This is a genomic window from Thiohalobacter sp. (assembly GCF_027000115.1).
In the GTDB taxonomy this organism is placed as follows: domain Bacteria; phylum Pseudomonadota; class Gammaproteobacteria; order Thiohalobacterales; family Thiohalobacteraceae; genus JALTON01.
Genome location: NZ_JALTON010000021.1, coordinates 1 through 57671, shown reverse-complemented (window position 1 = coordinate 57671; position 57671 = coordinate 1). Strand labels below are relative to the sequence as shown.

The window sequence follows — 57671 nt, the reverse complement described above, 5'->3', positions numbered from 1 at the left end:
CCGCCGGTCAAAACCGGCCGGCGAACCTCAAAGCGACTCGAGCATTGCCTTCGCCTCGTCCTTGCCGGCGAACTCGCCCAGTTCCAGGGCCTTCGCCAGATTCTCCTTCGCCAGCGCCTTGTCGCCCGCCTTCGCGGCGGCCATGCCGAGGTGGTAACGGAATACCGCGACGTTGGGCGCGGCTTCCACCACCCGCCTCAACACCTTGACGGCCTCGGCATACTCGCCGGCGCGATAGTGAACCCAGCCGAGGGTGTCGAGGAACACGGCCTGATTGGTGTTCCTGAACTTGCCCGCCAGGGCCTTTGCCCGCGCGAGACTCTCGGTGTCGGTGCGATGATCGGCCAGCAAGGCAGCGAGGTTGTTGGTGGCCAGTGCATTGTCGGGATGCTTCTCGAGCACCTGTTCATAGACCGCAATGGCCCCCTCGAAGTCGCCCTTGCGCTCCAGGACGGAGGCCTTGCCGAGGAGCAGGCGCAGGTCGTCCGGGACCTGTTTCAGGCCCTGATCGTACAGGGCGAGCGCGGCCTCCAGGTCACCCCTGCGCGCAACCAGACCGGCAAGCTGCACCCACGCCGCGTTGTCTGCCGGGTTGATCTCCACCGCCTTGCGGAAGTGCTTTTCCGCCAGGTCCGCCTTCTTCTCGCCCAGCGCGACCATGCCCAGCAACTTGTGCGCTAGGGCATCCCGGGGATCCCTTGCCAGACGCTGCTGCAACCGCTCGCGCGCGACATCGGTCTTGCCCATGCGGGTCTGGATGTCGATGAGTTCGACCAGCAGCTCCGGCGAGTCCGGCGCCCGCTTCAGCGCCTCGAGGATCTCCTGCTCGGCTGCTTCCAGCTTCTTCTGGGCCTTGTAAAGGCGCCCCATGCGGAACCAGCCCTCGGCACTATCGGGCGCAGCCTGCTTGATCTTCTCCAGCACCGGTTCGACCCCGGCGGCATCGCCCCGCGCGGCGAGGATCTCCGACTTCAGAATCAACGCCCCGACATTGGCGGGATCGGCCTTGAGCACGGCCTCCACCTGCTCGTCGGCCTCGTCGACCTTGCGTGAGGCCATCAGGTAGCGCGCCAGGCGCAGGCGCGCGGTGGCATTGTCCGGCGCCACCTCCACCGCCCGCTTGAGATTGTCACCGGCCAGTTCGATCTCGCCATTGCGCAGGTGCGCCTCGGCGAGCTGCATCAGCACCTCGGCGTTCTCCGGCTGGTCCTTGAGCACACTGCGGAAGGCCGCGATCGCAGTCGGATAGTCCTTGTCCTGCATGGCCAGTTGCCCCTTCAGCAGCAGGGCACCGTTATCCTTGGGATTGGCCTCCAGCACTTCGGCGACCAGGGCGCGGGTGCGATCGAGGTCCTGCTTCGCCGCCGCGCGCCTCGCCATTTCAACCTTCGCCTTGAGGCCCGGCGGCTCGGTGCCCCAACGCTTGGCGATCTCTGCAAGCACTGCCTCCACCCGGTCGTCTTCGCCGGCCTGCTGGTAGATCTTGGCCAGCGCAAAACGCAGCTCGGCCTCATCGGGCATTTTCTGGATGACCCTTTCCAGTTCTGCCACGGCGGCATCCTTGCCACGCCGGGTATTGAGGAATTCGACCAGCACCAGGTAGCGCTGCACGTCCTCGGGATCGGCTGCCACCGCCTCGCGCAGGGTCTGCTCGGCTTCGTCCAGACGATCGAGCTGCGCCAGATAGGCGGCCAGCGCGACCCGGTAGTTCAGGACATCGGGCTTGCGCGCAATCAGCTCCTCCAGAACTTCAACCGCTTCTTCAACCTGCTCGGCCTGCGCATAGGCTTCGGCAAGCTGCAGCCTCAGACCCACATCGTCCGGAGATGCGCCGACACCCCTTTTCAGGGTTGCAATGGCCTTGTCAAATTGCTTCTCCATGCTGTACAAGCGCGCCAGCAGTGCCGTAGCCTGCGTGTTCTCCGGCTGGCTGGATGCCAGCGGCTCCAAGAGCGCAATGGCTCCGGTGCGATCCCCCTCCCTGACGGCCAGCGAGGCGCGCACCAGGATCGCAGCCGGATGTTTCGGATCCCGCTTTTCGATCTCCGCGAGCTGCTCCTTCGCCGAGGCCAGCGCCTGCGCCTCGCCTTCGGCATTGCCACGCTGCTTCTCGGCGTTTGCCTGCAACAGGTAGAACTGCGCCAGCTTGGCGCGCGCCTCGAGCAGATCGGGATCGAGCTGCACCGCCTTCGCATAACTGACGAAGGCCTTCTGCCAGTCCTGCAGCCGTTCCGACACCCGTCCCAGCAGGTAATGCGCTTCGGCGGTCTTGGGATCGATCTGCAGCACGTTCTTGAACTCGACGCGCGCCTTGTCCCAGTTCTCTTCCTCCATGTAGGCCTTGCCGCGCTCCAGGTAGGCGGTCTTGCGCTCTTCCGAGCCGCCGCAGCCGGCCAGCACCCCCGCCAGCAGCGCCGCCAGTACCAGTTTCCTGCTCATGCTTCCGAGGCTCATTGCACTCCTCCCGAATTTTCGTGTCTTGTCTTCCGGCATGCCCGTCCCGGCACGGCTCAGGCCATGCCGCGAATCCGGTCCTGCGCCAACTGTTCCAGGAACCAGGCATAGGTGTCGCGTATGCCCTCCTCCAGGCCAATGCGCGCCTTCCAGCCGAGGCCGTGAATGCGACTCACATCCACCAGCTTGCGCGGCGTGCCGTCCGGCTTGGAGGTATCGTAGTCGATCCGCCCCTCGAAACCCACGACCCGGCGCACGATTTCCGCCAGCTCCGCGATGCTGATGTCCTCCCCCACGCCGATGTTGACGATATCCTCGCCATCGTACTCGCGCAGCAGGAACAGGCAGGCATCCGCCAGGTCATCCACATGCAGGAATTCACGCAACGGCTTGCCCGTGCCCCACAGGGTCACGCTCTCTGCACCCCTCACCTTCGCTTCGTGGAACTTGCGAATCATGGCTGGCATGACGTGGGACTTTTCCAGATCGAAGTTGTCGCCCGGGCCGTAGAGGTTGGTGGGCATGGCGGCGATGAAGTTGCATCCATACTGCCGGCGATAGGCCTGGCACAGCTTGATACCCGCGATCTTGGCCACCGCGTACCATTCGTTGGTCGGCTCCAGCGGCCCGGTCAGCAGGTATTCTTCCTTCAGCGGCTGCGGCGCCATCTTCGGGTAGATGCAGGTACTGCCCAGCGCCAGCAATTTCGAGACCCCATTGCGCCAGGCCGCGTCGATGACGTTGGCCTCCATCATCAGGTTGTCGTAGATGAACTCCGCCGGATAGGTGTCGTTGGCGAGTATCCCCCCGACCTTCGCCGCCGCCAGGATCACCACATCCGGCTTCTCCGCCGCAAAGAATTCGCGCACCGCCTGCTGCTCGCGAAGATCCAGTTCCACGCTGGTGCGGGTGATGATGTTCCCGAAGCCCTCTGCCTGAAGACGGCGGAGGATGGCACTGCCGACGAGGCCGCGGTGGCCGGCGAGATAGATCCTCGAGTGAGGCGTGAGGCGTGAGGCGTGAGGAACGTTCACCGGGGCACCCTCCTGAGTTCCAGGGATTTCTTCAAACCCGCCAGTAGCGAAAAAATCATTTCGATGCGCCTGCCTATATCTGATTGCACTTCAATGTACCCCAACTCGCGCGCGATGATCAGCCGCATCTCCAGAATTTGCAGGATGGGCAAAGGCGCGCAGCGACGTGCCCATCAGCATCCCGTGACCGTCACGATGGGCACGGCCCTTCGGGCCTTTGCCCATCCTACCCAGTCCGCCACGATCAGACAGAACGCGTTCAGACAATTATGAGACTCCCAATAAATCTGCCGAACCAGCGCAATGGCCTCCTGCCACGCGACAAGCCCGTGATGTTTCCTCGCCATCCCTGGCCCTCCTCACGCCTCATGCCTCACTCATTATAATCAAACGTCTTGAAGCCCTCTCTCCTGCACAGCTCATCGCGCTCGGCGAGCTTGAGATCCTCCCGCACCATCTCCGCAACCATGTCATCGAGCGAGATCTCCGGCGTCCAGCCGAGCTTTTCGCGGGCCTTGGTGGAATCGCCGAGCAGGGTTTCGACTTCGGTGGGACGGAAGTAGCGCGGATCGACCTCGACCACCACCTTGCCACTGGCCTTGTCGATACCCTTCTCGTCGACACCCTCGCCCTGCCAGTCGATTTCCATGCCGACTTCCTTGAAGGCAGCGTTGACGAAGTCGCGCACCGAATGCTGCACGCCGGTGGATATGCAGTAGTCGTCGGGCTCGTCCTGCTGCAACATCAGCCACTGCATGCGTACGTAGTCCCTGGCATGCCCCCAGTCGCGCTTGGCATTCAGGTTGCCGAGGTACAGCTTTTCCTGCAGACCCAGCTTGATGCGCGCCACGGCTCGGGTGATCTTGCGGGTCACGAAGGTCTCGCCGCGCAAGGGCGACTCATGGTTGAAGAGGATGCCATTGCAGGCGTAGATGCCGTAGGCCTCGCGGTAGTTGACGCAAATCCAGTAGGAATACAGCTTGGCCACAGCATAGGGGCTGCGCGGATAGAAGGGCGTGGTCTCCTTCTGCGGCACTTCCTGAACCTTGCCGAACAGCTCGGAAGTGGAGGCCTGGTAGAGGCGGGTCTTGTTCTCCAGACCCAGGATGCGGATCGCCTCCAGCAGTCGCAGGGTACCCAGGGCATCGGCGTTGGCGGTGTACTCGGGCGTCTCGAAGGACACGGCGACATGGCTCTGCGCCGCGAGATTGTAAATCTCGTCCGGCTGCACCTCCTGGATGATGCGGATCAGATTGGTGGAGTCGGTGAGGTCACCGTAGTGAAGAACGAAACGCTGATCGGGATCATGCGGATCCTGGTACAGGTGATCTATGCGATCGGTATTGAAAGAGGAGGCACGGCGCTTGATGCCATGCACCATATAGCCCTTCTCCAGCAGAAATTCGGCGAGGTAGGCGCCATCCTGTCCGGTGATGCCCGTGATCAATGCTACCTTGTTACTCATCTTCTCCACCCTTTCATGCCTTGCGGCCGATGCGGCCAGTCGAACCCTTGTGCATTCTGATGGGCACGCTGCGCTTTGCCCATCCTACGTTAGTGTTCGCGGCTTCTGTCCGGCGCAGGATGGGCAAAGCGCAGCGTGCCCATCAACATCCAGCCATCCCTCAAAAACTCACCCACGCCCGCGCCGTCAGCACCAGCAACCCCAGCAACACCGAAGCCGTCATCAGGTTCCACCGGCTCTTCATGTGCTGGAGCACCCACTCTACCACATAGAAGAGCACCACCATCTGAAGAATCATGCGGATGTCGGTGTCATCAAGCCCCAGCAGTTCCGGCCAGCTACCCACCAGCACCACCAGCAATGCCACCAGGAAATCCAGCGGCGTAATCCGGAACCGGCTCTCACGCACGAAGCGCATGGCCACGCCCAGTGCCGCCGCCAGGGCAATGAAATAGACCAGCGCCAGCATGCCCAGTCCACCGGAGGCCCAGACCTCGGCATTGGCGTTGACCAGATACACGAACATGGCCACGGCCACGAACAGCAGCAGCCGCAGGAACAGGAACCAGAGCCGGAAGCCGAGCAGCAGCCGCAAGGCCAGCAGCCCGGCCAGCACCGGCAGCGCATAACGGAAGTCCGCCGGCATGTCGCGGATGATGACCACCGCCGTGACCACGTACAGCGCCACGCCCGCTTCCAGCAGACGCTGCAGATTGCGCGCAACGGCCGGATCGTCCAACCCCGCCGCCAGCCGCCCCGTGAGCGCGAACGTATGATGGGCCCGGTTCACCCGCCAGCCCGAACGTTCGGCGACGATCAGCGCCCCGAACACCAGCGCGACCACCCCGAAATAGATCCCCAGCAGCAGCCAGTCGTATTCATAGGGCAGCAGGATGGCCGACAGCACCAGCAGGGCCTGCACGCTGTAGATGATGACGACCGATTCATGATGCTGGAAGCCCAGCTCCAGCAGACGGTGATGGATGTGATTCTTCGTCGCCCGGAACCAGTTCATGCCGTGATAGATGCGCTGGATGAACACGGCGATGATGTCGGCGATGGGCAGGCCGAGAAACAGCAGCGGCAGCGCCGGGCTTAGCGCCGGATTGCCCACTTGGGTGAGATAGACAGCCAGAAAGGCCAGGGTGAAGCCGAGGAACTGGCTGCCGCCGTCGCCCATGAACACCCGCGCGGGGTGGGAGTTGTAGCGCAGGAAGCCGAACACGCCGCCGGCCGCGGCCGCAGCAATCAGGATCACCGGCCAGCTCTCCGACAGGCTGGCAAGGTACATGATCGCCAGCAGCGACAGCAGCGACTCGCCGCCCGCCAGGCCATCCAGCCCGTCGGAGTGATTGATGGCATTGATCATGCCGACCATGGCGATCACGGTGAACACCTTGCCCGCACCCTCGGAAAGCGGCGCATCCAGGAACGGGAGATAGTGGACGTAGAGATCGGCCCCGTAGACCACCGCGAGAACGGCAATGAACTGGCCCACGAACTTCACGTAGTGGCCCAGCTCCTTCATGTCGTCCCAGACGCCGAAGACCAGCAGCACCAGGCTGCCGAACCAGTAGGCCTGGATCGCCGTATCCGCCGGCACCCAGATCAGCCCGGCCACCAGCGCACCGACCACAATGCCAATGCCCCCCACCCGCGGGATGGGCGTGGTATGCACCTTGCGCGGGTCGGGCTTGTCGATCATGCCCAGCGCAGGCGCCCAGCGGATGAACAGGGGCACCAGCGCCATGGACAGCGTCATGGCCGCCAGCAGTGTGACCAGTGCGACATCCAAGCTTCCACCTCGTGCGGTTCAGGGCGCGCGGAATCTCACCCTTGTTCGTTTTCCGCCTCGTTGTCATTCGGCGCCGCCGCGCGACCCCCTTGCCGCGCGGCCCCTGCCCGTACTCCGGCCACTCCCTGAATCAATCTGGCACGTACTCCTTGAGGACCGGCACGACCGCTCGCGCGAAGTCGCGCAGCCTTGCATCCCCCGCCTCCAGTGGCTCGCCCGGCGCCACGGGCGTAATCAGACGCACCAGCGCGCCATCCGTGCGATTCTTTCGAATGGCATCTTCCAGGAGATACCACTTCACGGCGTATTCGTTGGTGATATTGCGCCCTCTCTGCTGGAACCAGTAGTAGACCAGCTGCCGGGTATCCCCCAGCTCGATCACCAGCCGGTTCACCCTGAGTGGCTGGCCATTCCAGGTGACATCATCCAGTGTTACCTCACGCAGCTCCGCGATCTGCCACCCGCCCCCCGGGATGCAGGAACGCGGCGAATGCGCCGACTCGCCCGCACGCTGAGACGCATAATAGGCCACATAGAAGTTGACCGGCGCGGGGTCACCCGGCCGCTTGAAATCGCCGATGTAGTAATCATCCAGCTTCAGGGCATCCAGATAAATACTCTCGAGTCGGTCCCGACGCCCTTCCCAGCCCTCGATGTCGCCGGTAAACTCGGCAAACACCTTCCGGTCGGGAATCACCTCGTCGCGTTGACCCAAAGCCAGTGACGCTGCCAACGCTGCGCCCAGCAGCGCAATACTCGCGATGAACGGGGCCGGCACCCCGCGCACCCGCACCTCGGCATCCTTCGGCGGCGGCGCCGGGAATTCGATGGCAAAGGCCTCGGCCAGGGTCTTGCGGTCCGGGCCGATCTTCGCCAGCGCCCACATCTCCACGATCAGCAGACCGATGCAGGCCATGAACACCACCCAGCCCTCGAAATCATGCAGGAAACCCTCGGCCTGCTCGATGCCCCAGTACTCCACCAGCACCCCGATCATGCCGATGCGGAAGCTGTTCATCAGCACCGTGATGGGAATGCTGGACAGGAAGATGATCGCCTTCTTCCACCAGGCGCCATTGAACAGGTAGGCCGCAATAAAGGCCAGGCTGGTCAGCGGAAAGAGATACCGCAAACCGCTACAGGCTTCCACGACCTGCAGCTTGAACTGCCCCAGATCGATGACATTGCCTTCTACATACACGCTGATATCGAACAGGCGGATGACCCAGACGCCGATGTCGGTGGAGATGAGCTGGAGGGCAGCGGAGAGGCCACGATAAAGGAAGGTGGGAAGAGGAATGGCAAATGCCAATAATGCCAACGGCACCCAAATCCTCTTGAACACATCCTTACCCACCAGAGCCCATGCAAGCGCCATAATGCAAAGTACCAGCGCATATTGCATGACAAAGTGCACAGTGGCGACACGGCCGGAGAAATAGATACCGAGACCGATAACGAGAAGGCCCACCGCAACCCATGAACCAGAGAACTTTTTGGTCCTGAGTTCGTCGGACCTCTGCCAGACCAGAAATGCCGAGATAAAGGGAATAAGAAAACCATACCCATATTCTTCCGAACCAGACCAGCGTTCGATCAGCCTGGATATTGTTTCCTGGTATATACCGAAAACCAGCAGCACAGCGCCAAGCCCTGCCGCAAACAGCGCCGGCCCGGCCCGCCATATCCTGACTCTCGCACCATCGTCCCGCAACATTGAACCTTGCATGTTTTTTCTCAACTCAATCTTGCTTCAGCGCACAAACATGGACTCTACCCCTACTTCCGCGCGAATCCCCCCGGAACCCCGATCCGGGACCCAAGGCAAAAGCGGTAGATTCGAGATCAGGAAATCAGGTACAACACCGGGAGTCCAAACTGTATATTATGTTTGAATGAACGGCTCCAAGAACTGCGGCCTTGGTCGAGCCAAACTAGCATACCGCCGCGCGCCAGCCAAGAAATCGACCACGACCACCATGCCCGGTAGACAAAAAACCACCATAGTTCTTGTAGATCAAGCGGTTGTAAGCGGGACCAACTTCCTAACGGGACTGGTTCTTGCTCGTTTTCTCGGGCTCGAGGGCTATGGCCATTTCGTCCTTGTTTACGGCGTCGTACTCTTTGTGTCCGGCATTCAGGTGGCACTCATCATATCCCCGATGATGGTGACGATCCCCAGACTCAAGCCTGCGGAAGCCCCAGCTTACCTGCGGAACGTGACATTCCAGCAGATACTGTTCTCGCTGGCCACGTTCCTCATCGCCGCGCCCACTATTATGGCGCTCGCCGAGATACTGCGCATGCCTGCACTGGCCGAGCTGGCTGTACCTGGGGCGGCAACCGCCGCCGCGTTCGTAACCCAGGATTTCCTGCGCCGCGCACTCATTGTGTCGGACCACGCCAGCCAGGGCCTCGTCAATGACCTTGTCAGTTATTTATTGCAGTTGGCTGGCCTGCTATATTGGTTCCTGGGCGTCGGGCAGACAACATACTCCGCATTCTGGATCATCACCACAACTTCCATGATTGCCGTCCTTCACGGCGTGCGGGTCCTTGCCCCTTTAATGAACGCCGGGACCTGCCGAGCTACAACAGCCCCAGCGACTTTTGGCCGGGTGCTGGAGCAACACTGGGAATTTGGCAGGTGGCTGGTTGCGCGGAACATCGCCTATTGGGGCTCGTCACAGTTCCTCATCTATCTCTCGGGCGCCCTACTGTCGGCCGCGGCAGTCGGCGCGCTGACGGCCACGCGCAACATCATCGGTTTCGCAAACATCCTGTTTCTTGCACTGGAGAACATCGTCCCGTCGAGAGCTGCGGCGATGCTGGAGCAACGCGGACATACTGGCCTCAAGAAATACTTGCGTAGAGTTTCCTTGTTGGGTGGCATCCTGACAGGACTGGTCGTATTGGTTGCAGCCGCAGCGCCGGAATTCTGGCTGAGCCTTGTCTATGGAGAGGAATACGCCGGATATGGATGGCTGGTCATAGGCTGGGGCATTTATTACATCGTGGGTTTTTTCCATCGCCCCTTGTCTGCAGGACTTCGGGCGCTCGACAAAACAAAAGACATATTCACGGCGACCCTGTTCGGCATGATAGCCACCATGTTAATCAGTTATCCGGCCATCAGACTTTTCGAGTTACCCGGAGCCATGCTCTCGATGATCGTCATACAGCTACTAATACTCTTAATCCTGCTGAAGCGATTCCAGCGCCACGTGGCTATACATTATTAAAGCAACCAAGATGATAAAGTACATCAAATTATTTTTACTCGCAATTCTTCCATCGCGTCTGAAGATATTATTACTGAACATGAGAGGCCACAAAATCCATCCAACATGCAAAATCGGGATATGTTATTTGGATATAGCCCACATAACCCTAAAAGAAGGTGCGTCCATAAATCATCTCAATGTTTTTAAAGGACTCAAATCCCTAGAAATGGGGTCCTATGCGAGAATAGGTGGACGCCTCAATTGGTTCACCGCATCTGCCCTACATGATCGCACACCAAGTTTTGGAAAATTAACAATTGGTGATGGTTCAAACATAACCAGCAAGCACTTTTTTGACCTCCAGCAACAAATCACGATTGGAAAAAACTCGTTAATTGCCGGCTTTCGATCGACCTTCTGGACTCATGGTTACAGAACCACAGAACCTAGCAATAACCATTCGATAACAATAGGCGATCATTGCTATATAGGAAGCCAGGTGATCTTTACACCAGGATCGGGAGTAGGCGATATGGTATTCGTTGGAACAGGCTCGGTAGTTACCAAGGACCATACGTCATCCAATAAATGCTTGATCGCCGGCAACCCGGCAGGTATACGCAAGAAATATACGGGCGGCGAGGAGTTCTTCACCACAAATCATTCAGGATTCAAACCCCGAAAGAAATAGATATGCATTTGCCACAGAAAGGCCCTTCACCATGACACATAATACCCACGGCGTTAGCACATCAGTAAAAACCTACATCTCCCGACCAGACTTTCTGTCAGAGCTCTGCCAAGAGAAGGCTATTCTGCACCTCGGATGCAGCTCTGGCTCTCATATTAGAGCCAGATTAAATCGTGGGACTCTTCTTCATGCCACTCTAGCCAGCTATGCGCGATCTCTGTACGGTATTGATATTGACCGTGCCAGCCTCGATATCATGCGCAATGAACTGGGGTACGACAATCTGTTTGAGGGCGACGTGCAGAAACTGGAGGAAGTCCCGATCGACCGGACGTTCGATATCGTGCTTGCCGGGGATCTGCTTGAACATGTCACTTGTCCGGGCGCTATGCTCGAGGGTGTAAAACGGTTTCTGGACAACCCCAGCGGAAAATTCGTCATATCGACCAACAACGCTTTCGGCCTCCATTTCCAGATTCGGCGATGGCTGGGGCGTTACGTCGAACATATTGAGCACGTGTGTTTCTATTCCCCGGAGACCCTAGTCAATCTGTTTCAAAGGCATGGCTATAAAATCGAGGCGCTCTACGGCGCCTACACCGAACCCCCTACCACCATGAAGCAAAAGCTCAAATTCGCAGTCGGCGTCCCACTATTCAAGCTGTTTCCACATCTGGCCGGCACGCTGGTGGTAGTGGCCACCCCTGACGAGGCCGCAGCATGATCGTCTGCCTTACAGGCATGCACCGCTCGGGTACTTCCCTAATGGGGAACTTCCTTCATCGTTGCGGCATCAGCATGGGCAAGGAGCTGATCGGAGCCGCCCGCGGCAACCGGTTTGGCCATTTTGAGGACGCCGAATTCGTATCATTCCACTGCAAACTGCTGAACCGCAGGGGCTGCCATATGTACTCCCCTGCCCGCAACCTCGAATTTACCGACCAAGAGGCCCGTCAGGCACAGGCCCTGATAGAACAACGCCAGCGCGACTTCGGCAACTGGGGATGGAAAGATCCCCGAACCACGCTTTTTCTCGGCAGTTGGCACAGGATCATTCCGGAAGTCCGCTACATTTTTCTATACCGTTCGCCCCATTCCGTCATAGATTCTCTACTTCGACGCGCGACCGACCGCCGGCTGAAGATGGCTCCCTGGCTTGCCGCTTCCGCCTGGATCCGATACAACGAAGACATCATTTCTTTTTACAAGACACATAAAGCACAGGCACTGCTTGTCAATATCCATGGTTTCAATCATGACCATGCATCTTCGGTAAATCTTCTCGAAGATTGGCTGGGTATAGAATTACCGGTCTCCTATACCGATGTTTATCATCCATCGGAACTGAAAACCGCGCCAGCCGGACAGAGGCGGCTGACAAGCCGGCTTATTGATAAGGTGTATGGCAAGCGGATGGATGAGATCTATCGAACACTGGAATCCCTAGCCGCCATCCGAGGGGGCTGACCCCGTATCGGACAGCGGCCCGATCCGGACGATGTTCACAGCTCCAGGATCGAGATGAAAAACCGCAGATTTCAGGGAATCTGCATCGCAGGACCGGTCATCCGTAAACTTCAGCCTGTATACCTTGTCAAGATCCATCATTTCACAACGATAATGACCTGCCTCGAGAGATACTGAAAGTTGCACCCTGGCCGGTCGCTCCCCCCAGTTCAGCAGGAATAGCAGACGCCTGCGATCGTTCACTAATATCCCGCACTCCACATCGCCATCGGACCGACAAATCCCCGCCAGTTGCAAGCCCGGCCAGCCGTTCAACTGCTCCAGTATCCGCTGTTTGAGGATGCGATAGGGCGGCATACCCTGGCCGGAGCGATCGAAACTGAAAACGCCCGAGGGAAATGGCAATGATCTAGGCTTGCACCGGCCGCGCTCGTCGAGCGCCGGCGCCTGGGACATCCACCAGACGCCAACCCCCCTTTCATGCAGTTCTTTCAGGCGCTTCCAGGCCTCATCACTGACAGAATAACCGAAGGGCACAAGGATGAGATCCGTCTTGTCCAGCCCTTTCCATGTTTCCGGCTGGTCGAGATAGTACATGTCGAAGGGAATGCCGGCCCTGAACAGTACCTCCATCACTGCGTTCTGAATCAGAACGGGATAGCCACCCTTGATCGCATCACCCGGATACCGCATTCTCCACCAGTCCTCGCTCGATCTTGAATACAGGAGCACGATATTCCGCGGCGGGTCGAATGCCGTCAGGCCTTCTTGTTCCAGATAGCGGATCAAGGAAAAGACCTTGGCAACCCACCGGGCCGCACCGGCGGCATCGTGCCCGGTCAAGTATTCCTCCTTGTAGTAGTTGATTCCCTTCGCACCATGCATGAGCGCTGAGATCGCGCTTCCATACACCATGACCGGACGCTGATAGTCACGCTTGTCGTAATAGGGTGTGGTCTGCAGCGTCACCACGGCTGCATGCTTCGGGCTCGCGGCCATCAGTTTCTTGGTTTCGTTTGCGATGTAATAGTGGCCATTGAAGTTGTCGTTGGTCCATAGCGGGTCCGACCCCATTTCATCGATACCGGCTTGGAGCCCCATGATGTCGTATGCGACGCCGTAGGCCATTCTCTTGACCTCGCCGGGGCGGAACAGGCTGGTGACAATGCCGCCGTGTCGCCGGACCTCCTCGGCCAGAACGCCGAACAATTCCGCCAATCTTTCATACTGAAACAATTGCCACGCAAAAGCCGCCTCGCCCGCTTTCCCGGGTTCTGCCGGAATCTCCATGCCGTACGCCTCCCTGAATAATGTCTCGCAGGTCGGAACACAGGCCCCGGAGCGCTTGGCCTGCTCCGTACGGCAATAGGGCGATAGTTGCTCATGGCGCCCCGAATGCCCATGGAAAAAGAACTCATCCCCACCCAGCGCAACCCCGTCCGCACCGGCCTGCATAAGCTCCCGAACCAGTTGGACGGCTGTTTTCCGGACAACGGTTGCACTCAGAGGACAGGGATATTCCTCCGGGCGATAAACGCGCGGAAAATCCCACCCCTGGAGACCATAGGGCAAAAGCCGCTGATTGACGATCACGCCGAGATTGTGCCGATGAGCGGCATCTGTCAGACGGGCCAGCACATTTTCCCGATAACCCGGCACCACCTGGCTTGGAAACGGGTAAAGGCGGTACAGGCCCCGCCCCGCCCACTGGCGCTCTTTTTCCTTGCGGCGCTTCGTATAATGACGCGCGAAGTCATCCTCTGGAAAATCGACGTTTTCAAACCGCCCAATCCGGCCTGTCGCCTCTGGATAAAGCCACAGCCTGTTGGCACCCAGGCGGCGGATAGACGCCAGCAGATCGTCCACGCGGCGTCGATCGTAATTGCGGGCCGGCGTCCAAAAGCGCCACATGGTGGTGAACAACCCCCGAGGGAACTGCTCCAGCCATGGGGGTTCCTTCAAACCCTTCAGCCTCTCACTCAATGAACCCACTGGGTGGGCCCGAACTTCGACACCCGAAATCTCCCTGTTTGCCTCGCGTTTCCCCGATCGTTCGAGAGGGGTCAGGATTTCGATTTCCGCAACCGCCGGCACACCATAATTGGGGCCTTTGCGGCCCTTCCCCCATCCGAGGGTCCGAAATCTTATTCCTGTCACACCTCGCGCGTCGCGCAACCGATAGTCGAACCACTGCCCCCCCTCGCCCTTCGTCTCCTCGACCAGAATGGCATCGTAGTCACCATCTCCGTTCGTATCGGCCTCGAAGACATAATGGCGGGCCGGGGTACGGCCATTACGATAGCGGTTCTGATAGATACGTATCCCCGATACCGGCACTGTGCGACCGAAGGAAAAGGTCAGCCACAGCGGCACGCCGCCGTCGAGCCTTGGCGCCAAGGGAGCTGCCATGACCAATGTGTTGTCGGGTGTATCTGCGGCCTTGCCGTCGGCCAGGTATGCCAGGGTCGCCCCTATGTAGGGACGGGCAGAGATTTCCGCCTCGGGGGCAATATTCCTGTCGGCGCCCACTGCACCCCTCCCAGCTACCAGAAAGGCCGCCGCCATCAACCATAACCTGCTGGCACGGATCATGAGGCCTGCCGCGCGCTTTCGTATATCCCCATGAGCTGATCGAGATTGACTTCCGGACTGTACTTCATCCGGTATTCGCGGACCGACGCCTCCGACATTTTCCTCAATACCGATTCGTCGTTCAGCAGACGAGAAACAGCGTCCCGTAGAGACTGGACGTCGCCTACCTCGAAATGCAGGCCTGTCACACCATCCTGAATCACTTCCGCCATAGCACCGATATTTGACCCGATTACTGGCAAACCATGCGCCATAGCCTCCACCAACACCATTGGAAAACCTTCGTACCATTCTGATGGCATGACCAACGCCGACGCCCTGCGCATCTCCCGCGATACCTCCGTCCGGGTCAGCACGCCAAGATATTCCACTTGCGGTGATGCGCACGCGGAAACAATCTCTTTCAACGGCCCATCTCCGGCAATGCGCAATGGAGCGCTCATATCCTTCCAGGCTTCCAGCAACGTCGTCAGTCCCTTTTCATGGCTGAGCCTGCCCACGTACAGAACCCCACGCCTCTTACCCTCACACTTACCGTCAGGTGCTGCCGGGGGACGGATAAAATTCGGCTTGACGTGGATTCGGTTGGCAGGCAAGCCACCCTGGATATATTTTGTTCTCGCAAAACGGGTGAGCGCGATGAATGCACTAACCTTATCACGCCATGTGTGCCGCCTCCTGTGGTATTCGACCATGCGAGAGACAGCAAAGGTTCCGGCCATGGATTCTCTGTAACAGCGATGCCGAATCGCACGATAGGCCGAACCCTGAAGACAGTCTTCGCAGATGTGACCATCTCGCATTAGCAGCGCCCCCGGGCATATGAGACGATAGTTGTGAAGCGTCATTACCGAAGGCAGCGCAGCCTGACGGCAAGCATCGAAGATCGAGGGAGTAAACAGGGGAAAGAAATTGTGCACATGCACGATATCCGGACGAACATCATGCAGCAGCCTGCTAAGTCGTTTCCGTTGCCTAGCCGAGTAGGCAATTTCAAGCGCCGACCGTACTTTGGCATACGTGGACTGAATCTCGTCGTTGTGGCACAAATGCTGAATCACTTCGTGCCCTGCTTCTTCCAGCAACGCTTTTTCATTCGCCAAGACGGCATCCTCACCGCCTTCTTGTTGATAATAGTTGTGAATCTGTAGAATTCGCATTGGACTTTGCCCACAGCACCCGCCGGCGAACACCTAACTCCTGACCAGCATCCCCTAAACCGACCTCAGCTGCTCGCCCCTCGTGTTCTGCAATTCTCGAACTGATCGTAACAGCGTACATCAACACGCATAGAAACAACATGTAGGTATGGTCATGGATAGCCAAACCTGAGCTTGTAGTCGATCGAACCATGATCAGAGTGAGCAGAGCCATCATTGACGCATGTTTCCATCTAAGTTCATCGTTCCTGAGAACCTCCGCGTACCGCCCAATGCGGACCATCCGCACAACGACCCACAAGATGGCGCCCGCCCAGGGAATCAGGCCTGCCAGCCCAACACCCACAATGACATCAAAGAAGGCACCGTGGAGCGTAGACATACCACCGCTGTGGATAGAACCCAGAATATCGGTTCGAGCTGCCGCAACAAACCCATGCCCCAATATTGGTGAGTCCTTAAATAGTTCCAGCGCCCTCGCCCAGCCGATGGTGCGCCCAGACAGGGAATAGACCAGCTCCTCTTCCTGGCCCCTCATCAGATACTCGAGCAACAACCCGGACGCACCCCATACCATTAGCCCCAAAAAGGCGATAAAGGAAAGTATTGCTAGATGACGAAACTCCCTTGCTACGAACAGGAACACGAGCACTGCAATGAAGAATCCAACAAAGGAGGTTCGTGATTGCGCGAGAATTAGCTCAATCAGCGCCACTACGAACAAGGCCATGTAAATTAATTTCCTGGATTTTGCCAGCGTTTTGTCATAAAGCGAAATCACGCAGAACAGAGCGACCACCGCACTGTAAAAGGCCAGCGCATTCTGCTGCGTTATAGGCATCACACCGCGCATGATGTAGGGGATGACGCCACGGGACTTCGTAAACGCCTCGCTCGGCCAGATCGCTGCTTCGATCAAGTATAGGCATAGCATTCCACCTAATATCCAGATGATATATTTGAGCGCTTTATCAGCCACTGGCACCCGGTTCGGATGCGCCAGCATTGCCACGCAGACTACTGTGACGGTAATCAGCTCGATCGCCTTCCACATCGAGTAGAACGACACATTTGCGATTACCAGCACCGACGATAACAAGGCTACTGCGCCGTAGAGAAGCAGCAGCAGCATTGGCGCTTTCAACGCATATGCCAGCCGGCCGCTGTTTTTCAGAATCGTCATGACCGCTATCACGCCAGCGACAAATGCCAAACCCACCCTGTATATATCCCATATATCGCCAACTGACTGCCCCGCAACGACGTCCCTGAGCCGCCAGTTGAGAATATTGAGAAACATCGCCACCCAGGCGAGAAGAACCGTCCCGTTTTTTTGTGACCCAGACATGTGCGGTCTACTTGATACCTGAATACCACTGCTCCACGATTTCCCCACGCCCTTCCCAGAGATAGCATTCCCTGACGCGCTCTCGAGCATTGCTTCCCATAGCAACCCGCAATTCCACGTTACGAGACAGGCGTAATAGAGCCTCGGCTATCAAGTCTGTAAATTTTTCTCGATTGCATGGCGAGATCGATACACCACAGCCCTCTGCGACAAATTCCCCGGGGCCACCGACACAGGACGTTATCACAGGAAGACCAAGCCCCATTGCCTCAAGGATCACTATTCCTCCAGACTCGAAACTGGGGTACAGAAAGACATCCGCGGACGACAATCGCTCTATTACCGCGTCACGATCCATCCACTCCGTAAACCTAACTTCCTGTGCCACTCCCAATGATTCTGCGAGCCGGACAAGATGGACGCCTTCTCTGCCTCGACCGATTATTTCGAGGTGTCCTTGCCCACCCCGATCGAGATACTTAGCGAAACCTTCGACTGCTAGATGAAACCCCTTTACCGGAATGAGGCGGCCAGCGGCAACGATATCCAGGCTTTTTCCTGAATGCATACGCCGAGTTTTATCCCGACCATAGCGCTCAAGAAACTCCTCCTCCAGCCCTATCGCCGTATGCACACGTTTCCGTGCTGCGCTTACCCAGCGAAGCGGTCCCCGCCTAAAGACTTCTTCCGAGACCCCTATTACCAGGGCACATCGATAAGCCGACAACCAGTACAACGGGTCCAGATAGCGCATCACGGCCTGGAAGCTGACGCGCGCGATATCCTTTGCCGCTTGGAGCCCCCCACGGGCAAGACCGGGAGGAATCCTCGGATGAGCTCCAATAGGACCCCAAACAAATTTTCCTGGCAGCAAGCAAAGGAATGTAAACAGCCAGTCATTGACAAAGGTAACATGATGTGCAAGCCGCCACTCAAATGCCTGACGCGCGCGAAGGCTGGCGACAAGCGCCGCGAACTGCCATAGGTAGTAGTAGGTCCGAATACCCCGGGATCCCCGCTTCCAGAAAGTAAGCCATCGAGGAAGGTCCACATACAAGAAGTATGCGTTTTTAATTGGATGATCCCGGATATAGGCCTCGATTACTGGCTGATTACGCTTCCTCGTCACTACCAGTGCGCGGCTGGCGCTAGTGATGGTACGCACCATATTCCAGCCCACCCCAGGCTCAGACCCACGATTCGGCTCGCAGGCATAGGCGGAGACAAGCACATTCGTCCCGTTATTTCCTATATAGCCTGCCAAAATATACTGCAACATCCTTCTGAAGGATGAGATTCTGGCCAACTGCGTCTCAAGACGAATGCCCGACTTCTCATCAACCACAACACCTCGGTCTATCATCCCCCACAGATAGATAGAAAGATATAACGGCAACTGCGCGACATCGACCCCGCATACAGCAGCCGCTCGCGCTGCCAGATAGTGCAGAGAACCGTTTTCCCGGAGAAGTGCAGCCGCAACAGCAGCAGGCTCCTGTTTTTCCACGAGGAGCAGGGGAGCAACCACAAAGTGATAAAAATCGAAGAGCGCGGGCAGCTCAGGGGATCCGTATTCCCAGTCATAGACATACAGTCTCCCATCCCCCACCCGCCGTATGTTCCAAGGCGCGAAATCTCCATGACCGAAATGAGTGAGCACACCTTCTGGCCCACTCCACCTTTCCACTGCCTCTCTAACCCCGGAAAAGAGGGCCTTTTCCTCTTGGGTGTAGTATGCCGGCCAACGTGACACCAGAGCCTGGTCAGCCTCACACCTTTTGCGGTGCCGTTGTGACAGCTCCTCAACCAAGCCAATGATATCAAGGGGACGGGGAGACAGCTCGGGCGTGACGGCCTGAGGAACAAGCTGATACAGCCAGGTCAGATTCTCGTCATCACGATATTCTGCCACACTAGGTACGATCGCCCGCTGAAGAGATTGCTGGGCCAGCTCCCGGAGAACCCGGCGTTCCGTTTTAATCAAGGCGGCCGCTTCGGGGCGCTCGGCAATTTTCACGTAGCCAATGATTCGCCCCTTGTCGGAAACCTGGATGGTAAGCTTCTCTCGCGGCCCCGGAGTACCCTGGTATACTGAACCCAGTTCGTGCTCCGGCGGCAGGATTTCGCCAATTATTCTGGATATGCGGGAGAGCCTTGCTGAAAGGTCCTCGCCGACAATACTACGACTCAAGAGGTACTTCTGGAACGGCCGTGGCGCAATCACCATGGCCACCTTGAATAGCTTGCCCGGATACCCTCCGGGCTCGTACATCCGCAGATCTTGCGCTAGATCACGCCCTTCTTCAAACGGGACATAGACTCTAGCATTCGCTTTGTTCGGTACCGCGGCGAATCTCCGGCTGGTTCCTGTCTGATCCATTGGTCAGTCTACATTACGTTTTGCTGTGGCAGCCAGAATACTTTGCACGACATGGTCAGCACAGACACTAGCTGAGTCTTCCGTCTTGACAACATAACCGACCGATGTGCCAGAGACTATGCGTCGGTATTGAGCTATTTGCCGTCGCACCTCCTCGATGGGCAGTTCCTTCTTGCGTCGCCATATTACTTCGGGATCATTATCGAGCAGAACAACAAGATCCGGCTTGGGAACCACACTTAGTCCAAGCCGGAACAGCCAATCCGGCAACCTGAATGCATAGCGAGCAGGATGGACGAAATAGTCGTAATAGTATCGCTCGGCCAGAATGACAGCGGTTTGCCGTTTGAGGAATGCAATAAGCACTCCGCCGATCACAAAGTCCAGGAGGTAGTAGCCGTATCGGAGGAGGGAAATCAAGGTTCCGTATTTATACTTAAGAGAGGGCGCTTCACTCTGAGCCTGGCCTGTTTCATGCCTAGCGGCCCGAGGCCTGCCCAGCCTCGGTAGCAGCCCCGGCCTCCAGTGAAAATGGCGCACCCTCCTGAATCCGCCCCCAATATTGCTCAACACATGACTCGCAATGGTCGACTTCCCGCTCCCATCCGGCCCCAGCAGAACAACAAATATCCCGGTTGGCTTGACAAGACGCCCAAGAACGCGGATACCCGTCAGAAAAAGCCGACACGACCCAAGGAGCGGGTGACGCCATCCTGCCCGACGCAAAGAGGACATCATCTGTGCACGGGCCGCCGCAAACCGAGCAGAATCACCATCACTCTGAAGCAGATCGGAGACAGCTTCCCGGAACCTCGCACCTGCGACAGTCTCGCACAGAGCAAGAATGGAACTGGTATCTGCGAGCTGCTTTATGTAACTGACACTTTCAGTGGTCAGAGTGCCTTTCTTTGTTTTTTTCACAAGTAGATAGGCCGCCTCAACTTCCGGCATTGGCACATACACATCATCTAATTCCCGGCGACCATACAGAAACATTGTGGACGGTATTAGATAGCGATTTAACCCATACTTGTCATGCAGGCAGTCGAGATGGAGGTACCCAGTGCCGTTCGGCGTGTCTATTGCCAGAACGAAGTAGTAGCACGCCGGAATATCGTAATGCAGAATCTGGATGATGGTCAGCAAACCTTCCGCTTGCATGTCGCGAAGCAGGGGAAGCAACACCTTCCTGGGATCCTTATCAAATGCCAGGTCTATATCACTTACCCTTCCACCATGCAGAGCATCCCTGCCATGAATCACAACATGCGGAACCCCCCGGTCAGACAAACGAGCAAGAATAGAGTACAAAACAGGAAGCGCAGCCGACCTATTCTCCCCATCGCACGCGGCTTGGCCTCGCCGATTCCTTTTTATTTCAGTAACAATGGACATGACCAGCCGCTCACGGACAACGCTTACGACGCGCCAACCCCCTTAGTGCATCGGAAGCTACGTACCACAAAAACAGCGAGTTCGTAACCAAATAGCGCTTCCATAGGCGCCTAGGCTCTCTACACAAACGATATAGCCACTCAAGACTCACAGACCTCATCCATGGAGGGCATCTTTTCACGGTACCGGCATGAAAATCGAACGCGGCACCAACACCCATAAGTATTGAAGGCTTAAACTCCTCCCAGTTGTTGGCCATCCATTTTTCCTGTTTTGGTGCACCCAGGCCAACCCAAATGAAATCGGGGGAAGCCGCCCTGATCATATCGACAATGGTGGCATGCTCGTCGTCGGTCATGGGCCTGAATGGCGGCGAGTACATACCTACGATCACGGCATCGGGATGACGCCCTTCGATAGTCGCCCGCAGCCGGGCCAGTGTATTTTCCGTCGCCCCCAGAAAGAAGTGGCGTGCCCCAGGCAGCGCAGCCAAACAGTGCTCCATAAAATCTGGCCCAGCCACCTGCGCGACATCTTGATAACCACACAGTCTCGCGTACAACGAAAGCGGACGACCATCTGGCAGAGACAGAAACGAGTTATTGGTTGCAGCACGCAGATCCGGGTCATTCCTAGACGTTACAACCGTATGCACATTGGAAAAGCAGATATAACCACCGCCACCTTGCCTCAAACGATTTTCTACTGCATTGAGGGCTCGAGGCATATCCATTCTGTTCACTAGGCAGTCAACAATCGCGAATCTGGGATAGTCTGACATAGAACCGACTTCGGATGCTGCCAATGGCTCAATGGATAAACGCCCCATAGCAGGAAACTCAGACATCAGGGCCCGACGCGTCCAGATACCCCTCCCTCAACAAATAAAGATAAATCTCCTGCGCCGCCTCCATCGGCGAGAGTCCCGTGGTATCCACCCGCAGCTCCGGGTTCTCCGGCTCCTCGTAGGGGTCGCTGATGCCGGTGAACTCGGGGATCAGCCCCTGCCGGGCCTTGGCGTACAGGCCCTTGCGGTCGCGGGCCTCGCAGGTTTCCAGCGGGGTGGCGACGTGGATCTCGATGAAGGCGCCGTGTTCCTCGATCATCTCGCGCACGGCGCGGCGCATGGCGGTGTAGGGGGCGATGGGGGCGCAGATGGCGATGCCGCCGTTCTTGGTGATCTCGCTGGCGACGAAGCCGATGCGGCGCACGTTGAGGTTGCGGTGTTCCTTGGAGAAGCCCAGCTCGCTGGAGAGATGCAGGCGGACGATGTCGCCGTCGAGCAGGGTGACGGGGCGGCCGCCGGCCTCGACCAGCTTGGCGTAGATGATCTTGGCGAGCGTGGACTTGCCAGCGCCGGACAGGCCGGTGAAGAACAGGGTCAGGCCCTGGCGGCTGCGCGGCGGACACACGCGCTTGAGATGCTCGATGACCTCGGGGAAGCTGAACCAGTCCGGCACCTCGATGTTGTGCGACAGCCGCTCCTTGAGTTCGGCCTCGGACAGGCTGACCGCCTCCTCGCCGTCGCGCTCGATCTGGCTCAGCGGCAGGTAGCGGCCGCGGCGCGGCACGTAGCGGTGTTCTTCCACCGGGACCATCTCGATGCCGAGCCGGTCCTGGTGCTCGCCGACCAGTGCCTGTGCGGCGTGGGCCGGGTAGAAGGCCTGGGCGGCCCCATTGCCGTTGGTGGCGGGCGGCGAGGCGTGGTCGGGGCCGACGAGGAAGTGCGAGCAGCCGAAGTTCTGGTGCACGATGCCGTGCCAGAGCGCCTCGCGCGGGCCGGCCATGCGCATGGCCAGCGGCAGCAGCGACAGCAGCGCGAGGTTGTGGGGGAAGTGCTTGCGGATGGCCTGGTAGCAGTGCACCCGGGCGTAGTACTGCAGGTCGCCGGGCTTGGTCATGCCCACGGTCGGGTGCAGCAGGATGTGCCCGCCGATCTCCTTGGCGGCCTGCAGGGTGATGTCGCGCTGCAGGCGGTGCATGGGTTTGCTGGTCTGGAAGGCCAGCACCCGGCGCCAGCCGAGCTTGCGGAACAGGGCGCGCAGGTCGGCGGGGCTGTCCCAGAGGCTTTCGAAATCGTAGTGGATGAGGGCCTGGATGCCCTCGAGGGTCCCGCTTATATAGGTATCGCCGACCTGCTCGTAGAGGTAGCGCACGCCGGGGTGGGCATCGGAGGTGGTGCCGTACACGGCCTCGGCCTCGCGGCGCTTGTCCGGCTGCCAGATGTCTTCCACCGTGAGCACGGCGGGCATGAAGCCCTCGCCGTCGCGCAGCGCAACCTTACTGCCCTTTTCCAGCTTTTCGGCGAAGTTGGCAGCAACATCGAGGACGATCGGGATGGGCCAGAGGGTGCCGTCGGCGAGCTGCATGCGCTCGACGACAGATTCGTAGTCGGCCTGGCCCATGAAGCCGGAAAGCGGCGACAGCCCGCCGTTCATCAGCAGCTCCAGGTCGCAGACCTGGCGCTGGGACAGGGTCAGGGACGGAAATCCCTTTGATTCCGACTTGAGGGCCTCGGCCCGGTCCTCGTCGACACGCAGGTCAACGAGTGCGCCGCCATGCGGCGGAATGAAGAACTCCATATTCCACCCTAACTTCAGTACTGCAAGGTTGTTGTTTTGTCAGGCCACGGGGCGCAGCGCTGGCCGGAAGAGCGCCGGGTTTTGTTGTCGTTGGCGGCTCCCCCGCCCGAAGGCGGCATTCCATACTAGGCGCGGCTTTCCCCAAGGTAAAGGCCGAATTTGTAGGAAAACGGCGACATTTTCGGATTCTTGAGAAAATACATTTGCTTATCGAGACAGGAGTGTAAGGTTTTTCAGACAGTTGGGGCCTAAGCAGCCCGGGTGAAGCGCAGCGCAACCCGGGGAACAGGCGGCATACCCCGGATTCCGGCCTGCCGCCCTGGCACGGCGAGCGGACGGGAAAGGCTTGTCGAATGTAACCATGAGGGTTACGCTTGGGCCGTGATCAGGTCGTTTCGACACAAGGGACTGGAGCGATTCTTCCTGACCGGCTCGCGCAGCGGGATTCGCCCGGCCCATGCTGCGCGTCTTCGGGTCATTCTGGGTCGCCTGCATGCCGCAACCGCCCCCAGGGACATGGATCTGCCGGGACTTCGCCTGCATGTCCTGACCGGGAACCGGCGTGGCTACTGGGCCGTCTCGGTAAGCGGCAACTGGCGCATCACCTTCCGGTTCGAAGGACCCGATGCACTGGAAGTCGACTATGAGGATTACCACTGAGGTATGGCAATGAAGATGCACAACCCCCCTCATCCGGGAGAAGTCCTGAGAACGCTCTGCCTGGAGCCTCTTGGGCTGACGGTAACCGAAACCGCGCGGGCATTGGGTGTCAGCCGGAAAACGCTGTCGGCCATCCTCAACGGACGTGCCGGGATCAGCCCGGAGATGGCCGTACGGCTATCGATCGCCTTCGACACCTCGGCGGAAAGCTGGCTGAACCAGCAGGCCCTGTTCGACCTGTGGGAAGCGGAGAAGAAACGCGGCCGGTTGAAGGTGAAGAAATTGTCGGCAGCCTAGGCGAGCAGCCCGGGTGGCGCGCAGTGCAACCCGGTGACCAGGCGGCATGCCCCGGATTCCGGCCTGCATCCAGGCCACCCGTCGCCTCACGCCTCACACACCCTCACCGCAACCCCGCCAGCCGTTCCATGCAGGCGGCGTTGAGCGCAGCCGCGCGCTCGGGCGTGTCGGCCTCGTTGTAGCAGCGGAACTCGGGGGCGTTTCCGGAAGGGCGCAGGTGGATGATCTCGCCGGAGTCGAAGGTGAGGCGGAGGCCGTCGGTGGCGTCGGCCTCGACCAGCCGGCCGGCGAGGTCGCCGAACAGCGCTTCCACCGCGCCGGCGTCGGCCTGGCCGTCGGGCGTCATCAGGCCGGCGATGATCTCGCGCGAGCGCTCGGTGGGAAAATCCTTGAGCCGGTCGCTGGCGGTGAAGCGCGGCGGCAGGTCGGCGACCAGCGCCGAGATCGGCTCGCCGCGCTCGGCGGCCATCACCAGCAGGGCGAGGATGACGATCACCGCGTCGCGGGTGGGCAGCGGCGCCAGGGTGCGGCCGTTGCGGGTGACCGGCGTGGCCAGCAGGAAGCCGCCGTTGGCCTCGTAGCCGGCCACCCCGCCACCGCGCGCCAGCGCCTGCTGCATGCCGGCGATGACGAAGGGCGAGCCGATGCGGGTGCGCAGCACCTCCTCGAACCCGCCGCAGCGCTCGATGGCACTGTTGCTGCTGACCGGCGTGACCACCCGCTGCACGCCAAGGAAGCGCGCGCAGAGGATGCCGGCGACATCGCCCCGCAGCCAGTGCCCCTGCTCATCGCTGATCAGCGGGCGGTCGGCGTCGCCGTCGGTGGAGACGATGGCGTCCAGGCCCTGTTCCGCCGCCCAGTCTCGCGCCAGGCGCACGTCCTCGGGGCGGATGGCCTCGGTGTCGACCGGGATGAAGGTCTCGGAGCGCGCCAGCCGCACGACCTCGGCGCCCAGCGCCCCCAGGATCTCGGCCAGCAGGTCGCGGGCGACGCCGGAGTGCTCGTACACACCGACCTTCTGCCCGGCCAGGGCGCCGGCACCGAAGAAGCGCACATAGCGGCGGACGTAGGCCGCGCGCGCGGCGTCGTCCGCCTCGGGCAGGCAGGTGGCGAGGGCCTCCGGCGCCAGTTCGGGCACGGTGACGGTGCGCTCGCGGATGGCGGCCTCGTCGTCCTTGAGGATCTCGCCGTCGGGGCGGTTGAACTTGATGCCGTTGCGGTCGTCCGGGATGTGGCTGCCGGTGACCATGATGGCGGGGATGCCCTGCTCGATGCCGTACAGGGCCACGGCGGGGGACGGGATGAAACCGCAGTTGACCGGCTCGCCGCCGGCGTCGCGCACCGCGCAGGCGACCGCCGCCATGATGCCGGGCGTGCTCGGCCGCAGGTCGCCGGCGATGGCCACCGCCTCGCCCGCCTTCCAGCCGAAGGCATCGCGCATGTGGTCGAGAAAGGCGCGGGTGTAGGCAAAGCAGACCCCGGGCGTCATGTCGACGACGCGCCCGCGCGCGCCGCTGGTGCCGAAGCCGACACCGCTCGCAGTCATCAGCTCGGCAATGCGATGTTGCTGGTTCCCCATGGGCATCTCCGGTGGTTTTTCCGGGGATGATACGGGAATGGCGCGGGGGTGAGGAGTGAGGCGACGTGTAGCCTGGAAGGAAGCCGCAGGCCAGAATCCGGGGACATGCCCTCCTTCCCCAGGATACGCTGCGCTTCACCCGAGCTACCTGCCGGCCCCGGCGGGCGGTTTCCGACACCCGCGGTCGGGGAATGCTTACAAGCCCGGGCAGGGATGCCGGACAGATCCCCAATGGCGGTTCACGGATACTGGCGTCGCCGCGAGACAGGGATGCCACGCGGCCGGCAGGCAACCGGTGTCAGGGACGATCACCCGCCTGCCGCTTCCGAATTCGGGCGCGGCCGGGGCGGATTTGCAAATCCGCCCCGGCCGTTCGAGACTGGCGGCCATCCGATTCAACCAGGGGAGCCGCCATGAACGAAGAAGCCCCGGGCCCGACCGACGCCAGCCTCCACCCCTTCGAACAGCGCCAGTACCGCCAGCGGCGCATCTACTGGCGGGTGCTGTTGCCACTGGCCCTGCTGCTGGGCGTGGCCACGGTGATCGGCCAGTTTCTCGCCGGCGCCCTGCTGGTGATCATCGCCCTGCTGGCGCTGCTGCTCGGCGCGGTGCACGAGCTGCTGGACCGCATCGGCTACCTGTCGCGGATGAGTTACCTGGCCTCGGAACAGCGCGCGGCGCTGATGGGGCGCGGCAGACATCCGAAAGAATGAACGGACACCCGCCGGAACCGGCGGGCGGAGAAATGGTGGAGCCGAGGAGGATCGAACTCCCGACCTTCGCATTGCGAACGCGACGCTCTCCCAGCTGAGCTACGGCCCCACGGTCTGCCTGTGCGGCCTATTGTGTACCAGAAGCGGGGCGCACAAAAGCGGGGGATGGGGGCGCCGGCCCAGTTTCATCGGGACAATGACCTGAATGACCGCATGCTCGCCGCGTTTCCGGCGCACGACCTTGAACACCGCCAACAGCGTGACGGTGGGTGCGATAAGGCCCCACCCGTTTCATCCTCCCGGAAGCACCCCCGACCAACGGCGAAACATTCCAACCCGGCGGAGAAACACCACCAAGTATCAGCAAACTATCAGTTGGTATCTATTTGATAAATTGGCGACCTATCACCAAACTATCATCAATTATCAAATTGATAGTTCGGGCGCATCCTGGCCCACGCCATGACGGTCCCCGATGCCTATCTCCACTGGATGGCGGGCAGCGTAGTACCCATAATGGGTATAGGCAAGCGCCTCCGGGCTTGTCGTGATCTATATCACTGGACGACTGTCAGGATACGGTTCAACGTCCCTGACGTTTTTCATCAGGGTCATCACTCAACCATGGGGGAATGTCCCGCTGACCCTGCAGTACCCGCCAGACATCGATATGATCTTCCCGCTCGACATAGAAGACCAGGTAGGGGAAATGTCTCACCGGCCAGCAACGGATGCCGGGCAGTTCGAGTTCGAGCGCATAGCGGGGGGAACCACTTTCGGGATGACGGGCGATATGCCGGAAGGCCTTTTCGACGGCATCGACAAAGCGCAACGCGACCCGGTCGCCGGCCTCCTGCAGGTAATGCGCCACGGCCTCTATAAGATCCTGGTCCGCGCGGGCGCGCCGGACGACGGGCTTGACGCTCACTTGCCGGCGTGACGCCGGAGGTGGTCGCGCAGGCCTTCGAAATAGGCGGCATCGGCGACACCGGCAGGGGTAGAAGCCGCCCCGTCGAGCAGCAGGTTGCGCAGCCGGGTTCGCTCCTGATCCTTGCGGATCAGCTCGCGCACATACTCACTGACGGTGCCGTAACCGCGGCTGGCCACCTGCTCGTCGACGAAGGCCTTGAGTCCTTCGGGGAGGGAAATATTCATCGTGCCCATGCGGACAAACTCTAGCGGCTTTGGCAAAAATTGGCAAGATTGCGCCGACGTATGTTGGGGACGGTTTCCAATCTGGAGGAAACACGCTGAATGCCACGGAGCAATCTGAGAAAAGGTCGAAAATATCGCCGCTTGAGATTGGTGGCCAGGGACAGAATCGAACTGCCGACACGGGGATTTTCAGTCCCCTGCTCTACCAACTGAGCTACCTGGCCGTCGTCGGAAAGGGCGTATTAAACCGGCCCGGCGGGGTCCCGTCAAGGCGCGGTTACTGGCCCGGGGGCGTGAACTGCTCGGGGGTGTCAGCGCCCTCGCCGAAAAAGAATTTCTCCATCTGTTCCTCGAGGAACTTGCGGGCCTTGGGCTCGATCGGCGAGAGGCGGTATTCGTTGATAAGGATGGTCTGCTGGCGCAGCCACTGCTGCCAGGCCTCTTTCGACACGTTCTCGAAGATCCGCTTGCCCAGCTCCCCGGGATAGGGGGGGCGGTCGAGACCTTCAGCCTCCGTGCCCAGCTTCACGCATTGCACCATCCGCGTCATCTTGCTCTCCTGATTGTCGGGCCTGCAGGGTTTCGAGCAGCCGGGCCACGGGGGCGGCCAGGCCGCGCTGATCGGGGGAGCGGCAGTTATACCAGACGCGCGCACCGCCTTCCAACACGCGGTCCGCCGGGTTTTCCAGCACCCGGGCGGCGAGCGGGCCGATGTCGAGCACGAAATGGGTGAAGCCGTGGCGCAGCGCGGGCCAGGACTCCGGCTCGGCGATGCGCACGCCCAGCTCGCGTGCCGCCCAGTCGACCGGCGCTTCACCCTCCGGTACCTCGGGCAGGCACCAGAGCCCGCCCCAGATGCCCGCGGGAGGGCGACGCTCCAGAAGCACGCGCCCTTGCCCGTCGTGGGCGATCAGCAGCCGCGCACGGCGCAGCGGCCGTTCGCGCCTGGGTCGCGGCGCGGGCAGTTCGCCCTGCCGGCCCTCGGCGCGGGCGCGACAGTCCGCGGCAAGGGGACAGCGCCCGCAGTCCGGCCGGGCGCGGGTGCACAGGGTCGCGCCCAGATCCATCATCGCCTGGGTATAGTCGGCAACGCGCCGCCGGGGCGTATGCGCCTCCGCCAGTTCCCACAGGCGGCGCTGCACGGCGGCCTGCCCGGGCCAGCCGTCGATGCCGTGAAAGCGCGCCAGCACCCGCTTCACGTTGCCGTCGAGAATGGCATGGCGTTGCCCGCAGGCCAGCGCGAGGATGGCGCCAGCTGTGGAGCGGCCGACCCCGGGCAGGGCCGCGACTGCCTCGAAATCCTCGGGGAAACGCCCGCCATGGCGGTCGCGGATGACCATGGCCGCCCTGTGCAGGTTGCGGGCTCGGGCATAGTAGCCCAGGCCCGACCAGAGATGCAGCACCTCGTCGAGATCGGCCTCGGCCAGTGTGGACAGTTCGGGAAAGCGCGCCATGAAGCGTCGATAGTAGTCGATGACGGTCGCGACCTGGGTCTGTTGCAGCATGATCTCGGAGACCCAGACCCGATAGGGGGTGGCTTGCTGCTGCCAGGGCAGATCGTGACGGCCATGGATGTCATACCAGGCCAGAACCCGGTCCGCGAAGTCGTCTGTCATGGCTTACCGGCCAGGCGCTCCAGATTGTGGATGCTCTCCAGCGCCTCCGCCCGCAGCGCCCGCTGGATCAACCAGGGACCGATGAGAGGCGGGACCCAGAAGGCGGGCTCGATCTCGCTGACGAAGCGCATGCGGGTTCCGGCGGCGTCCTCCTCGAAACGCCAGCGCGCGAAGCCGTAGCGGAAATCGGACTGCTTCGGGCGCACCGTGGCGTTGATGCTGCCGTCAGGCGCCACCTCCAGGTCCTGAACCTGCTCGATCTCCTTGCAGAAGATGGCGACACAGACCTTCGCTACCGTGCGCACCCGGTCCCGCCCCGGCCCCGCACCGGCCAGCACCTCGCTGGTGTGGATGGAGGGATTGATGCGATCGAGGTGCGGGTAGTCGGTGAGCAGCGTGCGCAGCCGCCCCGCAGGCGCGGCAAAGCGGGCATCCAGCTCCACCCGGTAGACGGTGCCGCGCTGTTCGACCAGCACGTTCAACAGCTCCGCCGCCTGCGCCGGCAGGGCCAGGAAGCAGAACAGCAGCGCCGGCCAGGGCATCCTCATCGGCCGAACAGCCCCTTGAGCTTGCCCCCCAGCTCGTTCTTGAGCTTGTCTTCCAGCTTGTCGCCTACCTTTTCCTGAATCTTCTCCTCGACCTTTTTCTTCACCTTCTTCTCGACGGCGGCCTTGAGTACCTTGTCGAGTTCCACGTTGTAGCGCGGCTCGCTGAAGCTGCCCTTGATGCGCACCGGAATGGCAAGACCCTTGAGGTCGGCCAGCCCCGCCCCGCCCTGGCCCTCCAGGGCCTCGACGATTTTCACCGTGAGCAGGTAGTCCAGCGCCTGGGCAGGCAGATCCACCTTGCCCTTGCCGGCCACCCGCAGCAGCGGAGAGCGGCCGTCGAGGTCGTCGTTGTAGACCACGCCATTGCGGATCTGCGCCGTGCCGGTGACGGAACTGAAGTCGGTCTGGTTGGGGCCGGTCTCGGGCGGTGGCGGCTGCCCCTTGAGCTGCGCCTTCGCCTTGCGGATGAGCCGGGCGATGTTGACGCCCTTGACCGCGCCATCCCTGAAGGAAAAGGCGGCCGTGCCGTTGAGCGTCTTCTGGATGGCTGGCACGTCGGCGCCCCGGCCGGTGATCTTCAGCGACACATCGGCCACGCCCAGCAGCTTCTCTTCCTTGCCGGCGAGATCGCGCAACAGCGGACCGGCCTGCACGCCGCTCACCTTTTCATCGAGCGAAATGCTCGGCGTCGCGCCGCGGGCATCGAGACGGATGTTGCCCTGGTAGCGACCCTGGTAGAGCTTCGCCTGTGCCGGGCTCACGTTCACCAGCCCGTCGCGCGCCTTCACGGTGACACTGACATCGGTGCTGTTGAGCTGGTAGGCCTTGAGCCTGCCGATGCGCAGGCGGCCGTCGAGATCGAGGGCCTTGAGCGTTTTCACGGGCAGGGCTGCGGCACCGCCGGCCGCAGCCTCGGCCGGGGTGGGCGGCGCCTTGACCTCGCCTGCCTTGCGCGGCGGCAGGTAGCGGTCGAGATCGATGGCGTCGAGCGCAAGATCGAAGCGGATGGCGCCACTGGAGAAATCGGCGATGCCGGCGGTGCCGGTCAGGCTGCTGTCGTCCAGCCGCAGCGCCAGCTTGCTCAGCTTCACCGACTTCGGCGTGGCCGCAAAGTCGAACGAGACTCCGGCCTTGCCCAGCACGGTGGCGTCGCTGGTCTCGGGCAATGGCTGGCCGAGTCGCCCGATCACTTCCCGCGGCACGAACTCATCCAGCTTCAGGCTACCCTGGAAGCGCGCCTGCTCACCGAGGATATGCGTGCCTTCGGCACGGCCGCGGGCCTTGAGGCCGAGGGCCTCGAGTTCCAGTTCCGGCATGGACAGGGTCTGCTTCGCCAGATCCACCGACAGCCCGGTCTCGAGCCCGGCCTTCAGCTTGCCGCCGGGCAGCCCCTCGCCCTCCGCTTCCAGTGCCAGCCGCAGATCGTTTACTTCGATGCGCCGCAGATCATCGGACAGCGCCACCTCGCCCTTGAGCTCGAGTTCGGCCTCGCGCTTCGGCTTGCCGCCTTCCATCTCGGCCTTCAGTTTCACGTCCACCGGCTTGCCGGGACGGATGGCACCGAGCGTGAGATCCAGGTCCCGGATCTCGTAATGCTGGCGGGCCTGGTGGTCATCCCAGCGCACGCGCGCATCAGCGACATCGATACCGCCGATGGCAAGCGCCGCCAGCGCCGGCGACTGACCCGGTGCGGCCTCGCCGGCCGCTTTCGCTTCCGTCTTCCCGGAGGGGGCCACCAGGTCGTCCCAGTTGTTCCGCCCCTTCGCGTCCCGCGCCAGGTTCAGCGTCATGCCCTCCAGACGCAACCTCGACATCTCCAGCTCGCGACGCAACAGGGGCAGCAGCTTGACGCGTACCTCGACTTCCTCGACTGCTGCGAAGGGCGCATCTCCAAAGCCCGGTGCGTTGCCCAGCCGGGCGCGACCGATCTCGACGCCCAGCCAGGGGAACACCGAGAGTTCCATGTCACCCTCGATCACCAGTTCACGACCGGTCTTGTCCTTGACCATACCGGTGATCCGGTCCTTGTAGTCGTTGGGGTCGAGGAACATCGGCAGCGCGATGGCCGCCACCACCAGCAGCGCGACCAGAATCCCGACAGTGATACCGACGATCCGCAATGCCTTCATGCTGTTCTCCCTGCTGAGCCGGGTGGCCTGCGCCAGCCGGTCTGGACCCGATCCAGGTTCGAGTACAGGCCGGCGCCGGGGCGCACTGCCATCCTGAAAGGTGACAACTTATTGAATCCTGAACCGCACTTCAACGACCTGCGGGCGGGCCTTGAATTCCGCCCGTATGGGGACTATGAACAGTACATGGAACACGCGTTCCCGTCTCCCTTCTTTTCCCCCGTGGACGCCGCCCGGCGTTCCCTTCACAGCCGATATCCGATTGCCGGCACGCGACGGCGGCCGGCCCTTTCCATGCATGCAGGAGGTTGTACATGAACGGTAACTGTGTGATCGTCGCCGACAATGGTCGGGCCCGCTTCTTCCGCCTGGCCGATGTCGAGTTCCCGGAACTGGAATCCGGCCCCAACCTCGAGGAGATCAACGATCTGGTCAACCCGGAACGCGAAGCGGCCGGCGACGAGATCTGGAGCGACATCAAGTCCGGCCGCAACCGCGGCAACGGCGGCGCGCCCGCGCATGGCTACGACGACCATCGCGACCAGCACGAGGATGAATTCGACCGGCGCTTCGCGCGCACCATCGCCGCCGAGGCCGAGCGCCTGGCCAACGGCAGCACCCGTGAACTGGTGGTGGTGGCGCAGAAGCGCGCGCTGGGCCTGCTGCGCAACGAACTGGCCGCACTGGGCAAGCGCGGGGTACGCATCCGCGAACTTGCCAAGGACCTGAGCAAGCTGTCGCCCATCGAGCTTCAGGATCACCTGGCACGGCTCAATCTCATTCCGCCAAGACGGATGCGCAGCGCACAGGCCTGAGGGTCATTCTTGCGCAACGACGCCGGCCTCGTGCCGGCGTTTTTTGTGCCGACCGAAATCGTCAGACGCGCAGTAGCCGTAGGATGTGCAAAGCGCAGCGTGCCCATCATGCTGCTGATCCAGGCGTAGGATGTGCAAAGCGCAGCGTGCCCATCGCACTGCTAATCCGGAACACAGAGGCCACGGAGACGCAGAGGGCACGGAGTTTTTCCCGCTCGCCTCCAGTCCACCTCGGCGCCCTCGGTGCCTCGGTGGTCTCTGCGTTGCCGCTTGACAGGCTTGATGGGCACGCTGCGCTTTGCCCATCCTACGTTCGCCGTCGTCCTGCTATTGGGTTCGCGGGTTTCGGGGTGATCCGCTTCACTCCAGCCGCACGCGGTACACCTCGGCCAGCGAGGTCTTCTGCTCCCGCGCGAGGCGCAGCGCGTTCTGCGTCAGCGGCACCATGCCGTCGCGCATGGCCTGCTGGCGAATGGCGTCCGCGCTGACATCGGCAGTGATGATATCACGCATCGCCGGCGTGACCCGCAACAGCTCGTAGACGGCCATGCGCCCGTGGAAGCCGGTATGGTTGCAGGCCTCGCAGCCCTGGCCGCGATGGAAGACCTCGTCCTCACCCACTCCGAGGCAGCGGCGCACGCTGGTGTCGACCGGCTCGAGCTCGATACAGTGCGGACAGTTCAGCCGCACCAGCCGCTGTGCCAGCACGCCGAGCAGGCTGGATTTCACCAGGAAGGCCGCCACGCCCATTTCGATCAGCCGGGTAACGGTGGTGGGGGCATCGTTGGTATGCAGGGTGCTGAGCACCAGATGGCCGGTGAGCGCACTCTCCACGGCGATCTTCGCCGTCTCCTGGTCGCGGATCTCGCCGACCATAATGACATCGGGGTCGTGGCGCAGGATGTTGCGCAGGGCGCGGGCGAAGGTAAAGCCGGGCGCGGTATTGACCTGGATCTGCTCGATGCCCTGGACACGATACTCGACCGGATCCTCGACGGTAATGATGTTGACGTTCTGCTTCCTTACCTCCTGCAACGCGGCATACAGGGTGGTCGACTTGCCCGAACCGGTGGGCCCGGTGACCAGCAGCATGCCGTAGCTCCTGTGCAGCAGGTCGGTGAACCGCTCCGCATCCTCCAGGGTGAAGCCCAGTTCCGAAATGGACCGCAGGCCATTGTCGGCATTGAGCAGCCGGATGACCACACTCTCGCCGCTGACGGTCGGAATCACCGAGATGCGCATGTCCACCGTCCTGCCGGCCTCGACCATGCGCGCGCGCCCGTCCTGCGGCAGGCGGCGCTCGGCGATGTTCATGCGGCCGATGATCTTGATGCGCGCCACCACCGCCGGCAGCAGCACCTTGGCGAACTTGCGTACCGGAACGAGCGTGCCGTCCTGACGATAGAGCAGCGCCACGTGATCGTCGGCAGGGCGCAGGTGGATATCCGAAGCATCGCGGCGTATGGCCTCGGCCAGTATGTTGTGGACCAGGCGCACGATGGGCTTTTCCTTGCCCATGCGCTCGACCTCGTGCACCGGTGGCTGCGTCTCCATTTCCTTCTGGGCCACCAGCTCCAGCTCGTCCAGCGCCTCCGCGTCATCGGCGACGCCATAGGCGCGTTCGATGGTCTGCTGCAGATCCTCCGGCGCTGCCACGCAACCCTCGACGCTGTGGCCGCTGACGAAGTGCAGCAGGCTGAGCAGCTCGGCATCCGCCGGATTCTCCATGGCCACGATCAGGCGGTCGTTGATCCTCAGCAGCGGCATCACCCGGTGCTCGCGCGCAAAGTTCTCCGGGATGTCAGCCAGCACCTCGGGCTCGACGTCAAAGTCCGCAAGATCGACCAGCGGCACCGCCAGCCGCCGGGCCAGAGCCTCGGGATCGGTGGCCGCACTGGAAGCCGCGGCAATCGGGGCCAGCGGGGTGCGCGAGGCCATCACCACCGCCAGTTGCTCGCGGCTGCGCACGACGCCATCGGGCGGCGTGCCGCCGGCGCGGTCCGGCTGCCCCGACACGCTGCCGACCCGGTAGCGCGCCAGGGTGGCAAAGGGTACGAATTCGCGCTGCACGCGCCCCTCGGCGTCGACCAGCAGGTGGAGGCCATGATGATCGATGCGCACGTCGAGAAAGGTGTCCTCCCGTGTCCGGCCATCGCGGTAACGCAGCCACAAGGGTTGTGGCGCATGCGCCTCTTCCGGCAAGGCATTCAGCGCATGGGAAAGATCGGTGGTGAACAACAGCCGACGCATATCGGCGAAGCGGAATGTCTCGGCGGGACCGTCTGCATGGTGCAGGGACAGTTCGCCGCGAAGGGGGTCGAAGCGGCCGAGCCGCCCCTCGCGGGCGTCGCCGGACAGCAGCTCGACACGCACCGGCGTGCCGGCGGCACCCTCGCCGGCGAAATTCTCGACAGGAAGTGACAGCAACTTGCCCATGGCAGACCCTTCAACCGTCTGTTTCACCAACCCGAAATTGCGTCAAGGGCTGCGGACGATGGCGGACTCGCGACCGACCATGTGTCCCCGTTACAGCGGCCGCGCGCGAAAACGCTTGAAGGGTAAAGCGGACAGAAGTGGAGCGGGTGATGGGAATCGAACCCACGTCATCAGTCGGGTAAGGGAGGAGGCCTTGCGGCCCCTCCCTCCCCTAAGAACCCGGCGTGCGAGTTTCCCCGCACCGGGCTCAAGCAGCCTCGAAGTTCTTTCCGTCAACAGAAAGAACCGGCAGCCCTTCCTGCCAGGCTGTGCAACTGCCGATGGCAGTTAGGATGCATCATTGCGAGGTTGTCCGCCTTGTCGGTGCCACCGTGAGTCCGCCAGGTCCGATGATGGACGTGCCATCCCGTCTTCTTGACGATTTTCTCACCACACCACGAACAAACCCCGTTTTGACGCGCCCACAACCAGTACAGTTTTCGGCGTCCCATCAGGGTGGAGGCCATCTTCTTCATGAGGACATGCTCGAAGTAGCTCTCCCACGCCGGGTCGTACGGGTTGGCCTCGGCTTTGACCTTCACATGCCGTCGTATCGAAAGATCCGACAGCCGTGCAAGGGTCGTGTTGTCAGACGCAAACACCCAACTACGGTTATCACTGGCCCGGAAATATTTCTTCCGGATCCAGCGTTGCCCCTTGTTGGGGTGCCGACGTCTGGCCCAACGCCACAGGGCCTGAAAGATCTTGTGATCCATTTTGGCGAATGTGCGTTTTGCCATCTGGCTTCTGTGATATTCGCCCCATCCCCGGATAATCGGGTTCAGGGTCCGTATCACATCATCCTGACTGGCGGTCCGCATTCGTCTCAATGTATCCGCGACCTTTTGATAGAACGCCTTCCGGTTTTTCCGAGACGGCTTTATCAGGAGAATCTTGTTGAACCGCCTGACATTCCATCCCAGAAAGTCGAAGCCTTCCGTTATATGGGTCACGCGAGTCTTCTCTTTCGAGAGCTGCAGACCGCGTTCGCCCAAGAAGGCTTCCAGCAACGGAACGACTTCGTGTTCCAGCGCTTCCCTGGTGGAAGCTGTAACTACAAAATCATCCGCGTACCGGATAAAGTTGATCTTGTGCCGGCGTTTGAAGCGGCTTTTCAGCAGCCGCTCCATGCCGTCCAAGGTCATGTTCGCCAACGTCGGTGAGATTATGCCGCCTTGCGGCGTACCTCCCTCTGTCGGGAACAGGCGTCCCTGTTCCATATAGCCGGCCTTGAGCCACCGTCGGAGAACGACCCGGTCAATCGGAATGTGCCGTTCCAACCAGCTGTGGCTGATGTTGTCGAAGCAGCCTTTGATGTCTGCATCCAACACCCACTGTGGAGAGTGCCTTCGCCCCAGCGCATTCTGACACTGGACGATGGCGTCCACCGTGGACCGGCCTCTCCGAAAACCATAAGAGTTGGGATCTGCCGTGGATTCCGCTACTGGATCGAGCGCGAGCAGATACAGTGCCTGCATGGCCCGGTCCCGCATTGTCGGAATCCCTAGCGGCCGTTTCCCTCCGTTGGCTTTCGGTATGTGGACCCGCCGAAGCGGGCGTGGACGATAATGTCTTGTATCCAAGTCAAATATCGCCCTCCACTTGTCACCGGGCGTAGACCAGGTTTCCCCGTCAACGCCAGGTGTCCTGCGGCCCTGATTCTCGGTGACCCGCCTTACGGCGAGCGCTTTCGCACTGGTGGACCGAGTAAGCAGTTTCTGCAACCGCCGTACGGTCCGCCAGTCACCTTCTCGGGCTGCCTTCGCTATTCGGGCCTGCAGCCTCCCCACCGTCTTGTGGACTGTCCGCCACGAAATATCGTGCCAGCCAGTCCAGACGTTGGAGGCGACATCGCCCCTCACAGCGTGTGCGTCCATATCAGCCTCCTGAGTTGGAGCGGGTGATGGGAATCGAACCCACGTCGCCAGGTTGGGAACCTGGAGCTCTACCATTGAGCTACACCCGCCTGACCCTGAAGACTCAGGACGCCCCCTGAAGGGGAACATCCCCCCTTCAGGGTCGGGTTGCCACAAGCCTGTCTAACGACAGGCCACCACGCGGAAGTCAGCACCCTTTCGGGTTGGGGCGATCGTTTCATCCCCTATCCCGGCCGCTACAGCCGGGCTTTCGCTTTTTCCGCGATCCTCTACCCGCTGAGGCATCGGTCACCCTTGCGGGCTTCCTAGTCCCATCCGGGACACCTCATCGGGCTTACCACGTTCCGTGTAAGCAACACGGGTTGGGAGGGCCCCACCTTTTCGCCGGTGGTCTTGTCGCCAGCGTGCCCTGACCAAGCAACAGGACAACCCGACCACATCCCTTTTGGGCTGGGCCCAGACGCAGTTGGCCCATTCAGCTTTACGACGTTTACCAGTGGTTCGCTTACGCTGACCCTTCAACCCAGCCTGGCTCCTCACCGGGTGCGTCTCCCGGATCACACCGCGCCCCTCGCGGGGCGTGGCGTACCCCGCGGGGTGGCTACGTTGTCAGGGCGCTTCGCACAAGACCGTTACCAGTCTTGCACTGCCCCTAGGCTACGGGTGGCTGGACACCCGGTCCACTACGGTATTTCACCGCTGGACAATTGCTTACACGGCCTTCGCCGCTTTCCTCCGTGGTCGGAAATGACCATTGGAGGAGGCTTGTCGGTTCCTCACTCTTCAAGCACCCGAAGATGCAGCGTGGTGAGAGGCCGACGACCTCGCGACTCGTGTCGCACGCTTGGGAAGCTGAGGTTCTACCATTGAACTACACCCGCGATGTCGGCCTATTGTCCGTGGCCAGGACGGAACTTGTAAAGCCCTGCCCACCCGCATCTTCCCCCAGGCCGGAAGCGGACTAGAGCGACTCGAGCAGCGACTCGGCCCGCGCGCGCCCGGGGAAATCACCACGCTGGAGGGCATTCTGCAGCTCGCGCCGGGCATCGTCGCCACGGCCGCTGGCGATCAGCGCCTCGGCGAGATGCACGCGAATCACCGGCAGGTGCGGCGCGCGCGCCACGGCCTTGCGCAGCAGGGTAACGGCCTCCTCGGCGCGGCCGTTCCGGAGATAGATCCAGCCCACGGTATCCAGTACCTCGGGATGACGCTCGGCTTCGGGCGCCATCGCCTCGGCCAGGGCCAGCGCCTTCGCCGACTGGCCGGCCTCCTGGTACAGCCAGGCCAGATTGTTGCGCACCACGATCCCCACCGGCCCGGCGGCCACCGCCCTTTCGTAGGCGTCTATGGCTTCGGCAGGACGACCATCCTCCTGGCGGCCCATGCCCAGCAGGGCCCAGGATCCGGCGTCGTCGGGATGGGTCTTCAGCCAGTCGGTGAGCGCCCGCTCGGCCTGCTCGGCATCGCCGGCCGCGCGCAGGGCCTGGTAGTGGCGCCGCGCCACCACCGCCCCGCCGCCCCGTTTCAGCGCCTCGGCGAAGGCCGCCGCGGCAGCGGCATGGTCGCCGGCCAGTGTGAGGGCATCGCCCTCCAGGTAATAGCCGGCGGGCTCGTCCGGATGGGCGGACTTGAGCTGGTCGATGTAGCGCTTCGCGGCCTCCAGATCCTTCTCGGCCAGCGCCGCTTCGGCCAGGGCGCCGAGGGCATCCGGATAGCCGGGCGCGACCTCCAGCGCCTTCTTCCAGGCGGGGCGTGCCCGCGCCAGGCCGCCATCGCGGTACAGCGCCTGACCAAGCAGGAAGTGGGCGCGGGGGTTGTCGGGCTGCAGGGCCACCAGCTGCCGGAAGACGTTGACGGCACTGGCCGTCTCCCCCGCTGCCAGACGGGCCTGACCCAGCACTTCCAGCACCGCCGGATTCTTCGGATGGCTCTTCTCGGCGGCCTGGGCGACGTCGAGTGCCTTGAGCGGCTCGCCGCTGACCAGATGATGGCGGGCGAGCATGACCGCCGCCGCAATCGAATCCGGGTCGGCCTGCCGGGCCTTTTCCAGCCAGCGCCCGCGCCCTTCACGGTCGCCGCGCCGCTCGGCGACCTGTGCCAGTTCCATCATGGCCTCGGCATGTTTCGGATTGCGCTCGAGCAGCGCGCGCAGATGGCGCTCGGCCTCGTCCAGGCGGCCCTGGGTGGCGGCCAGCCGCGCCAGCTTGAGATAGGCCGGGGCATAGTCCGGATCCTTCTTCAGCGCCGCCTGCCAGCCGGCGCGGGCGGCCTCGCTGTCACCCATGATGGCCTGCACGCCGGCGAGCAGATCCTCGGCCACCGGGCTGTCGGGCTGGCGCTCGCGCAGGGCGCGCGCGGCCTCCAGCGCCTGCGGATACTGCTTTTCCTTCAGCCGGGTGAGCACCAGCAGCACCGCGGTATCGGTGGGATCCCCGGCCAGGTCGACTGTCTTTTCCAGCAGGCTGGCGGCAGCCTCGGTCTGCCCCGAGCCGAGCAGGCCGAGGGCGAGCTGCTGTTTGAGGCCGCGATTCTCGGGATCCAGGCGGGCGGCGGCTTCCAGGTGCTGCGTGGCCTCCTCGTAGTGACCGAGCCGCAGCTGGGCCATGCCCAGCAGGGCCTGGATGCCGGCATCGTCGCCGCCGCCCCCGGGCACACCCTGAAGCACGTTCACCGCCTCCGCGGGCTGGCCGAGCTGCAGGTAGGTGGCGGCCAGCAGCTTGATGGCCTGGGCATCGCCCGGAACGGCCGCCAGGTAGGTGGACAGATGCTTCTGCGCCGTCTCGGGCTGACCCTGGTTGAAGGCCACCATGCCAGCAAGCAGCCGCGCGGGCATGAACTGGGGATTGGCCGCCAGCACCTTGTCGGCCAGCTCGCGGGCCCGTTCCAGCTTGCCCCGGCGCAGCGCGATCACGGCCCTGAGATGCGTGCCCATCAGGGTGAAACCGGCGGCCGTGCGGCTGGCCCGGACGTCGGCCTCGGCGGCATCGAGGTCGTTGCGCAGCAGGTTGACCGCGGCACGTGCCAGCAGCGCGCCCGTGTGGCCGGGTTGTACCTTCAGCGCGCGGGTGAAGGCCTCCGCCGCGGCATCCAGGTTACCCTGGTTGCGCTCCGCCTCGCCGATCAGCAGCCAGGCCTCGGCCCGTTGGGGGTCGCCTTCCAGCGCCTTCTCGGCATAGCGTTTTGCCTGCCCGAACTGGCCGCGGGCGAACACCAGCCGCCCGTAGGCGAGCCGGGCATCGACATTGTCCGGTTCCCGTTCCACGGCACGGGCGAGCTGTTGCTCGGCCTCCTCGACCTTGCCGAGCATCAGCAGGGCCTGGCCGCGCAGGGCGACCAGGGTCGGGCCCCAGGGCAGGGGCGGTTCCTCGCCGCCGGCGGCATCGAGCGCGCGCTGCGGTTCCCCGGCCAGCAGCCAGGCCCGCACCAGGGGCACCCGCCAGCGCGCCTCGGGCGCGCCCAGATCCCGGGCACGCGACAGCTCCTTGGCTGCCGCCCTGCCGTCGCCCTGCTTGAGATAGGTCTCGCCCAGCAGCAGCCGGGCCTCGACGTCGCGGGGCCTGTCCTGCAGGGCGTTCTTGAGCTCGATGACCGCTGCGGCGGTATCCCCGCGAGCGAGATGGGCCCGGGCCTCGGCCACGAAGTCCTTGCCCAGTGCCGGCTGTGCGGCCAGTGCGAGCACCAGCAGCGAAACGCGCAGATCGATGGCCTTCATGGTCTCCCCCTGTTGTTATGGCCTGCCTTCCCGTTGGGCCATGGTCGCGCAGCGGTGCCGGGGTGGCAAGCCCGCAGTGCCGGACCCGCAGAAACACCCGGCGTCAGCCGTACATCCGCTCGATGCGGTCGGCGAAGCGCTCGATGACCTTCGCCCGCTTGACCTTGAGGGTGGGGGTGAGCAGGTCGTCGTCCATGGTCCAGGGCTCCAGGCTGAGCGATACGCGCCGGATCTTGGCATAGCCCGGGAAGTCGTGCAGGCAGGCGCGGATACGGCGGATCACCGTCTGCTTGACCCGGTCGTTCTCGAGACTGGCGGGGTCCATGGGGTCGACGCCCGCCTCCCTGGCGAGGCCGAACCAGTGCTCCGGATCCAGTACCACCAGCGCCGCCAGGCAGGGCCTGCCCTCGCCGACGACCAGCACCTGCGAGAACAGGCTGTCGAGCAGAATGGCCGATTCCATGTCCCCCGGCGGCACCTTCTCGCCGTTGGACAGTACCAGGATGTCCTTGATGCGGCCGGTGATATAGATGTGGCCGCGCTCGATGCGGGCCTGGTCGCCCGTGTGCAGCCAGCCCTCGGCGTCGATCACCTGCCGGGTGGCGGCATGGTTGTTCCAGTAGCCGAGCATGACGCCGGGACCGCGCGCCAGCAGCTCGTCCTGCTCGCCGATGCGCACCTCGGTGCCGCGCAGCGGCACGCCGACGCTGGCGGGGTCGTTGTCCTCGAAGGTGTTGACCGAAATCACCGGACTGGCCTCGGTCAGGCCATAACCCTGCAGCAGCGGCACGCCCAGACCGATGAAGGTGCGCGCGACCGGGAAGGGGATGGCGGCGCCGCCGCTGACCGCGGCCCGCAGCCGGCCGCCCAGTGCCTGCACCACCCGCCTCGCGACCAGTCGCTCCAGCAGCGGCCACAACAGCAGCTTCGGTCGCCAGCCGGCGCGGCCCTGGCTGCGCTCGAAACGGTGCCAGCCCACGTTGACCGTGGCCCGGAACAGGGCCTGCTTCAGTCGCGACTGGCCGGCGAGCTGGTCATGGATGCGCAGATAGACCCGCTCGAAGATACGCGGCACGGCGATGAGCGCAGTGGGACGGACGCTGCGCAGGTCCTCGGGCAGGTGGTTCACCGACCGGGCGTAGGCCACCGAGGCGCCTGCCATCATGGGCAGATAGTAGCCGCCGGTACGCTCCAGCGTGTGCGACAGCGGCAGGAAGGACAGGAACAGGTCCTGCTGGTAGACATCGATCATGGTCAGCGCGGCATGCGCCACCGAGAGCATGTTGTGATGGCTGAGCATCACGCCCTTGGGCCGGCCGGTGGTACCGGAGGTATAGACGATGGAGGCCAGCCCCTTCGGATCTCCCGGCCGCGGTGCGGTGTGCCCGCCCCGCGCGGGCAGCCAGTCGGCCAGCGCCCGCACCCGCTCGCTGGCCCCGGGGACCTCGCCTTCCACCAGCACCACGCGTTGCAGCCCCTCGACCTGCTCGATGGCCTCGTCAAGGCGCCGCCAGTGGCTGATGGACTGCACCACCAGCAGCCGGGTGTCGGAATCCTTCAGAATGTAGGCTGCGTTGTCGGGCCGGTCGTCCAGATACAGTGGCACGACGACCAGCCCCAGGCTCATCGCGGCCTGGTCGAACATCACCCACTCGGGCGAGTTGCGCAGCAGCACCGCGACCCGGTCACCCGGCCTCAGGCCCTCGGCCGCCAGCGCATCGCGCCAGCGCGCCACTTCGGTTTCCATGTCGCGCCAGCTCAGCGTGCACCAGCCCTGCCCGCAGTCGTGGCGGTGATACGCGGGCGCGTCGGGCGAACGGCGCACGCGCTCGCGAAACAGGCCGTCGAGGGTGCCGGCCACCTCCACCGGAATCACATCCTCGCTGAGGCCAGCCGGATCGAAGTCGGGAAATGCGGCTTGTTTCATGGGGTTTCCGGCGCTTTCGGGGTCCGGCATTGTGTCCATGGCGGACGCGGCGGATCAAGTTTGGTGTAGAATCCCGGCTTTCCCGACGATTCACCGAGACCCCCTGATGGAAATCCTGCTCAACGGCGAGCCGCGCGAGATCGACGACACCACCACCGCGCAGCAGCTCATCGAGCAACTGGGGCTGGCGGAGCGACGTCTGGCGGTGGAAGTCAACCGAGAGATTCTCCCCCGCAGCCGTTTCGCCGAACACCGCTTCCAGCCGGGCGACCGGGTCGAGATCGTCCAGGCCATCGGCGGCGGCTGAGTCGCCCAGCACCGGAGCCCGAGCAACCATGTCCAGCGTGATGAGTACCGACACCCCCGCCCACGACGATCCGCTGATGATCGGCGGCACCGCCTACCGCTCGCGGCTGCTGGTGGGCACCGGCAAGTACAAGGATCTGGAAGAAACCCGCCATGCGGTCGAGGCCAGCGGCGCGGAGATCATCACCGTCGCCATCCGCCGCACCAACATCGGCCAGGATCCGAACGAGCCCAGCCTGCTGGACGTGCTGCCGCCGGACCGCTACACCTATCTGCCCAACACCGCCGGCTGCTACAGCGCCGAGGATGCCATCCGCACCTGCCGGCTGGCCCGGGAGCTGCTCGACGGCCACGACCTGGTGAAACTGGAAGTGCTCGGCGACGAGAAGACCCTGTTTCCCGACGTCATCCAGACCCTGGAGGCCGCCGAGGTGCTGATCCGCGACGGCTTCAGGGTCATGGTCTACACCAACGACGACCCCATCCTCGCGAAACGCTTCGAGGACATGGGCTGCGTCGCCGTGATGCCGCTGGCGGCACCCATCGGCTCCGGGCTCGGCATCCGCAATCCCTACAATATCCTCACCATTGTCGAAAATGCCTCGGTGCCGATCCTGGTCGACGCCGGTGTGGGCACCGCCTCCGACGCCGCCATCGCCATGGAACTCGGCTGCGACGGCGTGCTCATGAACACCGCCATTGCCGGTGCGCAGGACCCGGTGCTGATGGCCTCGGCCATGAAGAAGGCCATCGAGGCCGGCCGCGAGGCCTTCCGCGCCGGCCGCATTCCGCGCAAGCGCTTTGCCAGCGCCTCCTCGCCGCTGGACGGAATGTTTCTTTGAGTAAGGCGTGGAGTGTGGCCCGGGCGAAGCGTCCAGCAACCCGGGAAACGGCACGGCCTCGCAGGCAAGAGCGCCACGGACGACACGGAAGGCACGGACTGAATCAAATGCCGGGGTGGCTCGTGACCAGAGCAGGACACCCGAAGGGGGCAGTAGCGGCGCCGCCTTTCGTTTTGTTACCTTCCCCGGCCGCGCAAAGAAAAGTCACCCCGGTAGGATGGGCAAAGCGAAGCGTGCCCATCAGAACCCCGCAACAGCGCCACGGACGACACGGAAGGCACGGACTGAATCAAATGCCGGGGTGGCTCGTGACCAGACCAGGACACCCGAAGGGGGCAGTAGCGGCGCTGCCTTTCGTTTGGTTACCCTTCCCCGGCCGCGCAAAGAAAAGTCACCCCGGTAGGATGGGCAAAGCGAAGCGTGCCCATCAGAACCCCGCAACAGCGCCACGGACGACACGGATGGACGCCCCCCGCATCCATCACTTTGACGGCTCTCGTGGATTCCGCGGCAACCGCCCGCCCCCTCCCGAGTCCGGTGCCGGATACGCCCAATGAGGTCGTTCAGTCGCCGAGCGACTGGACGCTGACCGCCCCCTTCACATGCAGGTCGCGCTGCGGGAAGGGAATGGTGATACCGGCCTCCCGGAAGCCGTGCCAGATGCCCAGGTTCACATCCGATCGCACATTGCTGATGCCATTCGACGGATCGTTGATCCAGACCCGCAGCTCCAGCGCGATACCGTTGTCGCCGAACGCCATCAGCCGCGCGACCGGCGGCGGGTCCTTGAGCACGCGCGGCGTGTTGCGCGCGGCCTCGATCATGATTGCCATCGCCCGCTCCGGATCGTCGCCATAGCTGATCTGCACCGGGATCTTGAGGCGCACGTTGCGATCCGAGTAGCTCCAGTTGATCACCTCCGAGGTGACCAGGTTCTCGTTGGGTATGAGGGTTTCCACGCCATCGCGGTCCTTGACCACGATGTAGCGCGCGCGCAGCTCCTGTACCCAGCCGAACTTGTTGCCGATGCTGACCACGTCACCCGGCCGGATGGAGCGGTCGAAGATGAGGATGAAGCCGCTGATGAAGTTGCTGGCGATCCGCTGCAGGCCAAAGCCGAGACCGACACCCAGCGCACCGCCGAACACGGTGAGCGCAGTCAGGTCGATGCCGACCGCGTCCAGTGCCAGCAGGAAGGCCAGGGTCAGCAGCATCACTTTGCTGATCTTGGACAGCCCGACGCGCATGGCCGGGCTGAGATAGCTCGACCGTGCCATGCGCCGCTCGATGGCGCCGGACAACCAGAAGGCGGCTACCCAGAGCACGCCGATCAGGGTCACCAGCTTCAGCGCCGCCAGCAGGGAGATGCGGGTCTTGCCCAGCTCGAAGGCCACGCCATCGAGTGCCTCCATCACCGGGTCGAGCCAGCCGAGCAGATGCAGGGCCACCAGCACCCAGATGCTGGTGGCGATCAGGTTCTCCCAGGCCTTCACCGCGGGCCCCGGAGTGAAGCCCTTGCGCAGCGCATAGACCAGGGTGCGGATGGCGGCCAGCGACACCAGCAGCGGCACGGCAATGTCCAGGAGCTGGGCCGGCAGTTCCAGGCGCTTGAGCACAGCGCGCCCCACGAACACACCGAGCAGCATGGACAGTGGAAACAGGATGCGCCGCCCCGCCTTCAGCGACAGCTCGCGCAGCCGGTGATGCTCGGCCGCCGCCTCGCCGCCCCGCCGCAGCTGGACACCCAGGGTGCGGTTGACCAGCCAGGCACCGCCGGCGGCGAGCAGCAGCACGCCCATCTGCCACCAGGTGTCGGCCTGGCGCAGGGCCGCCAGCCAGACTTCCAGCGTGGGCATCAGTTCCTCGAACATGCAGGCAGCTTCCTCGGTGTCCTGGCCCGCGAGTCAGGGCAGACCGCGATCGAAGGTACACCAGTTCCGGCGCCGACCCCAGCCCGCAGGGACGCCGCCATCCCGCCGGGGTCACATTCAGCGCTCGATGTGCCACAGCAGATCGGCCCCGGTGGCCGTCCCGGCCTCGGTCTGCAGGGTGAGGCGGCGGCTCAGGGTATAGCGCAGGCGGAAACGGCTGACCGCCTCGAACAGCCCGACGCTGTAGCTGATGTAGAGTTTCGGCGACAGGTACTTGCCGATGACCACGGCGGCATCGGCCGCGCCGTTGCCGCCGGTGACACTGAGCTCGTCCAGGCCAATGGTGCCGGCGATACGCTCGGCGATCAGGTTGCCGCCCTTCAGTCCCAGCGAGGCGGCGGCCTGCGCCAGCAGCTCGCCCTCGGAGGCCGAGGCGCCGGACAGCGGCCGGCCCACCAGCAGGTAGGACAGGGCATCGGCCTGGGCCATGGGCGGGCTGGAAAAGAGCGCCATCTCCGGCGCCTGCAGGGTGCCGCTGACCTGCACACCCGCGGTCACATCGCCCGTCTTGCGGGTGGCGCGCACGTCCAGTGCCGGGTTGTCGATGGGGCCGCCGGCATAGAGCAGCCGCCCGCTCTCGATCCTGAGATCCTGCCCGTAGGCCGTATAGGTGCCGTCGTGGATTTCGAGCTGGCCGCGGGCGCGGGTCGCCCGCCGCGGCTCGTCGCAGACGTCGAGCGTGCCGTCGATGCGCGCCTTGAGGCCGAAGCCGTCGAAGCGGACGTCCTTGCCCAGCACCAGCCGCACCTGGCTGTAGACGCGCCAGCGCGGTTCGGCATCGCCTTCGATATCGAGGCGCACCAGGTCGCGGGTGGGGGCCACTGCCCCCTCGTAGTCCTGCGGCGTCAGCCTCGCCTCCGGCACGGTGACGGTACCGCCAAGGCGCAGCTCGCGCCCCCGGATATCCAGGCGCAGGTCGGGCGTGACGCGGGCGCTGGCCTCGCTGTTGTCCATCGCGAGGAAGTTTTCGCCACCGAGGCGCAATGTGCCAGCCCAGACCCCGCTACCGGCCGCCGCCGGCGCCAGCCGTCCGTTCACATCGAGCCGGCCACCCCCGGAATGCAGGCTGCCCGCCAGCCGGTAGCCGCCCCGCGCATCGCCCTCCAGCCGCAGACCGACATCGGCGAGGCGGATGCCCAGCGGCACCACCCGTGCGTTGCCCTCGCTGAGCGCGAGCCGTCCCTGCAGCCGCGGCGACGCCAGGGTGCCTGCGATGCGCAGGCGGCCCTGGACCCGGCCGCGCGGCTCGCTCAGGGCGGGCACGAAGGCCGCGAGGAAGTCCAGCCGGGCCAGCGACAGAGCGGCGTCGCCGTCCAGCCGCCAGGCCGCCCCCTGGCGGCGGGCATCGACCCGGGCCGCGAGCCGGTCGGCGCCGCCGAGTCTCAGGCGGGCCTCGGCGCGGGCTTCGTCGCCCTGAATCCGGAAATTGCCCGACAACCCTTCGAAGGCCAGCGACTCGCGGGCCCCGGCCTCGCCCCAGTGCAGCACACCCGGCGGCGCCTGCAGCGAGACCTCGGCCTCCAGCGTGGCCGCACCCCAGGCCAACCGGCCGTCAGCAGACAGGCTGCCTTCCAGATCGACCCCCGGCTGCAACCAGGGCGCAAGCCCGGCCAGCGGCCAGTCGGACAGCCGGAAGCCGGTGCTGCCGCTGCCCTGCGCCAGGTCGGCCGCGAGCGGCGCCAGGCACAGACGCGCCGGGTCCTGCCGCCAGCAGGCCGCATCCAGGCGCAATCGCGCCGGCGACCAGGCCAGCGCAACCGGCGCCTCCAGCACCCATTCGCCCGCCTCCGGCAGACGCGCGTCGAGCTGCGCCAGTCGCCCCGTCCAGCCACCCTGCTGCCAGCCGCCGCTGGCCGCGAGCAGCAGCCGGTGGCTCGACCCCTCGGCCTGCAGGCGGGCCTGGTGGGCAGCCCTGGTGCCCTCGAGATCCAGCCGGGCCGTGTCGAGGTGGCGGCCGCCGATCTGCAGCCGCTGCAGATCGAAGCGCCCGGCTACCGGTCCATCCGGGCGCCCGGGGCTGGCCTCGAAACGACCCGAGAGGGTGCCGACGCGCACGCCGGCCCCGGCCAGCGCCTCGCCCTGCAGCTCGCCGGCAAGCTGTATCCGCGACCCGCTGCCGGTGACCCGGCCCTGGCCCTCCAGCCGCCCCGACCAGCCGGGCGCCAGTGCGGAAAGATCCCGCGCCGCCAGTTGCCAACGCAGGTTCGCCTGGCGGCCCAGGCGGCCATCGACGCGCAGCCGGTTGTCGCCTGCGGCGAGTTCCAGGCCCTCGGCGCGGGGCACGCCCGCGAGCCGGCTCAGTCGCCCCTTGCCGGACAGTGCCTGCCCGCGCAGTTCGCCGGTGAGCGTCTCCAGCGCCAGCACCTCGCCCTCGGCCGTGAGCAAAAGCCGCGCGCGCCCGGACAGCCGGCCCGGCCAGTCCGGCCACTGCCGCCCCGGGTCCAGATCCTGCCAGGCCAGCGCGGCCTCGCCGACGCGTCCCTCCGCGAAGGCCAGATGCCCCTCGCCGCTGATGCGACCGCCGAGGGTGTCGATCGCCAGCCGACTCAGCGCGAGCCTCGACTCGCCGCCCGTTCCGGCCAGCCGCCAGCGGCCCTCCGGGACCGCCGTGCCGGCCAGCGTGAAACCACCCTCGAACCGATAGTCCCGAACGTTGCCGGCGACCCGCAGCCGTCCCTCGGGGCTGCGCAGGCGCGCCTCGCCCGGCGGCCAGGCCAGCGCCGTCCAGCCGAGATCGGCGACGAAGCCACCGTCCGGCCGCAGGTACCCATCAAGCGAGAGCCGGGCCTCGCCCTGCGCCAGCCGGGCGGGGCGCAACGCCCAGGCGCCATTGGCCTCGCGGATCGCGTCGATCCCGACCGTCACCGGCCCGCCCGCGGCCAGGGGGCCGCTCGCGGGGACCAGTCGCCCGCCCAGCCGCAGGGCGTCGGAGGTACCCTCAAGGCGCAGCGCTGCGGCCAGACGATCGGGCGGCAGGCCGTCGCCGAAGGCCGACAGCGGCGTCTCCGCCAGCTCCAGGGCCAGGTCGAATCGCGGGGCCGCGAGCGGTTGCTCGATGGTGCCGCCGAGTCGCACCTTGGCCGGCGCTGACAGGGTCGACTCGACCGCCAGCGCGCTGCGGTCACCCTTCAGCCGCGCCGCCAGCGCCCAGTCGCGTTCGCCGACCCGCGCGGCCAGGTCTGCGGCGAGATCGGTCGCGGCCTGCGCCGACAGGCCCAGCCGGCCGCGCAGCGACAGCCGCCCGGCATCGCTGGCCAGCGTCAGCCCGCGGATGCGCAGCGCGTCCGCCACCAGCCTGGCGGCCAGGGTGAAGCGATCGATGCGCAACGGCGGCTCGCCACCCCGGCGAACCTCGGCCCGTTCGATCTCGAGCGCCTCGATATCGACCGGCAGTGGCGAGCGGAACTCGGGCACCCCGGTCGGACCGGCGGCCTCGGCCGGTGCCGGCAGTTCGACCCGGGGGGCCTGAAGCCGCAGCCGTTCGATGCGCACCCGCCCCCGCAGCAGCGCCGAGGGTGACCAGTCCAGCTCGACGGCCTCGACCCGGACGCGGCTGTCGCCGTCCTCCCAGACGAGCCGATCCAGCCGCAAGGGCCCCAGCAGGCGCCCCTCGAAGCCATCCGCGACCAGCCGCCCGGGGCTCCAGGCGTCCGCCAGCCGCAGCACAGCACCGAGGCCGGAGGACGTGGCCAGCAGCCAGACCAGCGCGGCCAGCAGCAGCGCGACGGTGCCCAGCGGCAGCAGCCAGGCGAAGCGCTGCCTCACAGGTCGGGCCCCAGGGTGATGTGCAGCCGCAGCGGCCGCTCGGGCTCGGAGACGGCCACGGCCAGGTCCACCCGCAGCGGACCCACCGGCGAGACCCAGCGCAGACCGACGCCGGCGCCGAGGGCAAGGTCGTCCCGCAGGCCGTCGAAGGCGTTGCCGCCATCGACGAACAACGCGGCCCGCCAGGGTCCCCGCACCTGCCGTTCCAGCTCCAGACTGCCGACCAGCAGGTGGCGGCCACCCACCACCTGGCCGTCGCTGTCGGTCGGACCCAGGGTGCTCAGGCCGAAGCCGCGCACGCTCTGGTCGCCTCCGGCGAAGAACCGCAGCGAGGCGGGCAGGGCCGCGAAGTCATTGGCCCAGGTGGTGCCGGCATCGAGGCGGGTCAGCAGGCGCGTGCGTTCGCCGAGACTGCGCACCCACTTGCCGCTGGCGCGCAACTGCAGGAAGCTCACGTCGGACAGCAGGCTGGCCCAACTGCCGCGAACGGACAGGTCGACGCGCTCACCCCGCCTCGGGTCGATGCGTTTGGCGGCGCGCACCCGCGACCAGCCGGCCTGCGGCAGCAACAGCCGGCTGCTGTCGGCCTCGCCGCCGACCTCGAAGTCCTCGTCGTGGTACTCAACGGCCAGGGTCTGCAACCAGTCACCGAGCACGCGGGTTCGGTTGAGGCCCAGGCGGCGAATGCGGCTGGTGCTGGTGTCCGTCTCCTTGCGCCGGGTGGCGGCGTCGATCACCGCCCGGTCGGTGCGCGGGTTCTTGAGCGGAATGCTGTAGGCCAGGCTGGCCTCGTGGCCGATCTGCGACAGGCGCAGCCCCGCCTCCATGCGATGGCCGGCGCGATTGATGCGGCGATGCGCCCAGCCCAGCCGCAGACGCGCGCCGGTGTCGGTGCCGAAGCCGATGCCGGCGGTGTACTTGTGGCGCTTGCGCGGCACCAGCTCGACCCGCACCGGCACCGCCCGGTTGATCGCCCGTTCGGGCTCGGCATGCACCTCGACCGAGGCAAAGTAGTCGCTGTCCTCGAGGGCACGGGTCAGGGCCAGCAGGCCGCGGTTGGAGAAGGGCTCGCCGGCGCGGAAGGGCACATAGCGCTGCAGCATGGCGCGGTCCAGCGGCACGTCGTCGGGAAAGCGCACCGGACCGAACAGGAAGCGCGGCCCCGTCTCGAGCACCAGCACCACCTCGGCACGGCCGGCGGCGGCGTCCACCCGCAGCTCGCTGGTCTGCCAGCGCGCCTCCAGGTAGCCGAGGTCCAGCGCGCGGTTCATCAGCCGGCGCTTCAGCGCCTCGTAGCGGCGGTGGTCGGCAACGTCGCCTTCCGCCAGCCCGGGCTTGTCGACCGGCGCCCCGAGCTTCGGGTCCTCTGCGCCTTCGCCGAGAATCTGAATCCGCAGTCGTTCGATTCGCACCGGCTCACCGGGATCGACACGGTAGCGGATGCGCCAGTCGTTGCCGTCACGCGCCATGTCGGCATCGATCACCGGCCGATAGTAGCCGAAGGGTTCCAGCGCGCGGGCGATCTCGCGCCGCCCGCGCACGAACAGCTGGCGCAGCCGCACCTCCGACAGCCCGGGGTCGAGATCCGGCGCCTTGAGGCTCAGCAGGGCCTCCACATTGGCGAGCAGCTCGCCATCGAGCCCCTCGACACTGACCCGGATCGCCGCCTGCAACGGCGCCGCAAGGAACAGGAGGCCCAGCAGCGACACGCCGGCCAGCCCGCGCATCCGCCGGATGCTGTTCGCCACTCCCCGCATGGAATCCCTTTTGTCCTATACTCCGCGTTCGCCCAGGCGACGAACACCCGATGAATCCGACCCGTGACAGTCTACCTGCCCGCGCCCGTCGCGTACGCTCCTTCGTGCGCCGCGAGGGGCGACTGACCCGCTCGCAGGCGCGTGCGCTCGAAACCCTGTTGCCGCGCTGGGGCCTGGCCGACGGTGATGCACCGCTGGATCTCGATGCCCTGTTCGGCCGCAGCGCGCCCCGTACCCTCGAAATCGGATTCGGCAACGGCGAGTCACTGGCACGGATGGCGGCGGCGTCACCCGATCAGGACTTCCTCGGCATCGAGGTGCATCGCCCCGGCGTCGGCCACCTGTTGCTGGAAATCGAGCGGCTGGGGCTGGGCAACGTGCGGGTACTGTGCGCCGATGCCGTCGAGGTGCTGGAAAAACGGATACAGGACGAGACGCTGGACTGGGTGCTGCTGTTCTTTCCCGATCCCTGGCCCAAGAAGCGCCATCACAAGCGGCGCATCCTGCAGCCGGCCTTCATCGACCTGGTCGGTCGCAAGCTCCGCCCCGGCGGGCGCTTCCACATGGCCACCGACTGGGAGGACTATGCCCGGCAGATGCTGGAAACCATGGACGCGGCACCCGGCTTCCGCAACACCGCCGGCCGCGGCCGCTTCGCGCCCGGCCCGGGCGACCGGCCGGAAACGAAATTCGAGCGTCGCGGCCGCCGGCTGGGGCACGGCGTGTGGGACCTGGTGTACGAAAAGGCGCCGGGTGCCGGCAGCGGATAAGCCGCTGCCCCCTCCTCACGCCTCACACCTCACTCCTCACCCAAACAACCGCGCATTCATCCACAGGTGCACCCAGATACTGGCGGCATAGCCAAGGGCGATGGCCGGCGTCCACTTCAAGTGGGAAAAGAAGGTATAGACGCCTCGCGCCTGACCCATGAGCGCCACCCCCGCCGCGGAACCGATCGACAGCAGACTGCCGCCGACGCCCGCGGTGAGGGTGACCAGCAGCCACTGTCCCTGGGACATGTCCGGGTTCATGGTCAGCACGGCGAACATGACGGGAATGTTGTCGACAATTGCCGAGAGCACGCCCACCGCGACATTGGCCTCGGTCTGCCCCCACTGGTGATACATGACATCGGACGCCAGGGACAGATAACCAAGAAAACCCAGCCCCCCGACACAGAGCACGACGCCATAGAAGAACAGCAGGGTGTCCCATTCCGCACGAGACACCATGCGGAAGATGTCGAAGGCCACCGGCGAACCGATCTCCTCGCCGGCCTCGACGGTACAGGAGACCCCCTCCCTGCGGCAGGTCTTCTTGAGGTAGTAGGCGAAGAACTGCAGATAGGCCAGTCCGGTCATCATGCCGGCAACCGGCGGCAGATAGAGGAAATTGTGGAACAGCACCGCGGTAGCGATAGTGGCAAGGAACAGCAGCATGATGCGACGCGCACCCCGCTTCATGATCACCCGTTCCCCGCCGGCCCGGGGCCGCTCGCGGGGGATGGCCAGGTACATCAGGAAGGCGGGCACCAGAAAATTCACCGCCGACGGCACGAACAGGGCGAAGAAGTCCCAGAACGCCACTACCCCCTTCTGCCAGACCATCAGGGTGGTGATGTCGCCGAAGGGACTGAAGGCGCCACCGGCATTGGCCGCGACCACGATGTTGATGCAAGCCAGGGCCACGAACCGCGGATTGCCCGCCCCGACCGCCATGACCACGGCACACATCAGCAGCGCCGTGGTCAGGTTGTCGGCCACCGGGGAGATGAAAAAGGCCAGTACGCCGGTAATCCAGAACAGGGAACCGAAGCCGAAGCCCTTGCGCACCAGCCAGGAACGCAAGGTCTCGAACACCAGCCGCTCGTCCATGGCGTTGATGTAGGTCATCGCCACCAGCAGGAACAGGAACAGCTCGGCATATTCGAGGATGTTGTGGCGCATGGCCGCCTCGACCGCCTCGGGCGCGCCGTGCTGCCCGTAATACCAGGCGATCAGGGCCCAGATGATGCCGGCGGCCAGCAACACCGGCTTGGACTTGCGCAGGTGCGTGAACTCCTCGGCCATCACCAGCAGATAGGCCAGGCCGAACAGGGTCAGCGCGGCGTAACCAAGCGGATGTGCAGTCAGGTCGATCGTGCCGGCGGCGGATTCGGAGGCCAGCCCGAAACCGGGCCAGAGCAGCAGCGGAAGCAGCCACAGGCTGCGCAACGGAAAGGACGGCATGGGCGTTGGACTCGCGGCAAAAAACCAGCCCGCATAGTGCACCAGGAGCTGCGGATGATGGCGGATTTGCAGCCGGGCTCGGGAAGCGCTGGTGCTCAAACCGTAGCCGTCGCTACGGCTTGCGTGAAGCGCCCCCGAGGCCGAGCGAAAATCCGCCAGGGCCGCAGCAGGATGCGGGCGGGCACACATTGTACTCCGGGCCACGGGCAAAATCCCGGTTCATTGCCCACCAGGACAACAAGTTGCCTGCCGCCCGCTGCCGGCCTGGTGCACTATGCGGGCTGGCGCGCACGGGTGCCGGGCGCGGCCTGACGGTGGCTATTGTTCTCCGCCGCCGGTGTTTTCTACAGCCTCGCCCTTGACGATGCGTGCCCGCTCCGACCAGCGGCGCAGCGGCGAATCATCGGCCAGCGCCACACCGAGGTGCTGTTCGATGTATTCCAGGGCCTCGTACCAGGTGCGACAGAAACGGTCCCTGCCGAGCAATTCGACGAAGCCGCTGTGTTCGAGGGCATACATGAGTTGATGCTTGGCGGCCATGACCATCAACGCCACCCCGGCCGTCCCGAGTCGCGCCACCAGCTCCCGCAACATCTGCTCGCCGGTGGCATCGATCTGGTTGATGCCCTCGGCGTCGAGCACGATGACCTGCAGCTCAGGATGGTCGGCCAGCACCTCCAGCACCCGGGTTTCGAAATAGCCGGAGTTGGCGAAGTACAGTGAACCGTCGAAACGCAGGAATGCGACATGCGGATCGCGCGCGAGGCCATGCAGATCGGCATCGCGCAGCGTGCCGTCGGGGTGCAGGGCAAGCTCCACGAAGCGGGGGTGCATGGTACGGTTGAGATACAGGCCCAGCGACAGCACCACGCCGGCGATGATGGCCATTTCCAGGTGCGGGGCCAGCACCAGCACCAGCAGGAAGGTCACGATGGCCGCGATACCGTCGTGTTTCTGCACATGCAGGGCATGGCGGATGGGCTCGATCTTCACCAGATTGACGACCGCCACGATGATCACTGCCGCCAGCACTGCCTGCGGCAGATGGTAAAGCAGCGGCGTCAGGAACAGCAGGGTGAGTGCAACCATGCTCCCGGTCACCACACTGGACAGGGCAGTGCGGGCGCCGGCCGAGAAGTTCACCGCGGAACGCGAGAAGGAACCGGAAACGGCGTAGCCCTGGAACAGGCCGGAGGCGACATTGGCCAGACCCTGCCCGATCAGCTCCTGGTTGGTATCCAGCCGCTGGCGGGTCTCGGCGGCCATGGCACGGGCGACCGCGATGGCCTCCATGAACCCGATCAGGGCGATGGTGATGGCGGCCGCCAGCAGTTCGAGCATGATGCCGGGATCGAGCGCCGGCATGCGCAAGGCGGGCAAGCCCGTGGGAATGCTGCCGACGACCCGGCCACCGCTGTGCAGGGCGACGATTCCCTCGTCACCGAGGCCGACGATGCGCCACTCGCGCTCGTCCAGCCTGGCGGTACCCGGCGGGAGATCGTCCGCCAGCCAGGCGCGCGGTGGTGTCTCGTCGCTGAGCACCAGGGTCACCGAGCGCAGCTCTGCAAATCCCGTGTTCAGCCTTCGCTCCAGCCCTGCAATGTCGTCGGCAAGGCTGTTCCGGGCATGCAGCGCTGCCAGGGTACGATCGTCATCCGCGCCGTGAAGCGCTTGCAGGGTCTCCCATTCGCCTTCCAGGCGCCCCAGCTCTGCACGCAGGGTATCCAGGGTCGAGCGCAAACCCAGTTCGTCACGCAACAGGCCGGCCACCACGGGGTCGGCCACCTGCTCCACGCGGATCTGCCGTTCCTGGGAAAATCCGATGGACCAGGAAATCACAGTGGAAAGAACGACCGCCACCAGCACATAGGGCCACTGCGGCCGCCAGCGTCGCAACAGCAGCATCAGCAGCAGTGCGCCCAGGCCCATCATCATGGTGGGCAGATGGGTGCCCTGCACCGCAGCCACCAGCACCCGCCATACCGTCTCGTAATGCCGGTCCGCCTTCTCCACCGTGACGCCAAAAAGCCTGGAAAGCTGGGAAGTGGCGATGATGATGGCGGCACCATTGGTAAAGCCGACCACCACGGGATGGGAAAGAAAGTCCACCAGGATGCCGAGCCGGAAGGCGCCGAGCAGGATCTGGAAGCCACCCACCATCAGCGCCAGCATGGCGGCATAGGCCAGGTAGCCCTCGCTGCCGCTGGCAGCGAGGGGCCCCAGCGCGGCGGCGGTGAGCAGCGAGACCACGGCCACGGGTCCGGTGGCGAGCTGGCGCGAGGAACCGAACAGGGCAGCAACGATGACCGGCAGGAAGGAGGCGTAGAGGCCGATGTGCGGCGGCAGGCCGGCGAGCTGGGCATAGGCCATGGACTGCGGCACCAGCACCAGCGCCACCGTGATGCCGGCCGGCAGGTCGGCCTTCCAGGTCGAAGGATCACGCAGCTCGCCAAGCCATGCGCGAAAGGGCGTCAGCCGCTCCAGTGCGGCTCGTGCCGGGGATGGCCTCTGCATCGATGTTCCCCCGAACCGGGACCGGCCGCCTAGGCAGGAACGCGGCCCATGCGCCCGGTGCATTCTTGTTCGCGCCCGTCACCGCCGCGCCGGGGGCGGGCTCGTGTCTCCATCCTACGCCCGACGGCGCCAAGGGGAAGCCCCGTCGGCTTGTACCGGGTACCGCAAAGGTGGTTCAATACGCGGTTCAACCCGCGGCGCGAACGCGCGCGTAGAAAACAACCTGTTGTTTATAAAATGTTTTTCGCCTGGCGGGCGGTGCCGGCCGGGCCCTCGGATCCCGTTCCAGAGCCTTTTTCGAGGAGAGCTCCATGTCCAAGAAGCACCCGATCGTCGCCGTGACCGGTTCCTCCGGTGCCGGCACCACCACCGTCAAGCGCGCGTTCGAGCACATCTTCCGCCGCGAGGGCATCAACCCGCTGGTCGTCGAGGGCGACAGCTTCCACCGCTACGACCGCGCCGCCATGAAGGAAGCCATGAAGAAGGCCGAGGAAGAGGGCAACACCCACTTCAGCCACTTCGGCCCCGAGGCCAACCTGTTCGAGGAACTGGAGGCCACCTTCAAGGCCTACGGCGAGACCGGTGCCTGCAAGCGCCGCTACTACCTGCACAGCGAGGAAGAGGCCGCACCCTACGGCCAGAAGCCCGGCGAGTTCACGCCGTGGGAAGAGATCCCGCCCGGCACCGACCTGCTGTTCTATGAAGGCCTGCACGGCGGCGTGGTCACAGAGACTGCGAATGTCGCCCAGTACGTCGACCTGCTGATCGGCGTGGTGCCCATCGTCAACCTCGAGTGGATCCAGAAGATCCACCGCGACGCTGCCGAACGCGGCTATTCGGCGGAGGCCATTGTCGACACCATCCTGCGTCGCATGCACGACTACGTGCACTACATCACGCCGCAGTTCTCGCGCACCGACATCAACTTCCAGCGCGTGCCGACGGTCGACACCTCCAACCCCTTCATCGCCCGCGACATCCCCACGCCGGACGAGTCCTTCGTGGTAATCCGTTTCCGCGATCCGAAGAAGTTCGATGTCGACTTCCCCTACCTGCTGAACATGCTGCAGGGCTCTTTCATGTCGCGCCGCAACAGCATCGTGGTGCCGGGCGGCAAGATGGGCTTCGCCATGGAAGTCATCCTCGCCCCCATCATCGAGCAGATGCTCAAGGGTCGCGGCTGATCCGCAGAACCAGCAGGGGGCGGGCGCCCTTGCCCGCCCCCTCACCCCTCACCC

The 57671-nt window shown here is 63.9% G+C and carries 40 protein-coding genes and 3 tRNA genes; 12 read left to right on the top strand and 31 right to left on the bottom strand.

Translation table 11 applies throughout. The features are described 5' to 3' along the window. Window positions 1-27: 27 nt before the first annotated feature. From MVF76_RS03330 to xrtD, 5 genes are all read right to left on the bottom strand, one after another. Complete coding sequence (locus tag MVF76_RS03330) at window positions 28-2439, bottom strand: tetratricopeptide repeat protein (protein ID WP_297527368.1); 2412 nt, start codon at window positions 2437-2439, stop codon at window positions 28-30. Window positions 2440-2510: 71 nt separating this feature from the next. Beyond that, the gene (fcl, locus tag MVF76_RS03325; RefSeq protein ID WP_297527367.1) at window positions 2511-3488 is read right to left on the bottom strand and encodes a GDP-L-fucose synthase; all 978 of its coding nucleotides are present in this window, start codon (window positions 3486-3488) and stop codon (window positions 2511-2513) included. Window positions 3489-3861: 373 nt separating this feature from the next. Next, window positions 3862-4953 carry a GDP-mannose 4,6-dehydratase gene (gmd, locus tag MVF76_RS03320; RefSeq protein ID WP_297527366.1) on the bottom strand — a complete coding sequence of 364 codons (1092 nt, stop codon included), beginning with the start codon at window positions 4951-4953 and terminating at the stop codon, window positions 3862-3864. A gap of 160 nt (window positions 4954-5113) precedes the next feature. Next, complete coding sequence (locus MVF76_RS03315; RefSeq protein ID WP_297527365.1) at window positions 5114-6748, bottom strand: glycosyltransferase family 4 protein; 1635 nt, start codon at window positions 6746-6748, stop codon at window positions 5114-5116. A gap of 130 nt (window positions 6749-6878) precedes the next feature. After that, window positions 6879-8465, bottom strand: coding sequence for a VPLPA-CTERM-specific exosortase XrtD (gene xrtD, locus MVF76_RS03310; protein WP_297527364.1), 1587 nt, complete (start codon window positions 8463-8465; stop codon window positions 6879-6881). Window positions 8466-8643: 178 nt separating this feature from the next. Between xrtD and MVF76_RS03305 the strand changes: the two genes are divergently transcribed. Genes MVF76_RS03305 through MVF76_RS03290 form a run of 4 tightly spaced genes read left to right on the top strand, consistent with a single transcriptional unit; the run spans window position 8644 to window position 12130 of the window. After that, window positions 8644-9990: a lipopolysaccharide biosynthesis protein gene (locus MVF76_RS03305; RefSeq protein WP_297527363.1), complete on the top strand. Its 1347-nt coding sequence runs from the start codon at window positions 8644-8646 to the stop codon at window positions 9988-9990. Between the two features lie 10 nt (window positions 9991-10000). Continuing rightward, window positions 10001-10663, top strand: coding sequence for an acyltransferase (locus MVF76_RS03300; RefSeq protein WP_297527362.1), 663 nt, complete (start codon window positions 10001-10003; stop codon window positions 10661-10663). Window positions 10664-10694: 31 nt separating this feature from the next. Then, window positions 10695-11387 carry a class I SAM-dependent DNA methyltransferase gene (locus MVF76_RS03295; RefSeq protein ID WP_297527361.1) on the top strand — a complete coding sequence of 231 codons (693 nt, stop codon included), beginning with the start codon at window positions 10695-10697 and terminating at the stop codon, window positions 11385-11387. Then, window positions 11384-12130: a sulfotransferase gene (locus MVF76_RS03290; protein WP_297527360.1), complete on the top strand. Its 747-nt coding sequence runs from the start codon at window positions 11384-11386 to the stop codon at window positions 12128-12130. The genes MVF76_RS03295 and MVF76_RS03290 overlap by 4 nt, the downstream gene beginning before the upstream one ends. Here MVF76_RS03290 and MVF76_RS03285 read toward each other — a convergent pair. The 7 genes from MVF76_RS03285 to MVF76_RS03255 all read right to left on the bottom strand — a co-directional run bounded on the left by MVF76_RS03285 (window position 12107) and on the right by MVF76_RS03255 (window position 23587). Beyond that, on the bottom strand, window positions 12107-14722 hold the full coding sequence (locus MVF76_RS03285) for a hypothetical protein (protein WP_297527359.1): 2616 nt from the start codon (window positions 14720-14722) through the stop codon (window positions 12107-12109). The genes MVF76_RS03290 and MVF76_RS03285 overlap by 24 nt on opposite strands. Beyond that, entirely contained in the window at window positions 14719-15882 is a 1164-nt protein-coding gene (locus MVF76_RS03280; RefSeq protein WP_297527358.1) for a glycosyltransferase, read from the bottom strand. Before MVF76_RS03280 ends, MVF76_RS03285 begins: the two co-directional genes overlap by 4 nt. Beyond that, entirely contained in the window at window positions 15836-17230 is a 1395-nt protein-coding gene (locus tag MVF76_RS03275; protein ID WP_297527357.1) for an O-antigen ligase family protein, read from the bottom strand. The genes MVF76_RS03280 and MVF76_RS03275 overlap by 47 nt, the downstream gene beginning before the upstream one ends. A 7-nt stretch (window positions 17231-17237) precedes the next feature. Then, complete coding sequence (locus MVF76_RS03270) at window positions 17238-19610, bottom strand: glycosyltransferase (protein WP_297527356.1); 2373 nt, start codon at window positions 19608-19610, stop codon at window positions 17238-17240. Window positions 19611-19613: 3 nt separating this feature from the next. Next, window positions 19614-20795, bottom strand: a complete 1182-nt coding sequence (locus MVF76_RS03265; RefSeq protein ID WP_297527355.1) for a hypothetical protein — start codon at window positions 20793-20795, stop codon at window positions 19614-19616. 220 nt (window positions 20796-21015) lie between these two features. Next, the gene (locus MVF76_RS03260) at window positions 21016-21852 is read right to left on the bottom strand and encodes a WecB/TagA/CpsF family glycosyltransferase (protein WP_297527354.1); all 837 of its coding nucleotides are present in this window, start codon (window positions 21850-21852) and stop codon (window positions 21016-21018) included. Then, window positions 21845-23587 carry a bifunctional sulfate adenylyltransferase/adenylylsulfate kinase gene (locus MVF76_RS03255; RefSeq protein WP_297527353.1) on the bottom strand — a complete coding sequence of 581 codons (1743 nt, stop codon included), beginning with the start codon at window positions 23585-23587 and terminating at the stop codon, window positions 21845-21847. Before MVF76_RS03255 ends, MVF76_RS03260 begins: the two co-directional genes overlap by 8 nt. 381 nt (window positions 23588-23968) lie before the next feature. On the opposite strand from MVF76_RS03255, the gene MVF76_RS03250 reads away from it, so the two are divergent. Then, entirely contained in the window at window positions 23969-24247 is a 279-nt protein-coding gene (locus tag MVF76_RS03250) for a type II toxin-antitoxin system RelE/ParE family toxin (RefSeq protein ID WP_297527352.1), read from the top strand. A 9-nt stretch (window positions 24248-24256) separates the two neighbouring features. Continuing rightward, entirely contained in the window at window positions 24257-24544 is a 288-nt protein-coding gene (locus tag MVF76_RS03245; RefSeq protein ID WP_297527373.1) for a HigA family addiction module antitoxin, read from the top strand. 103 nt (window positions 24545-24647) lie between these two features. Here MVF76_RS03245 and MVF76_RS03240 read toward each other — a convergent pair whose 3' ends face one another. Continuing rightward, complete coding sequence (locus tag MVF76_RS03240; protein WP_317622923.1) at window positions 24648-26129, bottom strand: phosphomannomutase; 1482 nt, start codon at window positions 26127-26129, stop codon at window positions 24648-24650. Window positions 26130-26536: 407 nt separating this feature from the next. On the opposite strand from MVF76_RS03240, the gene MVF76_RS03235 reads away from it, so the two are divergent. Continuing rightward, window positions 26537-26836, top strand: a complete 300-nt coding sequence (locus MVF76_RS03235) for a hypothetical protein (RefSeq protein ID WP_297527350.1) — start codon at window positions 26537-26539, stop codon at window positions 26834-26836. Window positions 26837-26869: 33 nt separating this feature from the next. Here the strand turns inward: MVF76_RS03235 and MVF76_RS03230 are convergent. From MVF76_RS03230 to MVF76_RS03195, 8 genes are all read right to left on the bottom strand, one after another. Then, window positions 26870-26945 (bottom strand) — tRNA-Ala (locus MVF76_RS03230). 474 nt (window positions 26946-27419) lie between these two features. Further along, entirely contained in the window at window positions 27420-27764 is a 345-nt protein-coding gene (locus MVF76_RS03225) for a type II toxin-antitoxin system RelE/ParE family toxin (protein ID WP_297527349.1), read from the bottom strand. Further along, a complete protein-coding gene (locus tag MVF76_RS03220) occupies window positions 27761-28000 on the bottom strand; it encodes a type II toxin-antitoxin system ParD family antitoxin (protein WP_297527348.1) in 240 nt (79 codons plus the stop codon). The genes MVF76_RS03225 and MVF76_RS03220 overlap by 4 nt, the downstream gene beginning before the upstream one ends. A 139-nt stretch (window positions 28001-28139) precedes the next feature. Next, window positions 28140-28215, bottom strand: a tRNA-Phe gene (locus MVF76_RS03215). Window positions 28216-28268: 53 nt separating this feature from the next. After that, entirely contained in the window at window positions 28269-28541 is a 273-nt protein-coding gene (locus MVF76_RS03210; RefSeq protein ID WP_297527347.1) for an oxidative damage protection protein, read from the bottom strand. Continuing rightward, window positions 28498-29607, bottom strand: a complete 1110-nt coding sequence (gene mutY, locus MVF76_RS03205; RefSeq protein WP_297527346.1) for an A/G-specific adenine glycosylase — start codon at window positions 29605-29607, stop codon at window positions 28498-28500. The genes MVF76_RS03210 and mutY overlap by 44 nt, the downstream gene beginning before the upstream one ends. Next, on the bottom strand, window positions 29604-30155 hold the full coding sequence (locus MVF76_RS03200) for an SRPBCC family protein (RefSeq protein WP_297527345.1): 552 nt from the start codon (window positions 30153-30155) through the stop codon (window positions 29604-29606). Before MVF76_RS03200 ends, mutY begins: the two co-directional genes overlap by 4 nt. Beyond that, on the bottom strand, window positions 30152-32284 hold the full coding sequence (locus MVF76_RS03195) for an AsmA family protein (protein WP_297527344.1): 2133 nt from the start codon (window positions 32282-32284) through the stop codon (window positions 30152-30154). The genes MVF76_RS03200 and MVF76_RS03195 overlap by 4 nt, the downstream gene beginning before the upstream one ends. 314 nt (window positions 32285-32598) lie before the next feature. On the opposite strand from MVF76_RS03195, the gene MVF76_RS03190 reads away from it, so the two are divergent. Further along, window positions 32599-33099 carry a host attachment protein gene (locus tag MVF76_RS03190; RefSeq protein ID WP_297527343.1) on the top strand — a complete coding sequence of 167 codons (501 nt, stop codon included), beginning with the start codon at window positions 32599-32601 and terminating at the stop codon, window positions 33097-33099. A gap of 360 nt (window positions 33100-33459) precedes the next feature. On the opposite strand, the gene MVF76_RS03185 is transcribed toward MVF76_RS03190, so the two are convergent. The 5 genes from MVF76_RS03185 to MVF76_RS03165 form a co-directional block, all read right to left on the bottom strand. Beyond that, window positions 33460-35535, bottom strand: coding sequence for a GspE/PulE family protein (locus tag MVF76_RS03185; protein ID WP_297527342.1), 2076 nt, complete (start codon window positions 35533-35535; stop codon window positions 33460-33462). Between the two features lie 272 nt (window positions 35536-35807). Next, entirely contained in the window at window positions 35808-37451 is a 1644-nt protein-coding gene (gene ltrA / locus MVF76_RS03180; RefSeq protein ID WP_297527341.1) for a group II intron reverse transcriptase/maturase, read from the bottom strand. Between the two features lie 15 nt (window positions 37452-37466). Then, a tRNA-Gly gene (locus tag MVF76_RS03175) sits at window positions 37467-37540 on the bottom strand. 872 nt (window positions 37541-38412) lie between these two features. Continuing rightward, a complete protein-coding gene (gene prsT, locus MVF76_RS03170) occupies window positions 38413-41163 on the bottom strand; it encodes an XrtA/PEP-CTERM system TPR-repeat protein PrsT (protein WP_297527340.1) in 2751 nt (916 codons plus the stop codon). A gap of 103 nt (window positions 41164-41266) precedes the next feature. Next, window positions 41267-43090, bottom strand: coding sequence for an AMP-dependent synthetase/ligase (locus MVF76_RS03165; protein WP_297527339.1), 1824 nt, complete (start codon window positions 43088-43090; stop codon window positions 41267-41269). A gap of 106 nt (window positions 43091-43196) precedes the next feature. Here MVF76_RS03165 and thiS point away from each other — a divergent pair, with 106 nt between their 5' ends. Continuing rightward, a complete protein-coding gene (gene thiS / locus MVF76_RS03160) occupies window positions 43197-43397 on the top strand; it encodes a sulfur carrier protein ThiS (RefSeq protein ID WP_297527338.1) in 201 nt (66 codons plus the stop codon). Window positions 43398-43437: 40 nt separating this feature from the next. Continuing rightward, window positions 43438-44238, top strand: coding sequence for a thiazole synthase (locus MVF76_RS03155; RefSeq protein ID WP_297527372.1), 801 nt, complete (start codon window positions 43438-43440; stop codon window positions 44236-44238). A 563-nt stretch (window positions 44239-44801) separates the two neighbouring features. On the opposite strand, the gene MVF76_RS03150 is transcribed toward MVF76_RS03155, so the two are convergent. The 3 genes from MVF76_RS03150 to MVF76_RS03140 all read right to left on the bottom strand — a co-directional run bounded on the left by MVF76_RS03150 (window position 44802) and on the right by MVF76_RS03140 (window position 51682). Continuing rightward, the gene (locus MVF76_RS03150; protein ID WP_297527337.1) at window positions 44802-46109 is read right to left on the bottom strand and encodes a mechanosensitive ion channel family protein; all 1308 of its coding nucleotides are present in this window, start codon (window positions 46107-46109) and stop codon (window positions 44802-44804) included. Window positions 46110-46226: 117 nt separating this feature from the next. Continuing rightward, the gene (locus MVF76_RS03145) at window positions 46227-49934 is read right to left on the bottom strand and encodes a translocation/assembly module TamB domain-containing protein (protein ID WP_297527336.1); all 3708 of its coding nucleotides are present in this window, start codon (window positions 49932-49934) and stop codon (window positions 46227-46229) included. Further along, window positions 49931-51682 carry an autotransporter assembly complex protein TamA gene (locus MVF76_RS03140; RefSeq protein ID WP_297527335.1) on the bottom strand — a complete coding sequence of 584 codons (1752 nt, stop codon included), beginning with the start codon at window positions 51680-51682 and terminating at the stop codon, window positions 49931-49933. The genes MVF76_RS03145 and MVF76_RS03140 overlap by 4 nt, the downstream gene beginning before the upstream one ends. A gap of 59 nt (window positions 51683-51741) precedes the next feature. On the opposite strand from MVF76_RS03140, the gene trmB reads away from it, so the two are divergent. Continuing rightward, window positions 51742-52461: a tRNA (guanosine(46)-N7)-methyltransferase TrmB gene (gene trmB, locus MVF76_RS03135; RefSeq protein WP_297527334.1), complete on the top strand. Its 720-nt coding sequence runs from the start codon at window positions 51742-51744 to the stop codon at window positions 52459-52461. Window positions 52462-52497: 36 nt separating this feature from the next. Here trmB and nhaD read toward each other — a convergent pair whose 3' ends face one another. Beyond that, complete coding sequence (gene nhaD, locus MVF76_RS03130; protein ID WP_297527333.1) at window positions 52498-53919, bottom strand: sodium:proton antiporter NhaD; 1422 nt, start codon at window positions 53917-53919, stop codon at window positions 52498-52500. Between the two features lie 318 nt (window positions 53920-54237). Then, the gene (locus MVF76_RS03125; protein WP_297527332.1) at window positions 54238-56433 is read right to left on the bottom strand and encodes a SulP family inorganic anion transporter; all 2196 of its coding nucleotides are present in this window, start codon (window positions 56431-56433) and stop codon (window positions 54238-54240) included. Window positions 56434-56744: 311 nt separating this feature from the next. On the opposite strand from MVF76_RS03125, the gene MVF76_RS03120 reads away from it, so the two are divergent. Beyond that, complete coding sequence (locus tag MVF76_RS03120) at window positions 56745-57617, top strand: phosphoribulokinase (RefSeq protein WP_297527331.1); 873 nt, start codon at window positions 56745-56747, stop codon at window positions 57615-57617. The last annotated feature ends 54 nt before the right edge of the window (window positions 57618-57671 follow it).

Coding starts and splice junctions, on each gene's coding strand:
- MVF76_RS03330 (WP_297527368.1), bottom strand. CDS start 2,439: ATGAGCAGGAAACTGGTACTGGCGGCGCTGCTGGCGGGGGTGCTGGCC.
- gmd (WP_297527366.1), bottom strand. CDS start 4,953: ATGAGTAACAAGGTAGCATTGATCACGGGCATCACCGGACAGGATGGC.
- xrtD (WP_297527364.1), bottom strand. CDS start 8,465: ATGTTGCGGGACGATGGTGCGAGAGTCAGGATATGGCGGGCCGGGCCG.
- MVF76_RS03305 (WP_297527363.1), top strand. CDS start 8,644: ATGAACGGCTCCAAGAACTGCGGCCTTGGTCGAGCCAAACTAGCATAC.
- MVF76_RS03300 (WP_297527362.1), top strand. CDS start 10,001: ATGATAAAGTACATCAAATTATTTTTACTCGCAATTCTTCCATCGCGT.
- MVF76_RS03295 (WP_297527361.1), top strand. CDS start 10,695: ATGACACATAATACCCACGGCGTTAGCACATCAGTAAAAACCTACATC.
- MVF76_RS03290 (WP_297527360.1), top strand. CDS start 11,384: ATGATCGTCTGCCTTACAGGCATGCACCGCTCGGGTACTTCCCTAATG.
- MVF76_RS03285 (WP_297527359.1), bottom strand. CDS start 14,722: ATGATCCGTGCCAGCAGGTTATGGTTGATGGCGGCGGCCTTTCTGGTA.
- MVF76_RS03280 (WP_297527358.1), bottom strand. CDS start 15,882: ATGCGAATTCTACAGATTCACAACTATTATCAACAAGAAGGCGGTGAG.
- MVF76_RS03275 (WP_297527357.1), bottom strand. CDS start 17,230: ATGTCTGGGTCACAAAAAAACGGGACGGTTCTTCTCGCCTGGGTGGCG.
- MVF76_RS03270 (WP_297527356.1), bottom strand. CDS start 19,610: ATGGATCAGACAGGAACCAGCCGGAGATTCGCCGCGGTACCGAACAAA.
- MVF76_RS03260 (WP_297527354.1), bottom strand. CDS start 21,852: ATGTCTGAGTTTCCTGCTATGGGGCGTTTATCCATTGAGCCATTGGCA.
- MVF76_RS03255 (WP_297527353.1), bottom strand. CDS start 23,587: ATGGAGTTCTTCATTCCGCCGCATGGCGGCGCACTCGTTGACCTGCGT.
- MVF76_RS03245 (WP_297527373.1), top strand. CDS start 24,257: ATGAAGATGCACAACCCCCCTCATCCGGGAGAAGTCCTGAGAACGCTC.
- MVF76_RS03240 (WP_317622923.1), bottom strand. CDS start 26,129: ATGCCCATGGGGAACCAGCAACATCGCATTGCCGAGCTGATGACTGCG.
- MVF76_RS03235 (WP_297527350.1), top strand. CDS start 26,537: ATGAACGAAGAAGCCCCGGGCCCGACCGACGCCAGCCTCCACCCCTTC.
- MVF76_RS03220 (WP_297527348.1), bottom strand. CDS start 28,000: ATGGGCACGATGAATATTTCCCTCCCCGAAGGACTCAAGGCCTTCGTC.
- MVF76_RS03210 (WP_297527347.1), bottom strand. CDS start 28,541: ATGACGCGGATGGTGCAATGCGTGAAGCTGGGCACGGAGGCTGAAGGT.
- mutY (WP_297527346.1), bottom strand. CDS start 29,607: ATGACAGACGACTTCGCGGACCGGGTTCTGGCCTGGTATGACATCCAT.
- MVF76_RS03200 (WP_297527345.1), bottom strand. CDS start 30,155: ATGAGGATGCCCTGGCCGGCGCTGCTGTTCTGCTTCCTGGCCCTGCCG.
- MVF76_RS03195 (WP_297527344.1), bottom strand. CDS start 32,284: ATGAAGGCATTGCGGATCGTCGGTATCACTGTCGGGATTCTGGTCGCG.
- MVF76_RS03190 (WP_297527343.1), top strand. CDS start 32,599: ATGAACGGTAACTGTGTGATCGTCGCCGACAATGGTCGGGCCCGCTTC.
- MVF76_RS03185 (WP_297527342.1), bottom strand. CDS start 35,535: ATGGGCAAGTTGCTGTCACTTCCTGTCGAGAATTTCGCCGGCGAGGGT.
- ltrA (WP_297527341.1), bottom strand. CDS start 37,451: ATGGACGCACACGCTGTGAGGGGCGATGTCGCCTCCAACGTCTGGACT.
- prsT (WP_297527340.1), bottom strand. CDS start 41,163: ATGAAGGCCATCGATCTGCGCGTTTCGCTGCTGGTGCTCGCACTGGCC.
- MVF76_RS03165 (WP_297527339.1), bottom strand. CDS start 43,090: ATGAAACAAGCCGCATTTCCCGACTTCGATCCGGCTGGCCTCAGCGAG.
- thiS (WP_297527338.1), top strand. CDS start 43,197: ATGGAAATCCTGCTCAACGGCGAGCCGCGCGAGATCGACGACACCACC.
- MVF76_RS03155 (WP_297527372.1), top strand. CDS start 43,438: ATGAGTACCGACACCCCCGCCCACGACGATCCGCTGATGATCGGCGGC.
- MVF76_RS03150 (WP_297527337.1), bottom strand. CDS start 46,109: ATGTTCGAGGAACTGATGCCCACGCTGGAAGTCTGGCTGGCGGCCCTG.
- trmB (WP_297527334.1), top strand. CDS start 51,742: ATGAATCCGACCCGTGACAGTCTACCTGCCCGCGCCCGTCGCGTACGC.
- nhaD (WP_297527333.1), bottom strand. CDS start 53,919: ATGCCGTCCTTTCCGTTGCGCAGCCTGTGGCTGCTTCCGCTGCTGCTC.
- MVF76_RS03125 (WP_297527332.1), bottom strand. CDS start 56,433: ATGCAGAGGCCATCCCCGGCACGAGCCGCACTGGAGCGGCTGACGCCC.
- MVF76_RS03120 (WP_297527331.1), top strand. CDS start 56,745: ATGTCCAAGAAGCACCCGATCGTCGCCGTGACCGGTTCCTCCGGTGCC.